Annotated in this window: 46 protein-coding genes and 5 pseudogenes (1 of these 51 running past the window's edge); 23 read left to right on the top strand and 28 right to left on the bottom strand. The window is 63.4% G+C overall.

The window, feature by feature from the left end; all coding sequences use genetic code 11:
* The first annotated feature begins 441 nt into the window (after window positions 1–441).
* Window positions 442–912, top strand: coding sequence for an ATPase (locus HW466_RS28180; RefSeq protein WP_151006312.1), 471 nt, complete (start codon window positions 442–444; stop codon window positions 910–912).
* Between the two features lie 140 nt (window positions 913–1,052).
* On the opposite strand, the gene HW466_RS28185 is transcribed toward HW466_RS28180, so the two are convergent.
* From HW466_RS28185 to parS, 8 genes are all read right to left on the bottom strand, one after another.
* Window positions 1,053–1,757, bottom strand: coding sequence for a DUF429 domain-containing protein (locus HW466_RS28185; protein WP_151006311.1), 705 nt, complete (start codon window positions 1,755–1,757; stop codon window positions 1,053–1,055).
* Window positions 1,758–1,766: 9 nt separating this feature from the next.
* Window positions 1,767–2,291 carry an HD domain-containing protein gene (locus HW466_RS28190; RefSeq protein WP_059505901.1) on the bottom strand — a complete coding sequence of 175 codons (525 nt, stop codon included), beginning with the start codon at window positions 2,289–2,291 and terminating at the stop codon, window positions 1,767–1,769.
* Between the two features lie 121 nt (window positions 2,292–2,412).
* On the bottom strand, window positions 2,413–5,883 hold the full coding sequence (locus HW466_RS28195) for an ATP-binding protein (RefSeq protein ID WP_174905911.1): 3,471 nt from the start codon (window positions 5,881–5,883) through the stop codon (window positions 2,413–2,415).
* Window positions 5,884–5,886: 3 nt separating this feature from the next.
* Complete coding sequence (locus tag HW466_RS28200; RefSeq protein WP_151003927.1) at window positions 5,887–7,134, bottom strand: metallophosphoesterase family protein; 1,248 nt, start codon at window positions 7,132–7,134, stop codon at window positions 5,887–5,889.
* Window positions 7,135–7,826: 692 nt separating this feature from the next.
* Window positions 7,827–8,366 (bottom strand): hypothetical protein, encoded by a 540-nt coding sequence (locus HW466_RS28205; RefSeq protein WP_059451744.1) that lies wholly within the window; start codon window positions 8,364–8,366, stop codon window positions 7,827–7,829.
* 247 nt (window positions 8,367–8,613) lie between these two features.
* Window positions 8,614–9,156 (bottom strand): hypothetical protein, encoded by a 543-nt coding sequence (locus tag HW466_RS28210; RefSeq protein ID WP_239006260.1) that lies wholly within the window; start codon window positions 9,154–9,156, stop codon window positions 8,614–8,616.
* Window positions 9,157–9,284: 128 nt separating this feature from the next.
* Window positions 9,285–9,764: an RES family NAD+ phosphorylase gene (locus HW466_RS28215; protein ID WP_151003925.1), complete on the bottom strand. Its 480-nt coding sequence runs from the start codon at window positions 9,762–9,764 to the stop codon at window positions 9,285–9,287.
* The gene (parS, locus tag HW466_RS28220; RefSeq protein WP_059505892.1) at window positions 9,761–10,216 is read right to left on the bottom strand and encodes a type II RES/Xre toxin-antitoxin system antitoxin; all 456 of its coding nucleotides are present in this window, start codon (window positions 10,214–10,216) and stop codon (window positions 9,761–9,763) included. The genes HW466_RS28215 and parS overlap by 4 nt, the downstream gene beginning before the upstream one ends.
* 363 nt (window positions 10,217–10,579) lie before the next feature.
* Here parS and HW466_RS28225 point away from each other — a divergent pair, with 363 nt between their 5' ends.
* A complete protein-coding gene (locus tag HW466_RS28225) occupies window positions 10,580–10,891 on the top strand; it encodes a DUF4148 domain-containing protein (RefSeq protein WP_059849125.1) in 312 nt (103 codons plus the stop codon).
* A 317-nt stretch (window positions 10,892–11,208) separates the two neighbouring features.
* Window positions 11,209–11,919, top strand: a complete 711-nt coding sequence (locus HW466_RS28230) for a dienelactone hydrolase family protein (RefSeq protein WP_059451730.1) — start codon at window positions 11,209–11,211, stop codon at window positions 11,917–11,919.
* Between the two features lie 310 nt (window positions 11,920–12,229).
* Here the strand turns inward: HW466_RS28230 and HW466_RS28235 are convergent, their stop codons facing one another.
* Together HW466_RS28235 and HW466_RS28240 are read right to left on the bottom strand one after the other, a co-directional pair.
* Complete coding sequence (locus HW466_RS28235) at window positions 12,230–13,171, bottom strand: LysR family transcriptional regulator (protein WP_059505927.1); 942 nt, start codon at window positions 13,169–13,171, stop codon at window positions 12,230–12,232.
* Window positions 13,172–13,385: 214 nt separating this feature from the next.
* Window positions 13,386–14,675, bottom strand: a complete 1,290-nt coding sequence (locus tag HW466_RS28240) for an adenylosuccinate synthase (protein WP_059451729.1) — start codon at window positions 14,673–14,675, stop codon at window positions 13,386–13,388.
* Window positions 14,676–14,815: 140 nt separating this feature from the next.
* Between HW466_RS28240 and gcvA the strand changes: the two genes are divergently transcribed.
* On the top strand, window positions 14,816–15,730 hold the full coding sequence (gcvA, locus tag HW466_RS28245; RefSeq protein WP_151003923.1) for a transcriptional regulator GcvA: 915 nt from the start codon (window positions 14,816–14,818) through the stop codon (window positions 15,728–15,730).
* A gap of 348 nt (window positions 15,731–16,078) precedes the next feature.
* On the opposite strand, the gene HW466_RS28250 is transcribed toward gcvA, so the two are convergent.
* Complete coding sequence (locus HW466_RS28250) at window positions 16,079–16,405, bottom strand: hypothetical protein (RefSeq protein ID WP_044848822.1); 327 nt, start codon at window positions 16,403–16,405, stop codon at window positions 16,079–16,081.
* A gap of 2,528 nt (window positions 16,406–18,933) precedes the next feature.
* Between HW466_RS28250 and HW466_RS28255 the strand changes: the two genes are divergently transcribed.
* On the top strand, window positions 18,934–20,250 hold the full coding sequence (locus HW466_RS28255) for a replication initiation protein (protein ID WP_059451727.1): 1,317 nt from the start codon (window positions 18,934–18,936) through the stop codon (window positions 20,248–20,250).
* Window positions 20,251–20,344: 94 nt separating this feature from the next.
* On the opposite strand, the gene HW466_RS28260 is transcribed toward HW466_RS28255, so the two are convergent.
* The 3 genes from HW466_RS28260 to HW466_RS28270 all read right to left on the bottom strand — a co-directional run bounded on the left by HW466_RS28260 (window position 20,345) and on the right by HW466_RS28270 (window position 24,950).
* The gene (locus HW466_RS28260) at window positions 20,345–21,376 is read right to left on the bottom strand and encodes a ParB/RepB/Spo0J family partition protein (RefSeq protein WP_060273512.1); all 1,032 of its coding nucleotides are present in this window, start codon (window positions 21,374–21,376) and stop codon (window positions 20,345–20,347) included.
* A complete protein-coding gene (locus HW466_RS28265; protein WP_151003919.1) occupies window positions 21,369–22,064 on the bottom strand; it encodes a ParA family protein in 696 nt (231 codons plus the stop codon). The genes HW466_RS28260 and HW466_RS28265 overlap by 8 nt, the downstream gene beginning before the upstream one ends.
* Before the next feature lie 1,758 nt (window positions 22,065–23,822).
* On the bottom strand, window positions 23,823–24,950 hold the full coding sequence (locus tag HW466_RS28270) for an MBL fold metallo-hydrolase (protein ID WP_151003917.1): 1,128 nt from the start codon (window positions 24,948–24,950) through the stop codon (window positions 23,823–23,825).
* A gap of 83 nt (window positions 24,951–25,033) precedes the next feature.
* Here HW466_RS28270 and HW466_RS28275 point away from each other — a divergent pair, with 83 nt between their 5' ends.
* From HW466_RS28275 to HW466_RS28290, 4 genes are all read left to right on the top strand, one after another.
* A complete protein-coding gene (locus HW466_RS28275) occupies window positions 25,034–25,687 on the top strand; it encodes a TetR/AcrR family transcriptional regulator (RefSeq protein ID WP_059541534.1) in 654 nt (217 codons plus the stop codon).
* A 167-nt stretch (window positions 25,688–25,854) separates the two neighbouring features.
* Entirely contained in the window at window positions 25,855–26,346 is a 492-nt protein-coding gene (locus HW466_RS28280) for a flavodoxin family protein (RefSeq protein ID WP_059451722.1), read from the top strand.
* Between the two features lie 802 nt (window positions 26,347–27,148).
* Window positions 27,149–27,808 carry a ProQ/FinO family protein gene (locus tag HW466_RS28285; protein ID WP_059943816.1) on the top strand — a complete coding sequence of 220 codons (660 nt, stop codon included), beginning with the start codon at window positions 27,149–27,151 and terminating at the stop codon, window positions 27,806–27,808.
* A 676-nt stretch (window positions 27,809–28,484) separates the two neighbouring features.
* Entirely contained in the window at window positions 28,485–29,546 is a 1,062-nt protein-coding gene (locus HW466_RS28290) for a DMT family transporter (RefSeq protein ID WP_174905912.1), read from the top strand.
* 108 nt (window positions 29,547–29,654) lie between these two features.
* Here the strand turns inward: HW466_RS28290 and HW466_RS28295 are convergent, their stop codons facing one another.
* The 8 genes from HW466_RS28295 to HW466_RS28330 all read right to left on the bottom strand — a co-directional run bounded on the left by HW466_RS28295 (window position 29,655) and on the right by HW466_RS28330 (window position 36,746).
* Window positions 29,655–30,020, bottom strand: a complete 366-nt coding sequence (locus HW466_RS28295; protein WP_060338447.1) for a bleomycin resistance protein — start codon at window positions 30,018–30,020, stop codon at window positions 29,655–29,657.
* A gap of 104 nt (window positions 30,021–30,124) precedes the next feature.
* Window positions 30,125–30,721, bottom strand: a complete 597-nt coding sequence (locus HW466_RS28300; protein WP_174905913.1) for a nitrogen fixation protein NifQ — start codon at window positions 30,719–30,721, stop codon at window positions 30,125–30,127.
* A gap of 93 nt (window positions 30,722–30,814) precedes the next feature.
* On the bottom strand, window positions 30,815–31,240 hold the full coding sequence (locus tag HW466_RS28305; protein ID WP_059451718.1) for a TOBE domain-containing protein: 426 nt from the start codon (window positions 31,238–31,240) through the stop codon (window positions 30,815–30,817).
* 180 nt (window positions 31,241–31,420) lie between these two features.
* Window positions 31,421–32,920, bottom strand: coding sequence for an efflux transporter outer membrane subunit (locus HW466_RS28310; RefSeq protein WP_059505872.1), 1,500 nt, complete (start codon window positions 32,918–32,920; stop codon window positions 31,421–31,423).
* Entirely contained in the window at window positions 32,917–33,888 is a 972-nt protein-coding gene (locus HW466_RS28315) for an efflux RND transporter periplasmic adaptor subunit (RefSeq protein WP_151005229.1), read from the bottom strand. The genes HW466_RS28310 and HW466_RS28315 overlap by 4 nt, the downstream gene beginning before the upstream one ends.
* Before the next feature lie 2 nt (window positions 33,889–33,890).
* The gene (locus tag HW466_RS28320; protein WP_044849171.1) at window positions 33,891–34,103 is read right to left on the bottom strand and encodes a DUF1656 domain-containing protein; all 213 of its coding nucleotides are present in this window, start codon (window positions 34,101–34,103) and stop codon (window positions 33,891–33,893) included.
* Window positions 34,104–34,137: 34 nt separating this feature from the next.
* The gene (locus HW466_RS28325) at window positions 34,138–36,270 is read right to left on the bottom strand and encodes an FUSC family protein (RefSeq protein WP_151005231.1); all 2,133 of its coding nucleotides are present in this window, start codon (window positions 36,268–36,270) and stop codon (window positions 34,138–34,140) included.
* Window positions 36,267–36,746: a MarR family winged helix-turn-helix transcriptional regulator gene (locus HW466_RS28330; RefSeq protein WP_059451714.1), complete on the bottom strand. Its 480-nt coding sequence runs from the start codon at window positions 36,744–36,746 to the stop codon at window positions 36,267–36,269. Before HW466_RS28330 ends, HW466_RS28325 begins: the two co-directional genes overlap by 4 nt.
* 403 nt (window positions 36,747–37,149) lie before the next feature.
* On the opposite strand from HW466_RS28330, the gene ehuR reads away from it, so the two are divergent.
* The 8 genes from ehuR to HW466_RS28370 all read left to right on the top strand — a co-directional run bounded on the left by ehuR (window position 37,150) and on the right by HW466_RS28370 (window position 46,401).
* Window positions 37,150–38,562 carry a MocR-like ectoine utilization transcription factor EhuR gene (ehuR, locus tag HW466_RS28335; protein ID WP_151005235.1) on the top strand — a complete coding sequence of 471 codons (1,413 nt, stop codon included), beginning with the start codon at window positions 37,150–37,152 and terminating at the stop codon, window positions 38,560–38,562.
* Window positions 38,563–38,670: 108 nt separating this feature from the next.
* Window positions 38,671–39,642: a hydroxyectoine utilization dehydratase EutB gene (gene eutB / locus HW466_RS28340; RefSeq protein WP_060120480.1), complete on the top strand. Its 972-nt coding sequence runs from the start codon at window positions 38,671–38,673 to the stop codon at window positions 39,640–39,642.
* Between the two features lies 1 nt (window position 39,643).
* Complete coding sequence (locus tag HW466_RS28345) at window positions 39,644–40,648, top strand: cyclodeaminase (RefSeq protein WP_174905914.1); 1,005 nt, start codon at window positions 39,644–39,646, stop codon at window positions 40,646–40,648.
* 10 nt (window positions 40,649–40,658) lie between these two features.
* Entirely contained in the window at window positions 40,659–41,867 is a 1,209-nt protein-coding gene (gene doeA, locus HW466_RS28350) for an ectoine hydrolase DoeA (RefSeq protein ID WP_151003279.1), read from the top strand.
* A 4-nt stretch (window positions 41,868–41,871) separates the two neighbouring features.
* Window positions 41,872–42,897: a N(2)-acetyl-L-2,4-diaminobutanoate deacetylase DoeB gene (gene doeB, locus HW466_RS28355; protein ID WP_151003277.1), complete on the top strand. Its 1,026-nt coding sequence runs from the start codon at window positions 41,872–41,874 to the stop codon at window positions 42,895–42,897.
* A 14-nt stretch (window positions 42,898–42,911) separates the two neighbouring features.
* Window positions 42,912–43,382 carry an Lrp/AsnC family transcriptional regulator gene (locus HW466_RS28360; RefSeq protein WP_151003275.1) on the top strand — a complete coding sequence of 157 codons (471 nt, stop codon included), beginning with the start codon at window positions 42,912–42,914 and terminating at the stop codon, window positions 43,380–43,382.
* Between the two features lie 123 nt (window positions 43,383–43,505).
* Complete coding sequence (locus tag HW466_RS28365; RefSeq protein ID WP_151003273.1) at window positions 43,506–44,984, top strand: NAD-dependent succinate-semialdehyde dehydrogenase; 1,479 nt, start codon at window positions 43,506–43,508, stop codon at window positions 44,982–44,984.
* Window positions 44,985–45,006: 22 nt separating this feature from the next.
* The gene (locus tag HW466_RS28370; protein ID WP_151003271.1) at window positions 45,007–46,401 is read left to right on the top strand and encodes an aspartate aminotransferase family protein; all 1,395 of its coding nucleotides are present in this window, start codon (window positions 45,007–45,009) and stop codon (window positions 46,399–46,401) included.
* Window positions 46,402–46,605: 204 nt separating this feature from the next.
* Here HW466_RS28370 and HW466_RS28375 read toward each other — a convergent pair whose 3' ends face one another.
* Together HW466_RS28375 and HW466_RS28380 are read right to left on the bottom strand one after the other, a co-directional pair.
* Window positions 46,606–47,538 (bottom strand): MBL fold metallo-hydrolase, encoded by a 933-nt coding sequence (locus tag HW466_RS28375; RefSeq protein WP_059451740.1) that lies wholly within the window; start codon window positions 47,536–47,538, stop codon window positions 46,606–46,608.
* 297 nt (window positions 47,539–47,835) lie between these two features.
* A complete protein-coding gene (locus HW466_RS28380; RefSeq protein WP_151003269.1) occupies window positions 47,836–49,221 on the bottom strand; it encodes an MFS transporter in 1,386 nt (461 codons plus the stop codon).
* A gap of 262 nt (window positions 49,222–49,483) precedes the next feature.
* On the opposite strand from HW466_RS28380, the pseudogene HW466_RS28385 reads away from it, so the two are divergent.
* From HW466_RS28385 to HW466_RS28395, 4 pseudogenes are all read left to right on the top strand, one after another.
* A pseudogene (locus HW466_RS28385) lies at window positions 49,484–49,588 on the top strand (DUF1330 domain-containing protein); the annotation flags it as partial.
* 133 nt (window positions 49,589–49,721) lie between these two features.
* Window positions 49,722–49,789, top strand: a pseudogene (locus HW466_RS32020) (hypothetical protein); the annotation flags it as partial.
* A gap of 42 nt (window positions 49,790–49,831) precedes the next feature.
* Window positions 49,832–50,155 (top strand): annotated as a pseudogene (locus HW466_RS28390) (ATP-binding protein); the annotation flags it as partial.
* A 50-nt stretch (window positions 50,156–50,205) separates the two neighbouring features.
* Window positions 50,206–50,991: pseudogene (locus HW466_RS28395) on the top strand (integrase core domain-containing protein); the annotation flags it as partial.
* A gap of 107 nt (window positions 50,992–51,098) precedes the next feature.
* Here the strand turns inward: HW466_RS28395 and HW466_RS28400 are convergent.
* From HW466_RS28400 to HW466_RS28410, 3 genes are all read right to left on the bottom strand, one after another.
* Window positions 51,099–51,566 (bottom strand): hypothetical protein, encoded by a 468-nt coding sequence (locus HW466_RS28400; protein WP_170296612.1) that lies wholly within the window; start codon window positions 51,564–51,566, stop codon window positions 51,099–51,101.
* A gap of 841 nt (window positions 51,567–52,407) precedes the next feature.
* The gene (locus tag HW466_RS28405; RefSeq protein WP_203385206.1) at window positions 52,408–53,043 is read right to left on the bottom strand and encodes a cysteine hydrolase family protein; all 636 of its coding nucleotides are present in this window, start codon (window positions 53,041–53,043) and stop codon (window positions 52,408–52,410) included.
* A gap of 503 nt (window positions 53,044–53,546) precedes the next feature.
* Complete coding sequence (locus tag HW466_RS28410; protein WP_151003266.1) at window positions 53,547–54,134, bottom strand: hypothetical protein; 588 nt, start codon at window positions 54,132–54,134, stop codon at window positions 53,547–53,549.
* A 661-nt stretch (window positions 54,135–54,795) separates the two neighbouring features.
* On the opposite strand from HW466_RS28410, the gene HW466_RS28415 reads away from it, so the two are divergent.
* On the top strand, window positions 54,796–55,029 hold the full coding sequence (locus HW466_RS28415; RefSeq protein ID WP_081084318.1) for a hypothetical protein: 234 nt from the start codon (window positions 54,796–54,798) through the stop codon (window positions 55,027–55,029).
* An 843-nt stretch (window positions 55,030–55,872) separates the two neighbouring features.
* Here HW466_RS28415 and HW466_RS28420 read toward each other — a convergent pair.
* Window positions 55,873–56,622, bottom strand: a pseudogene (locus tag HW466_RS28420) (transposase); the annotation flags it as partial.
* A 326-nt stretch (window positions 56,623–56,948) separates the two neighbouring features.
* Between HW466_RS28420 and HW466_RS28425 the strand changes: the two are divergent.
* A protein-coding gene (locus HW466_RS28425; RefSeq protein WP_151003264.1) for a MipA/OmpV family protein crosses the window boundary here: on the top strand, window positions 56,949–57,671 show its 5' portion. The gene runs 57 nt beyond the window's last position; the window shows 723 of its 780 coding nt (coding positions 1–723); it begins with the start codon at window positions 56,949–56,951; its stop codon lies off the right edge, out of view.

Raw genomic sequence — 57,671 nt, forward strand, 5'->3', positions numbered from 1 at the left:
AGAAGCGAGATTATGAACCGCGTTTTTCGGTTCGTCAACAACTTTTTGAACTGCTTCGTTGCGACGACCGGGGGTTCAACTTCGTGTGCGCCGGCGGCTCTACAGCCAGCCCAACCGCACCGCTTCCCTTCTTTCCCCGCGCCGTGTTGCCGTTAGCGCGAAAGAGGCGTGATTCTATGCACCCGCCCCCGTCTCCGCAAGCCATTTGTGAAAATATTTTGAAAAGCCCCCGTGCGCTTCCGCGCACGGGGGCTTCGGGCTCGGCGCGCTCCACACCGCCTGCAGCGCGAGGCACCCGCGACGAATCCGAGACGAGTCCTTCTTTCCTCGTGGCCCTGGCACAGGCAATCGAATGCGCCCTCTGTTCGACGCGCTCCGCATTTGCCTCCCGCCAATCACGCCCCGGCTGTATAAACCAGGGAACGCATGCCGTCGAGTATCATGCCGCGACCGAACAACGCACTTATACCGACGATGGACAGCACCACTGAATCCGGCGATGCCGATCTCCGCGATGAATACGCCGCGCTGCGCGAGCGCGCCGACATGCTCGAAGAACGGGTTCCACCGCTCCTGCAACGCATCTCGGATGTCCTGCCTCGCATCAGCGGCGTGTCGGAACTGGCAGATGAGCATCGTGAACGGCTCGTGGGCGCGCGTAACGCAGCAATGGTCTCGATCGAAAATTATCAACAGGCGATCCCGTTCCTGCAGACGGCCGACTCGATCATCGAGCAACTCGACAAGACGCCCGAGCGCGACGAAGACATCGAGTGGCGCGAATCGCTGCTGCAGCGACTCGACGAACTGATCGACGTCGCGGTCGTGATGATCGACGATGCACAAGGCTATTTCGAACAGGCCGCTGCCTGCGATCTCTCCAGCGTGCCGACGTCCATTCTCGAAGACTGAGCATCCGGCCGGGAAGCGTACGGTACCTCGATCGCCTACGTGTCGCACCTGCCACCGGCTTTCACTGCTCGACACCCAGACGTCGACAGTCCGATGCGCCTCCCGAAAAAGCTCACCTTCCTGTCAAAGGCTCACAAGTATCAGCCAACCGTGGTACCTGACCACGGCACATCGAGGATGATCGTTTCGCCGACGATCGGCACGCGGATATACCCGCCTTCCGCATCGCCATACGCATGCGCGTTTCCATCGATCACGTATTGCGCGGCCAATGCGCACAGCGTCGCGTCTCGCGCGTCGACCGATCGCAGTGTCGACACGTCGATCCCGAGCTTGATCAGCAACTGCCGGCGCTGGTTGCGTTTCTGCTTCGCCGACGCAATCGCCTTGCCCAGCATCGCGCAGGTAATCGCGTACGGATAAGTCTCGAAGCTCACGCGCCCTCCGGCATAGCGCTCGCTTGTCAGCAGCGGATAAGCGTCGGCAAGCGCGCGATAAACGCGCTCTCCCATGAACATCCAGTCGAAGAAGCCGGACGTGCTGGCCATGGCCTGCTCGCGCGATGGCGTCGGGAAACACGAGATCCGTTCACGCGCAAGCGCCTGTTCGGCAGCGCGCCGTCCGCTGCCGGTCCACCACAGGCTCGGCGCGTCGACGCCGACGGCCACCACGTCGTGCTCGATACACAGAGACGGCAGCGCTTCCGGTGCAATCCGTTCTTCGCGGCAAACGACCGTCGAGCCGCGCAGGATCACGAGATCGCATTGCTTCTTGTCGCCGCCCACGTCGACGCCCGCCACCGCGGGCAACGAACGGGCGAGGAATTCAGATCGCGCCGCTTCCATGGCTGCGCGTCAGTCCGCCGGCCGCGCGTCGTACGCGGCATCGAAAATTCCCTCCAGGCCCGGGTGCACGCCGCGCATCCGGTCGACGACCGATTTTGCCCAGTCGAAGTACGCCTGCTTGCGCTCGAGCGGCCAGTCCGCGGGCGGATGCCGCGCGATGTCGCGCAGGTTGCAGATCTTGTCGGCAAGCTTCACGAGCTTCGCGCGCCGGCTGATGGTCGCCGCATGCTCGACCTGCAGGCGCTTGCGCTCGTCCTTCGGCAACGACTTGTCGTCGGTGACTTCCATCACGATGTCAGCGATGTCCTTGCCGAACAGCCGCAGCAGTTCCTGCTCGGTGGTCTCGGTGTCCTCGATCGTGTCGTGCAACACCGCCGCGACGATCACACGCTCGTCCTCGATACCGGCTTCGTTGGCCAGTACGGCGGCCAGCGCGATCGGATGGTTGATGTACGGCGATGCCTCGTCGTCCTTGCGCCGCTGATTGCGATGCTTGTCCGCCGCGAATGCGATGGCAGCTACCAGCTTGTTCATATTGATCCCCCGTGTGGCCGGACCCGCGACCGCCTGAGCCGGTCGCTTGCGTTTCGGAACCGCACATACTACCTGTACACGATGACCATTCCCACATATCGGAACATCGGCCCGTCCGGCGTCATGCGGCGGCCGCCTCGCGGTGCAGCCCGACCACGTTGACCTGCGCGCCGAACACGTCGCGCACGAGCGGCAGCAGGTGGTCGTGGTGCGTCAGGAACAGCACCTGGGTTCGCGTCGACAGATCGCGCAGTGCCTCGAGCCCTGCCTTCGCACGTGCATCGTCGAAGTTGATGAACAGATCGTCGGCAACGAACGGCAGCGCGGCCCTGCTGGCGAGCTGCAGTTCGAGCGCCGCGATCCGCAGCGCGAGGAACAACTGGTCGCGCGTCCCTTCGCTCAGGCCGGCGACTTCGACCGATGTGCCCTTCGTGCGTCGCGCGTACAGCGCGGGCGGCGTTCGTTCGGTGTCGACCGTCAGCCGCGCGAATTCTCCAAGCGTCAGTCCCGCGAATATCTCGCCCGCGCGACGCAGCATCGGCCCCTGCTTCTGATCGCGATAGCGATCGGTCGCCCACTTCAGCAGACGGCTCGCGGTCGCTGCTTCCAGATATTGTTCGGCGGCATCGCCCATCGCCGCGAGCGCTTCCTGCCGCTTCGCCTCGGCCACGGCTGCGTTCGCCTGGCCGTCGATCGCGCCGAAGGCCTGCTGCGCGACGACCTGTTGCTGCGCGAGCGCGTTCAGACGCTTGCCGACGTCGTCGAGCGACTGCTTCACCGCTTCGAGATGCGCGGGCACGTCGGCGATGTCCTGTTCGGCGACTTCGGCCTCGATGGCCGACTGGGACAATCCGTCGCCGTCGCGCACCAGCGCCTCCTTCGCGGCTTCGACGGCTTGCCGGAGCTGACGCTGCCGATCGGAGCGCTCGGCCAGCGGCAGTGCCGCGTCGATCGACGCGACGCCGGCCAGTTGCAGCAACGGTTGAATGCGTGCGTCCGCGCCCGCCACCGCGGCGGCCGCATCAGCGACCTTGCCGTCGGCCTGCCGGATCGCGTCGTCGGCACGATCGATCGCACGCGCGGTTTCCCGTGCGGCCGCCACGCGAATCGTCAACCGACGCGCGACCTCCAGCCAGTCGCCGCTCGTCAGCCATTCGGGTTCGAGCGCTTCGGCCAGCCGCCGTGCGCCAGCCTCGAGCGCAGCCAGCTCGGCACGAATCGCGGCAATCCGGTTGCGGGGCGCATCGGCGTCGGCCAGTGCGTCCGTCACCGCGTTCGCGAGCCCGAGCGCCCCTTCCGCCGCAGCCAGCGTCACCGCATTCGCGGACAGCTTCGCGTCGGCGAGCGCGTCGCGCCATTGTGCTTGCCACGCATCGTACGCAGCCTGGGCGTGGCCAGCGCGCAAACGGGCCGTCGCGCATCCGCGTTCGGCTTCGCGCGCGCGGTCCTCCAGGCTGTCCTTCTGCGCAAGCGTCTTCTCCGCCGACTGAACGAACGTCTCGGCGATCGCGATGAGCGCCGCCAACCCGTCGGCGTCGCCACCGCGCGAGACCAGGCGCAGCGCCGAACGCAACGCGGCTTCCGCGCCGGTGCGCGCATCGCGGATCGCCGCTAATTCGCGGCTCAGGCGGTCGAGTTCGAGCTGCGCGGCGAACACCGCATCGCGCTTCGCAAGCCAGTCGCCCATGGCCGCCAGCGGCATGCCGGGTACGCCGGCCGTCGTCGCCAATTCGGACCATGCGTCGCGATGCGCGGCCAGTTCGCGTTCGCGCTCATCCATGACAGCCTGCCGGCGCCTCAACACGGCACGCGCGGATTCGACCTGTTGACGCAGCGATTGCAACGTCGCCGCCGCTTGCGTGGCGCCGAGCTGCGCGTCGACGAGTTCGTCGGCAAGGCGAATCGCATCGTCGACGGCCTGCGCGCCCGTTGCCAGATCGACCTCGCCGTCGCGGATATCGCCCCACGCGCCGTCGCGACGCGCGCGCGCCGCCAGCACCTCGGCGGTCGTGACGACCTTGTGCGTCTCCGCGAAATGCTTCTCCTGCAGTTCGAGCCGCTCGTATTCCTCCTGCGCGCCGTCCCGTGCATCGCGGGCGGCCGCCGCCGCGCTCGCGCGCTCGCTTGCTTCGTTGAGCAGCGCGCCGAGCCGCCCCGCCGACGGCACGTCGAGCGCACGCAGTGCGTCGACCGGCTTGCGCCATTGACCAAGTGCATCGAGCGCGTCGGCGAGCGCGCGCTCGGCGCCGGCAATGTCGCGCTCGAGCGTCAGTTCGCGCTGGGCGCTGCCGCGAAAGCCCTGCGCATCGGCAAGCGCGGCACGAAGCACTTCCGGCACGTCGACGATGGACAGACGCGCCAGCTGTTCCCGCGCCTGCGCGAGTTCCTGGGTGCGTTCGTCGAGCGATTCGCGCGCGCCGGCCAGCGCCTGATGCAGCGCGCCATGATCGCGCAACAGGTTCGCGACCGTCTTCAGCGACAGCGCGGTCGGCAATGCGGCGCGCAGCGACGCCTCGTCGGTCGGCCAGCCGAGTTGCGCAGCGGCGGCCCCCGCAGCGGACAGATGTCGCTCCACGTCCGCGCCGAGCAACAGCAGATCCTGAGCATGATTCATGCATGCGGCGCGCAGCCGGTCGAGCGCTTCGATGTCGCCTTCAAGCGCCAACGCTTCGTTGTCCGGATCGATTGCATCGCGTGCCTGCCGTTTCGCGAGCAAGTCGGCACGCCGCTCTTCGAGTACCTTCTGTTCCGCCGCGATATCGCCTTGCGCTTTCAGCAAGTCGGCATACGCGGTCGGCGGCAGCTCGACGACCGTGCCCAGTTCGGCAAGTTCGGCTTCCCTGATCGTCAGTTCCTTCAGGTATGGCGCCAACCGCCGCACCCGCTCGAGCTTCGAGCGCAGCGCTTCGAGGCGGCGCTGCTCCACACGCGCGTGCTCGATCTCCTGCTCGATCGCGTCGCGCGCCTCCTTGCGGTCGACCCAGTCGCGCGTGCGCACCTGGACAGCCTTCAGTTCGCCGACCGCATCGTTGAACGCCGTCTCGGCCTGCGCGAACGCGCTGCCGCTGCGTCGCGGCGCCCACAGCTCGCTCGCTCGCGCTTCGAGCTCCTCGCGCACGGGCCCGAGCGTGCCGACACCCGCCGCAGATTCGAACAGCACCTGGCCGAGCTTGTCGGATGCATCGAGAATGCTCCGGCCGCCATCGACGAGCCGCCCATGATCGAGCCCGAACATCTGCTCGAAGAACTCGCGCGTCGCGCCGTCGAGGATCGCTGCGAGGTAGTCGTCCGGCAGCTTGTCGTCGGCGGGCGTGCGCAACGAACTGCGCCCGCGGGCGCGATGAAATGCGAGCGCGCCGGCGCTGCCCTCGAGCACGCCGCCAATCCGCAGGTCGGGCGTCGCATGCAGGAAGTCGAGCGGCGTCTGCAGTTTCATCCCGAACAACAGTTCCGACACCGCCGTCCGGATCGTCGACTTGCCTGCCTCGTTCGGCCCGACGATCACGTGGAAATCGTGTCCCGCCGACGGAAAGCGCAGCGTCTCGTCGGTGAACTTGCCGTACTTGATCAGATCGAGCTGGCTGATGCGCATCGCTTATTCCCCCCTCGCCAGCCGCGCGAGCAACGCGGGACCGATCTGCTCGACCAGCGCCGTGAGTTCGCCCGCGCGCGCCATCGTCAGCAGCGGCACCTCTTCCTTCACGTCGCTGCGCACCTTGCCGACGAACGGCTTCAGGTCGCGCTCGAGCAACGCGAGAAAATCCGGATCGTGCGCGGCATCCGCCAGGATCTGCTTCAGATCCTCCAGCGCCTCGAGCTGCTCGCTCTCGCCCTGCTGCAGGGGCGCGGAGGTTGCGAGACGAACCTTCTCCAGCCACAGTCGTTCGTTGCCGATAATGCCGATCTGGTTCAGCACCTCGGCGCGCAATTGCGGCGCACGGCCGAAGAAGAGCCCGTGCGCGGGCGTGCGTCCCGTGACCGTCACGCGCACCGCGCGCGGCACGTGACCGTCGACGCTCAACAGCGCCTCCAGAGACTGGCCGATCCTTCTCGACAGGTCGGCGACCGTAAGGCAATCGGCCGCGTCGACCGACAAGGCCTCCCAGCGCAGCACGTCGAGGTAGAGGCGCTCGACCTGCGTGCACCCCTGCTCGACCGTCACGAGCACCGCGCCGCGGCGGCCCGTCTCGCGGATATGACGGCCCTGCAGGTTGCCCGGAAATACCACGGTCGACGGCCCCGACCATTGCTGGAACTCGTGCACGTGGCCGAGCGCCCAGTAGTCGTAGCCCTTCGCGTGCAGTTCCGCCAGCGTGCATGGCGCATAGTTCGCATGCGCTGCATAGCCTTCTAGCGCGGTGTGCAGTACGCCGATGTTGTAATGACCCGGCACGGGCTCCGGGTAGCCGATCGCGAGATTGTCGACCACGGCCTTGTCCTTGAAGCTCTGGCCGTGCAGTGCGACGTCGAACTCGGGCAGCAGATGCGTTTCCGGCTTGCGATGGCCGAACACGGTGACGTTGTCGGGCAACGTCAGCTTCTTCGTCATCTCGCTTTCGGCATCGTGATTGCCGCCGAGCACGAAGGCGCGAATGCCGGCCTTGCGCAGCCGACCCATTTGCTGACCGAAAAAAATGCCGGTGTTGTGATCCTTCCAGTCGCCGTCGTACAGGTCGCCGGCGATCACGAGGAACGCAACCTCCTCTTCGATCGCACGATCCACGAGCTGCCGCAGCGCCTCGCGCGATGCGTTGCGCAACTGCGCGGCCGGCGCGTCGGGATAAGCGCTCAGGCCGTGCAACGGGCTGTCAAGATGAATGTCTGCCGCGTGGATGAACTTCACGAAGATTCCTCTGTTTCCGGACGAAGGGGCGATGTCGATACGCATTGTGCGCTGTCAGGCGACGCAATGCGGTCGAGAGGCACGAACCAGACCATCGCAGTCGCGTCGTGACGATGAAATGCTCGTCCGGGCAATGAAGCCACCCGTCGCCAGCGGGTCGCGATGGTACCTGAAAGCGGGCTGGGAGAATGGCACGCCCCGACGCGCTCGATCCGCGCGTGATCGCGCGGCCTCGACGAACCTGCGATTCCAAACACGGACGTCGCGATGCCTCGCACTGTTGCCTCGCATGATCTTCCGAAGTCCGCGAACGACTGCACCCGCGACGTTTGATCCACGCGCGCCGCGAGCCACGGCACGCAAGCGAGCGCGAGGAGACTGAAGCGGATGATCATGATCCGATGCCTCGGAATATTATCGGATCACGCCGGGCAGGTCGCGGCGGCACTTTGGAGTCGTCTGTCGTCACGATGGCGATCGGAGATGTTTGCCTGAATCGGTCTGCATCGCCCGAGGGTGGCCCGGGTGCTCCGCCATTTAAGCATGGCCGGCAGACAATGGGCAGCGGATGCTGTGGGCCCGCCTGTTTCGATCCACGGTACGTCAACGCCAACACGACGCACGGCGGGCCCAATAAAAAGAAAGCCCGGCCCGCATTGAAGCGGGCCGGGCCTTCGCAGGAAGCGTATTGCTTACAGCGCGCCGCCTTGTGCCGACGCCGAGCCCTTCACGCCAACCGACGCGCCGCCCTGTACCGCGTTCGTCGCGCCGTCGAGCGCTTCGCCGGCCTTCGCCTTCGCGCCGCCTGCGACATCACCTGCCGTCGACATCGCGCCCTGTGCGTGGCTCTTTGCGGAATTCGCGACGTGCTTCACGTGCGACTTCGTCGCGTGCACGGCCGATGCAGCGGCTTCCTTCGCCGAGCCGGCGGTCGAGCCGACTGCCTGCGTCGCGCCACCGACCGCGTTGCCCGCTGCCGAACCCACGCCGCCCACCGTCTTGCCCACGCCGTTCAGCGCACCGCCGACGAGATTGCCGGCGCCCGAACCCGAGCCCGCGGCGTTCGCGCCTGCACCTGCTTGCACACCCACGCCGCCGCCGAGCAGCGGCGTCTGGACTTGTGCGCCGACGCCGGCGGAACCTTCCGCACCCGTCTGCGCCGTTTGTGCGAAAGCAGCCGATGCGATTGCCGTCAGCGCGGCGCCAAGCAGAATCGTGCGAATCTTGTTCATGGTCATTCTCCCCAAAGACGTTGTTGCTGCGCGCCGCCTTCGTGCGGCTGGTCGCATGCCTTGCCGCGACGTGCGGCAGGTGGAGCTAATGTAGCCGCGCCAACGTCCAAAGCCAGCGAATTGCGGGGACTGTTACTTCAGTTGCAAATGCTGACGATTGACTCACACTGTTTGACAATCATCGCGCTCGGCGCGTGATTGGCATCGCTCGATGGCATGCATCGGCGCATCGCGCTCGACGTATCGGCTAACACGGAAAGCGACCATTCGTGTAGGCATCCCAAAGAACGCGTGTCGGCCAACCGTCGGTACGGCCGGACAACCGGCTTCGCGCGATCAGCTCGATGTCGCCGGACACGCACGCCGCGATGTCGGCATTCCCGGATGCCCGGAATGCGAGCCTGAACGCCTTCTCCCTGAGTGCGTCCATTGCCGGTTTGTCGAGCGCGGCCCCGGGATCCCCGTCGATTTCGTCGAATGCCGTCATCCAGCAGACGTCGAACGGCTCCGCCTCGCGGCGGGTCAGTGCGCGTTCGCAATCGACATCGCCGAGGAAATCGAAAAATCCCGGCTCTGACAGGATGGCGTCCATTTCAAGCAGATGCGCGTTCGTCACGGCGCCCCCCTTGCCACGATGCATGGCGGTTCTGTTTGTCGATCGTTGCGGCCATGTGCCGCTTGGTGCGCGCAACAGCGTTGAACCCGCTCGATCGACTTTCATGCAGCCGGCCCGGCCGCGCGTGCTGCGCAACATCGACGCGCGCCGCAGTTGCTCGACGGACGGACGCATGCTGCCGTCATCGCGCTGCCTGGCCTTGCTGGCTCACGAACGGTCAAGCAAATTCGCTGACACCGGCTGGGACATCGCGCGCGAACATGCCGTCCGACGTTGTGCACGCAACGGTGTGCGGCCCCTTCCTATTCGCGCTCGTTCGACTGGATCAGCCGCAGAATCCGGGTGTCGTACGGCGACAGAATGGTTTCCGCGATGCGAATGTCGGATGCGGCAGGATGCAGCGGATTCAACAGGAAATTGTGCGCGTGCGGCACGACGACGCTGGGGACACGCAGCAAGGCGCTCGGCTGTGTGTGCAGCCACTCGGTGCCGGCGCTGCGGGTCCAGTCGACGTTGTCTCGCCAGTCGGCCGGCGCATCGCCATCCGCGATCTCGGCAACGTCCACCGAATCGGGCACCTCGATGCGGAGCAACTGGTACCCGCTCGGCAATTGCGCAACGGTGGCGATTTCGAAGTGGACGAGCGTCTCGAGCAACGCAAGCGCCGGATGCTCGGCGAGGTAGACGACGGGCTGCCCGGCGAAATGCCAGCGGCCGCCGGCGCGCAATCCGCCGATGCCTTTCAGATCCGCGTAATTGCTGATCCGCCACAGCGTCGTCAAGCGAAGTACCCCTCGTCGATCTGCGTGAGGGCTTCTTCGACGAGTCGCGCGCCATGCTCGGTACTCGACATGTCGAGCGACGTGCGTCCGCCGAAGCGCTGGAGCCCGTTACGCAGCCACGCCATCGCCTTGTCCTGGTCGCCGAATGTGGCCGTCGCCTGCGCGACGATGCGTGCCAGCCGGATCGCCTTGTCGGACTCCTCCGGCGACAGGCGCTCGTGCGCCTGCCGGCGATGGCTCAGCGTGCGTCGCGGGATGATGAACGCGAGTTCGTCCGACTTCAGGCCGCGTTCCGACAGCCGGTCGATCACCGAAACGTCGACGCGCGCGCTCGCAAGCTCGGCGAGATCGGCACCCGAGCGCACGCGAATCGCGAGCAGTTGCTCGAGGATCGTGAACTCGGTTTGGCGCGGGTGCGCGACGCCTGACGGATGGAATGCGATCGTGCTCATGGCTCTTCTCCGGCAATTTGCCCAATCATTATAGGCGTTTTGCCGGCGACGGGCGAATGCCGTACTCGACCTTCCGATGGCGCAGTGGTTGTGAGCGTCGGCGAAACGGGCTCGTAGCCCCGAGCCGTCACGGGTGACGTCACGAAGTTGTCACGTAACAATTTTTCTGAGAAATACCAGCAACCCTTGATCATCACATCGGGCACGCCCCAAATCATCAGTCAAAAACGCTCGATCGTTTACCCAGTTGCAATAATCATTCGCTGGAACGCGTATTTCCGTCCGGTATCGCGATCGCTACGATGCAATCAACCGCTCAACGCAACAAGCGAAGCGCGAAATCCACGAAAACCGGAGGTCGTCATGAAGTCGTTCATCTACGCAGTCGCCGCTGCCGCTGCCCTGTCCACATCTGTCGGCGCATTCGCTCAGTCGAACTCGTCGAACCAACTGACTCGCGCCCAGGTCCGCGCAGAACTCGTCCAGCTCGAGCAGGCCGGGTACAAGCCGGAAGTCTCCGACGTCCACTATCCGAATGCGCTGCAGACCGCACAGGCACGCGTGACGAACAGCGACGCAACGGGTTACGGCGCGCAAGCCGCGGCCGGTGTACGCACCGGCCGCGCGATCGCGGTCAAGCAGAACGCTCGCGACTCCGTGTATTTCGGTCAGTAAGTCAGTAAGGCCGCCGAATGCGGCGCGTACACGATACGCCCGCGGCAAACGAAACACCCCGCTCCCGTTCATCGGGGCGGGGTGTTTCGCTTTCGGTCCCCGCGACATGCGCGCGTCACGAAGCTCGACCGCTGCGAGGATGCGGGTCGGCCCCGCAATGCGACCTTCACGCGGCCCGCCAGCGTTTGCGCATAGAATGGCCGCGTGGTCGGCGCCGGCCGAGCGAATGCGAGCGAAGCCTCGACCTACCGGGCATACCGCACTCGCCGGCCGCCCCGATGCCGCACGCATCGCATTTTTCGAAAAGGAGCGGTTTCATGTCTCAAACATCCGGTTCCATGATCACGTTTCGCCGTCCGGACGGCCAGGAACTGCAGGGCTACCTCGCCACGCCGGAAAAGACCGAGGGCGCGCCCGCGGTCGTCGTCATCCAGGAATGGTGGGGGCTGAATGACCAGATCCGCGGCGTTGCCGACCGCCTCGCGCGCTGCGGCTACTTCGCGCTCGTGCCCGACCTGTATCGCGGCAAGTCGACGGTCGAGGAGGAAGAAGCGCACCACCTGATGACGGGGCTCGATTTCGGCGACGCGGCATCGCAGGACATCCCCGGCGCGGTGCAATACCTGAAGACGCGCGCATCGCGCGTGGCAATCACCGGTTTCTGCATGGGCGGCGCTCTCACGCTGCTGTCGCTGCAGTTCGCCGATGCGCACGCCGGCGTCACTTGGTATGGCTTCCCCCCGCTCGACTACCTCGATCCGTCGAAGATCAAGGTGCCGCTGATGGGTCACTGGGGCACGCAGGATGCATTCTTTGCGATCGACCAGGTCGATGCGCTGGAAAAGAAGCTGGCCGACGCAAAGGTCGACCTCGAATTCCACCGCTACCTCGCGCATCACGCGTTTGCGAATGAAACGGCCGTCGGCCCGGGCCGCATCGGCGGCACGCAATTCGATCCGGTGTGGTCGCAGATTGCGTGGGATCGCACACTCACGTTCTTCGGGCGCACGCTCTGGGACAAGCAGTAAGCGGATCCGCGCCGCTGCCGGGCAGCGATGCCCATGAAGCGAAACGCCACGGACTTGCAGCCGTGGCGTTGTCGTTTCATGGAGCGAATTCGTGGTGCAGCCGCCTCGCGCGTGACGGGTTCGAAACCGGCGCACGCACTGTGGAATACGAGTGCCACGGAGGAGGCCGAATACTCAGGGCTCCGAAATTCCGGCTGTGCCCCGATCATCAATTTCGGACTACGGAATAACGGGCACAGCAGAACGTCAATTCACGGGCAACGTTCGATCGCCGAGTCGCTCGACCCGGCACTCGTTGTCCGGCCTTCGTTCACGACTCGCAGGATCCTCGTAGCGCCGCCTCGTCGGCAGACAGCATTTCCGGCACGCATTCGCGCAGGAAATCGACGAACGTGCGGATCTTTGCGTCGAGGTACTGGCGCGATGCATAGAGCGTGTAGACCGTCAGCTTCTGCAGCCGGTACTCCGGCAACACGCGAACCAGCGCGCCGCTCGCCAGGGCCGGTACGGCAGTCGACATCGGTAACGAGCCGATCCCGAGGCCCGCGCGCAATGCGGCGCCGAGTGCATCGGCGATATTGACCTGAAAATCCGGAAGCGGCAGTTCGAAGGTTTCGCGACCGTTGGGGCCGTCGAGATGCCACCGGTCGCGCGGAAAGATCGGCGTGACGATCTGCAGGCAGGCATGCGATTCGAGATCGCGCACGGTGCGCGGCGTGCCGCGCGCCTTGAGGTATGCCGGTGACGCACACAGCACGCTGTGCACATCGCCGAGCCGCTGCGACACCAGCCCCGAGTCGGGCAGTTCCGTCGTGCTCAGTTGCAGCGACACGTCGTAGCCTTCGTCGATGATGTCGGGCACGTGCTGCGACAGCGTAAGCTCGACGGCCACCGACGGATAGCGTTCCCGGTATCGCACCACCGCAGGCACCAGGTAGGCCTGACCGAAACTGGTCGTCGCATGCACATGCAGGCGGCCGGACGGCTTCGCCTGCGCGTCAGCCGCCTCGGCCTCCGCTTCGTCGATATAACCGAGGATGCGCTGGCAGCGGTCGAGATAGCGCTGTCCGGCATCGGTCAATGCGATGCGGCGCGTGCTCCGATTGAGCAGGCGGGTGCGCAGGTGCGTTTCGAGTTGCGCGACCGAACGCGATGCGTAGGCGGTGGTGATGTCCAGGCGCTGGGCCGCGCTCGTGAAGCTGCCCTCCTCCGCCACCCGGACGAAAATGCGCATCATCTGTAACGTGTCCATCGACATGTCCCCGGGATTGAAGTCGCCTTGCAGCGGCGCCCGCCCCGGCACGTTCCGGTCTGGCGCGAATTGTGCGGAACAGTACCGCAGCGGTGCAGGCATGTCCAGTTTGCCGTGCGCCGCGTCGGCGGGCGATCGCGGATGCGACGCACCGTTTCGAAGGATGGTCGGTAACGCATCGTTGCAGGCCGCATCGCGGCCTGCCGGGTCGCACTCAGGCCGGGTCGAAGGGATTGCTCAGCACGATCGTGTCGTCGCGCTCGGCGCCGGTCGTGATCATCGACACGGGCACACCCGCGATCGCCTCGACGCGCGCGATGAAATCCTGGGCGGCACGCGGCAGCGCTGCACGCTCGCGTACACCCTTCACGGTACCGTCCCATCCGGTGAACGTTTCGTAGACGGGCGTTGCGCGCGCCTGCGCATCAAGATTCGACGGCAGATGGTCGACGCGGGCGCCGTCAAGTTCGTAGCCGACGCACAGCTCGATCGAACTGACGCCGTCGAGCACGTCGAGCTTGGTAAGCGCGAGAGAATCGATGCCCGATATCCGGACAGCCTGTCGCAGCTGTGCGGCATCGAGCCATCCGCAGCGGCGCGGCCGGCCCGTGTTGACGCCGAATTCTCGCCCGCGTTCGCGCAGCGTTTCGCCGGTGGCGTCGGTCAGTTCGGTGAGGAACGGCCCGCCACCGACGCGTGTCGCGTACGCCTTGGTCACGCCGAGCACATGGCCGAGTTTCGACGCGCCGAGGCCCGTGCCGGCCGCTGCGGCCGATGCAACGGTGCCCGACGACGTCACGAATGGATACGTACCCCAGTCGATGTCGAGCATCACGGCCTGCGAGCCCTCGAACAAGATGCGCTCGCCGCGGTCGTTCGCGTCGTTGAGATCCGCCCACACCGGCCGCACGAACGGGAGGATCTTCGGCGCGATGTCGACCAGCGTTGCCAGCATCGCATCACGCGAGCACGGCTCGAGCCCCAGACCGCGGAACCATGCGTTGTGGTGCTCGACCAGCACATCGAGCTTGTCGGCAAGGCGGACCGGCTCGGCCAGATCCGCAACCCGCAGCCCGCGACGCCCGACCTTGTCCTCGTAAGCTGGGCCAATTCCGCGCAGCGTGGTGCCGATGGGTTCGCGACGCAGCCGCTCCTGCGCCTGGTCGATCGCACGGTGGATCGGCAGGACCAGCGTGGCGTTCTCCGCGATCGACAGGTTGTCGGGCGTTACCGACAATCCGAGCTCGGCCATTCGGCCGATCTCGGCCAGCAGCGCTTCCGGATCGAGCGCCACGCCGTTGCCGATCACGCCCCGCTTGCCGCGCACGATGCCGCTCGGCAGCAGCGCAAGCTTGTACGTCTTGTCGCCGACGACCAGCGTATGGCCCGCGTTGTGGCCGCCGTTGTAGCGTGCGACGAGATCGGCCTGCGCCGCCAGCCAGTCCACGACGCGCCCCTTGCCTTCATCACCCCATTGGGCGCCCACCACGACCACGTTCGGCATGCTCCATCCTCCATGTGAGAAATCCAGACATCTATTCCGGCCTGATCGGCCGTTTATGTGCCATATTGGCGGAGCAGGATCACCCGATCAAACGATTAAATCTGAGCAGTCGCGTGAGTAAATATCACGCGAAGCAATGTATGGCCCGACGACTCCCTCCATTGAATTCGCTGCGCGCGTTCGAAGCCGCGGCCCGCCTCGGCAGTTTCACGCTTGCCGCCGACGAGCTGTGCGTGACGCACGGCGCGATCAGCCGGCATGTTCAGCAGTTGGAGACATGGCTTGGCCGCGCGTTGTTCGAGCGGCACAACCGGCGCGTCGAATTGACCGATGCCGGCCGCCTGTACCTCGCCGAGGTCGGTGCATCGTTCGATCGGATCGCGCTCGCCACCGCGCAGCATTTCGGCCAGGGGCGGCAGCGTGTGCTGCGCGTCAGTGCGCCCGCGACCTTCTCGCTGCGCTGGCTCGTGCCGAAGCTGTCGTCGTTTCAGGTCGCGCATCCGGCCGTCGAGGTGCGGCTGTCGACATCGAACGACCCGATCGAGAGGCTGCGCGACAAGGTCGACCTGATCGTGCGCGGCGGCCCGCAGGCTGTGGACGGATATGTTGCCGAGGAGTTTCTATCCGAGATCCGGCTGCCGGTATGCGCGCCAAAGTTGCTCGAGGGCCGGACGTTGCGTACGCCGGCCGATCTCGCCGGTTTCACGCTCCTGCATGCGGCCACCTATCCAGGCATGTGGCCCGAGTGGCTCGCGGCAGCGGGCCATGCAAACCTGGTACCCCGGCATTCGCTCACGCTCGAGCATTTCTATCTGACGCTGCAAGGCGCGCTCGACGGCCTCGGCGTCGCGATGGGCCCGATCGCACTCGTCGCGGATGACATAGCGGAGGGCCGGCTGGTGCAGCCGTTCAGCGAACCGGCATTGCCCCCGTGGCGCTATTTCACTTACGTGCCGACTGCGCGCGCGGAAGACGAAGCCGTGCGGGCATTCAAGGACTGGCTGAAAGCGACGGGGAACGCAGCGGCGAACGCGCGGCATCAAACAAGTCGGTAAGTCGGCGATCAGTTACGCGACGCGCATCCGCTCGATTGGTGCGGGCTTTGTGTGTCTTTACGTGGAACCGTATTGCGCGTGCATGATCGATCTTCGTTCGTGAGGCCTCGAGCGATCTGATGTGTTCCGTAGGATTCCTCAGATACTAAACAAGAAGAATGATACTTGCCATTCGCTGAGAGTAGAAAGATTCGACGCTTCGAGATACGCGTTCACGGCGTCATAAAAAAGGACAACGATTCAATTGATCGAGATGTCGAACCTGCATGTCGCCCGTCGCGCATCGCATTTCGGTAGCACAAACGACAAACCCCGGCGCGAGCCGGGGTTTGTGTCGTGGGAGAACGCTTATTGGCTTGCGCCAGCGGCCTCGCCTGCCTTCTTCTCGGCATTCTGCAGATTCTGCGGATAGTTCGGATCGTTGGCCGCCGGCTTGTAACCAGCGTCTTCGAGTTTCTTCAGTTCGGCGTTGTTCTTCGCACGAGCTGCCTTGTGTTCGGCTTTGCGTTTTGCGCGTGCTGCCTTGCGTGCTTCACGCTTTGCGGCTTTCGCATCCGATGCGGCGGATGCTGCCGGTGCGCTGGCGTCGGTCTGCGCGAACACCGGAGCGGCCGAGCCGAAGAGGAACGCTGCTGCCGTAGCAGCCAGCGTCAGTTTTTTGATCTGGATTCGCATCGCTGAACTCTCTTTTCTGATTGGTCACGGAGTGAAAGCACATCGAGATACCGCCCCTGCCCCTGATCAGTCTTCATGTGCGGTCAGGGCTTTTGCATCATAACCGCGTTGCAAAAAATGTGGCGTCATCGTGCAGACCTTCGTGGGGATACACGTATGGGAGACGTCGCATCGTCCCGCGGCTCGTCCGCTGAGCGTTTCGCAGGAGCCACGGCGATGCATCGTGCGCGCAACGAGAACGGTCGGCAGGAAGGTAGCGAAGCGGGTCGTTCCTTCGATACGGTGCAGATTGCCATGGAAGATGAGATCGATTTCGGTGCCTCACGCCCTCGCACGACGCCGACTGTTTCATCTGTGGAATTTTCTGCTCGGCCAACGCGACCGTCGCTTCGTGAGCGGGATATGCAACCGAATTGCGGACCGGTGCGCCATTTTGCGATTCGCGGCCGCGTGAACGGCGGTTCCTCCCATAAACGACCACGATTCATTCCATACCGAGCGCGCGGTGTTCTGGAGCGGGTCGACGATGCGGAGCGACCGATCGGGTAACCGATCATCGCATGCGTGGCTACCTGTCGGGTTCCATTCGTCACCGGTTGTGGGAGATGACCTCTACCTGTGAATGCGCCTTCCGCCTCTCGGCGGTGAACACCTCGGCGGGCATTCGTTCACGATCGGGCCTGGATCGCGAAAGCAGTCGTAGTGCGAATGCTTGGTGCGTGTCGTCGTACCGACTCCACGAAGTGTCTCGAGCCTGTGCGGCGACACATCCAGAGTTGCAGGCTGCCCCACAGCATGTCGATTGGGTGACCGCGTCGGATGCCGAGGCTTCGTGCCTGCGGTTTGTTGATTCGACCGGCATTGGTCGACGAGATAGGTGAGCTTCTACAGGACCGGCGAGCTTTCAACGGTGAGAATTTTCGGGATGCGAGCGTGGATTCGACGAGGGTGAGCCATGTCAATGGCGTTGGTCTCACGCTGCGGCGGTCGCCTGGACGATCCGGATCAGGCGCCCAGGTGGCGTCTCGCTGGGCACAGCGATGTGATTCTGGTCGCGTCGGTCGGAATACCGGTTCAAAGGTAGAAAATCGAGATGCAGAACAAACGATGCGGGAGACGCGGATTTTGTCTGTGGAGAGGCCATTGGCTGGAAAGCGCCAGACAGATCAACCCGCGAACGCCGTAGAGTTTTCTACGGCAGCGCCGACACAGAGGCCAAAAAAACGGCGCGAGAACGAATTCCAGCGATTTCCTACTGCGGAGACGAAGATCCGCTGTACCCGGGATCGGCCATGCCTACCGTCGAATCAGGGAAATCCCGTACGAGAGGCATACCGCTATGAGAGCTTTCCTGTCCCATAGATGGGAACCTATGTTCGGAAAAGAGGGCGTTGCTCCCATAAGTTTCTACGTTTGGGTACCAGTTAGTGGGTACTCACCTTCGCCGAGAGCCTTGTCGGGCCTGAGACGCTTGCCAAATAAGGCGGAGATTGAGGGTCCGACAGGTGTCGCATCGAGTTTTGTAGGGCTCAGGGGGCGGTTGGAGCGTGCTTGGGTAGCGGTTTATGGGGGTCGTTTTTTTGTACATGCACACGTGTGTTTACATCTTTGGTAAACCACGTTTACTTCTTTAACTACTTTTAGTCGGCTCACAGCCTTATCTGACAAGGGTTTGACGGGGGTTCGGTACCCATTTATGGGAGCACAGGCGGAAGAGTATGGGGCTTCAGGTCTGTGGATTTGGGGATTCGGGTACCGCGCTGTGGGAAATGAGGGCTGTGGATATGGGACACGCGTAGCCTGTTATGGGATTTTGACCCAAAAACGCCGAAGGTAGCCCTCTATGGGGCAATCCGCAGGTAGCCATTTATGGTGTGCTGTTCCCGATTCGCCTTCTCCGATGCCAACAGCATTTCTTCCTGGGTTGCCGGTTATGGGACCTCTTCAAGGTAGTCATTTATGGGTGCCCGCGCTGACAGAAGGATTTCGTCTCACTTGCCCGTTAGGATCCAGGCTCCCATAGACAGGCGCAGCCCGGCGGAAAGGTAACCACCTATGGGGAAATCTTAAGGTAGTCGTTTGTGGGAGCTCTTTTCGTCGTCGATGCGCTATGGAAGCGAACATGCCGATCTGGCGGCGCTGGATAGGTACCCATTCATGGGACTGGCTAAAGGTAGCATCTTATGGGGGAATGCGATCCGTGTTGCAGGGCACCACGATTCCGGTTTGCCAATCGAGTTAGGCTGGACTTCCTCCCATAAGTGGGTACCTTTAGTCGGGCAAGTCTCGTGCCGGCTCGTATCTGATTCTGGCGACCGGATACACAGGTAGCAGGATGTGGGAGCTATTTTTGGTCGAAAGGTATATGGATATGGGGCGTTGCACAAATCTTAAAACCTCAATTTTTCCTTTTGTGACGCTAAGTTAGCGACAAAAGTGAAAGTGATACTGGAGAAGAGGGCGTTGCTCGATCTTTTGAAAAGGTATAAAGTCCGCCATCAACACGGTCACCTTCTCCGGACATCACGATGCCGCGCAAGCCCGCAATCAAAGGCTCCGACAAGCAGGTCTCGCTATTTCAGACGCCCGAGCCGCCCGATCTGCTGCGCAAGGCGGTCCAGGCAATTCACATCGCTCCAAAGTCCGGAAAGATCGGTCTGCAGCAGCGCAAGATGTTCAGCTCGCTGATCAAGAACGCCCTTCGTCAGGAAGCGTTCGAGCCTGGCCGGACAAGCTTTTCGATCTCGATCGCCGCGCTGTCACACGAGAGCGGGTTGAACAGCAACAACACGAAGTACGTGAAGGACACTGTCAACTCGCTGATCAGTACCGTCGTCAACTGGGACTACCTTGCCGCGGACCGCTCGACGGTGTGGAAGGCGTCGGGCCTGCTCGCGGGCGCCGAGCTCGAGCAATCGGTGCTGAAGTACAGCTTCTCCGACCAGATTCGCAGCGAACTGCTCAATCCCGAAATCTACGCGCTCATCGATATGCGGATCGCGCGCGAGTTTCGGCGTTCGCACTCGCTTGCCCTTTGGGAAAACACGGTGCGCTACGAGGGGATCGGCATCACGGCCAAGATTCCGCTGCCGAAATTCCGTGATCTCATTCTCGGTCAGGACAAAGCGTCGCAGTCTTACAAGGAATACAAGCTCTTCAAGAGCAAGGTCCTGGTGCCGTGCATTCAGGAGGTGAACGAAGTTTCCGACCATACGCTCGAGCTGATCGAACACAAGTCAGGTCGGAGCGTGGAGGCCGTGCAGTTCAAGGTGACCCGCAAGCAGAGCGCGGATACGGTCGAGGAAGGCGACGTCAAGAACGAAGCCCTCGTCGACGAGGTCGCCAAGTTCGGTATCCCGCGCTCGGAAGCGCGTCGGTTGATCACGCAATATGGTGTGCAGCGCATCAAGGCGGCAATTGCCTATACGCTCAATCGGACTACGAAGAAGAACGCAGCGCCGGTCGACAATGTGGCCGCGTATTTCCGCAAGGCTCTCACGCACGGGTATACGTTGGCCGATGGGCAGGGGACCGAAACGGCCGCGCCGGCAAAGGAATCCGCGCAGAGCAAGCAGGAACAGATTCGCGACAAATATCTGGCCGCCAAGGTCGATGAGGCCGGCGCGTATTTCCGCGAGCTGGAGATCGACGACCAGACCAAGCTGATCGAGCGCTACAACGAAACGGTGGCCGGTTCGAAAGATCTCACGCTGTCGCCGAAGAAGAAGGCGAGCAAGCTGGCGCAAACCAGCTTCTTCCGGTGGCTGGCGCTCGACACCTGGGGTGAACCGACCTCGGACGACTTGCTGGAATTCCTGCTGAAGAGCAGCCTCGCGACCAACTGATCGAGGCCTCGCTGCCTGCCACGCGGCGTGCACCGGACTTTGTCCGGCGGCATGCCACCATGCAGGTGCGAGGCTTTGTTTTGGACCCCTTCCTTTACTTCTGCGCCGCTCCCGCCAGTTCGGCGACATAGGCGTCGATCACGGTCTTGAGCCGGTCGGCGAGCGCTTCCTGTTGGGACGCATCGACTCCCTTCAGTTGCAGATCGAGCCGCCCGTCCGGATAAGTCTTCAACTGACCGATCGCGCGTGATTCGAGCGTGAAATCGTGGCGAACGCTGTAACGCGTACGCCCCGTCTTCTTGTTGCCCTCGCTCTGCGCGCGCAGGAAGTTCTCAAGATCGCGCACCGACTTTTTCCGGTCGATCACTGCCGTGAGCAGACGGTCGGCCGCCGGTTCGCCCAGGCGCTCGAAAATCAGTTTCAGGAAGTACGCGGCCTGCAGCCCGACCACATCGTTCGCGCTCGCCATCCGTTCGAGCAGCGTGTTCGGCAGTGCGTTCAGCGACAGCGTCTTGCTGATCGACGCCTTGTCCTTGCCGATTTTCTCCGCGAGCGTGTTCTGGTCGGGGAAGACCTTTTCGTCGAGGAGACGCTTCCACGCGACCGCATCGTCGAAGATGGTCTGACGTTCGTGGTCGTGGTTCGCGCGATACGCGATCGTATAGAGCTGCTCGGGGGTGTGATCCGTTCGGAATGTCGCGTTGATCGTTTCGTCGCCGTTGATGCTCGTCGCACGCAAGCGGCGTTGTCCGTCGATCACGACGAGCTTGCCCGGAAATTCCGGCAGGCGCGTGACCTTGATCGGCTCGATCTGCCCTTCCCGCTTCAGCGTCAGTGCGAGCTCGTGCAAGCTCGACTCGGAATAGAACACGCGCGGGTTGAACGGGTTCGGGATGCAGTCCTTGACCGCAACCTTCTGCGGAGCGCCGAGATCGAGGGCGTCGGCGGGCGTGGCAGTGGCTGGGGCGACGGCAGTCGTGGCTTCGGCCCCAGGATTGGTCGTGGCCGCCGGCTCGGGCAGGCGCGTTTCCAGCGCCGCGTTTTCCTGTGCGAGCCCGCGCAGCAAGCCCGCTGCGAGATGCAGGTTGCCGGTCGGCTTCTTCTCTTTCGATGTGTCCTTAGCCATGAGCGGTTCCGGTAGCGCGCGTCGACGCGATGTATTGGGCCATTTCGGTGACCAGCTTCTCGATTTCCGCACGGGCTTCCTTCAGCCCCTTCAGATATCGATTGTGATGATGAATCGTGGTGCCGAGCGCGAACGTCTGCCGATAGACCTCACGTTGCGCGATCTGGCTATCAAGCAGATGCTCCCCTATTTCTTCTGCTTTTAGAATTTTTAAAATTTCTTCTCGCATTTTAGTTTTTCCATTGACGCTATTCAGCATCAGCGCAGAAGATAAATTAGGGTTACGAACGGCACGCATCGACTCGATCATGCGAATCATCGCGACCGTGCTGTACAGGTCGGCCGGCGACGGCGACAGCGGCACGAGGCAGAAATCGGCGACTTCGAGCACGGACGCGATGCGGGGGTCTTCGAGGTTGCCGGGGCAGTCGACCACGATTACATCGAAGTTTGCATCCTGCTTCTTGATTTCGCCGCCGATACCGCGACCGGCCGGCGCCAGTGAAAGAACCGTCATCGGAAGCGTATTTTCGCCGCTCGTCACCCATCTGACCGATGTGCCCTGGGGGTCGGCATCGATCAAGGCAACTTTGTTACCGCCCGCTTCGAACGCCGCAGCGATATTGACGGAGATAGTGGTCTTTCCAGTACCACCTTTTTGATTGCTAACGGCGATCTTGAAAGCCATTAAATTCCTCCAACGAGTTTTCGTAAATATAGGGAGTTATCGCGCGAAAGTCCAGAAAAGTGTGATATGGCGAGACTGTTTTTTTCTGGATGTTGTTGTCACGTGACAAACTGGAGGGACTGCAACAAGTTCTTTGAATTGGCGATAAGAGAAATATAAGCAGATGGCATTTCGTTCGCGGCCAGCCGCACGGATGAGGTGCTGAGGACTCGCCGTCGGATGCGACCTTGGGGCACTGAGCTTCGCGCGAAAAAGGAGTCCGTTGTCGCTGGCAATTTCGCATAATTTGGCGATCGGCTCGGAATTCGGCGCCGGCCACGACACCGGTTGTCACGTGACAAGTCGGTCGAATGGCCAGGATTCGACTGCTCTGGCGCGCAGATTGAGCGCGCGACGGTAACGGAGATGACGGTTTCTTCCTCGGCGGTTAGTACAATGAGGAGCGTTCACAAATTGCGGTTGCCATTGCAATTGATGCCGGTTGTTACGTGACAACCAGCCGATGCGTCAACTCCGAACATAGCCGACTGTCTCAATACGGCCGCTGGACACGCTGCGATGTGAAGAATTTCAGGCACCACGTGAAGTGATTGTGGTTCCTTGCGGCTGAACGCTTAAATACAAGTCGAGGGGGTCGTTGTCACGTGACAACCAATGCGGCTCTGTGGCGGAGGGGTGTTTTGATATTGGCGCGGCATTTCTCTGCGACGATTCGGTGACGACGGAGAGGATGTGTCGGCGAGCCGAACTTGAGGGCCGCTATGTCGTCCGCGCAGAGTTATATCGTGCGCATACTCCGCGGCGCAGCGTGCGCGCTCAACATCCAATGGCGGCAGGTATCTACAAGATTGATATGGCCCTAATAAATGGCCCCCTATCTACCGACGCTCGCGATGGGAAGGGAAGGGGGCGGGATATTGATTTCGGAGTACCGCTGGCCAGCCGATGGTTCAAGTAGCGGAATCGCCTGATACAGGCTTGATGGGCTTGGGGGGACCCAGATTCCGCCACATCGACGATGTGAGACAGGCAAATCAGTCCGCGTGAAACAATTCTTCTAAAACGCTAGGTGCTCGGAAACCCTTGCTGGGCAATGAGTTACGCCACTTTCTTCATGTTGTTTCACGCCAATCAGGCACTTGCACTCCGCGAAATAGGGGTCATGACGCCGACGGCCGCTATTGGCTCACGGCGGTAGCGGCTTAATCACTTTTCGTATCACATGAAACGTATTTCGTGGTGATTGATACGCTCTAAGTGGCGGCGGGCTGTCGGCTCGAAGTGCTCAGGATCTAAAGACTTGTTCGGGGCAGGGCGGAATTCAACGGAGGCAGCGTACTCTTCGTCGCCAGTTGTCACGTGACAACGCCTCGCGCCAACAGCATCGGATTGCAAACTGCAGATGTCACGAGAAATCGAATCGGGGGCTAGGCCGATACCGAATCTACAAGCCCCAAAAACGCGGCGTTGCGCTAAGGCAAATTTGTGGACGACCGCAGATCGCCTTCGGTGAATTTAACGCGTGTGCACCACAGCGCGGACGGAGCGGAAAATGCAGACTTCCGCTCGAGCGGCTGATGCGCATCGCCGAAATCGTATCGAGTGTGTATCGCTCAGTCTTCGCCCGACGTCCGCTACCGGGCGCGATTGAGCATCGTTGCCGATCATCCGCGCAATGAGCGCGCCACCAGGCCCGTTACCACGACGAAAATTCGATACCGCAGCGCCTCCTAAGGGGCGCCGCCGTGGCCTGCGAACCTACTTCGTCGCCTGCGATGCGCACAATTGCAGCCACCGGCGCGTCTTCGTTGCAGGCCCCTTTATTGGCGCATCGACCGTTCGCCACCAACGTTCACCGCGATGCGGCACATCCAGATCGAGTCGCTCGCCCATCCGCGGTGTCGACAGTTCAACGCCGCGTACCATTGCCAGCGCCGTGACGCGCTCGAATGGTTCTTGCCAACGGTGCAGCGCGAGATCGAACGTACCGTTATGAATCGGCACCAGCGTGCGACCGCGCAAATCGATGTGCGCTTGAACGGTTTCTTCCGGCTGCATGTGTACGCAGGGCCATTGCGGGTCGTATGCCCCGGTCTCGATCAGCGTCACGTCGAAGGGCCCAAGCCGTTCGCCGATTGTCCGGAAACCATCGAAATAGCCGGTGTCGCCGCTGAAGAACACCCGCAGATCGTCGTCGGCGATGACCCATGACGCCCAAAGCGTGCTGTTGCCGTCGAACAGGCTGCGTCCGGAGAAGTGCTGTGCCGGTGTCGCGGTGAGCGTCAGGCCATCGACGTCGACACTCTGCCACCAGTCGAGCTGACGTACTTTTTTCGCGTCGATACCCCATTCGATCAGGCGGTCGCCGACGCCCAGCGTCGTGACGAACACGCTGGTGGTGGCCGCAAGCGTTAGCACCGTGTCGCGGTCGAGGTGATCGTAGTGATCGTGCGACAGGATCACGCCACGCAACGGCGGGAGGTCCTCGAGCGTGATCGGCGGTGCATGGAAACGCTTCGGGCCGACGCGCCGGAACGGCGATGCGCGTTCTGCAAATACCGGGTCGGTCAGCCAGAATTCGCCGCGTAGTTTCAGTAGCAGCGTGGAGTGCCCCAGCCGATACAGGCTGCGATCGGGCGCCGCGTCGAGCTGCTCGCGAGTCAGTGAATCGATAGGCAATGCGCCCGTCGGAACCGTGTTGCTTGGTTTGTTGACCAGCATGTTCCACGCGATGCCGAGCGTCTTGCCGAAACCTTCGGCAGGCCGCGGCGCAACGTTGCTGAAGCGCATGCCGTTGTGCTGCGGCGACTCGCCGGACAATGTGCGGCCGCGCCTGGCGGCGGCGAAACCCAATACGCGGTGAAGAAATACGAGAGGCGAAGCCATGTCGATTCGTCCGGAAGAGAAAGTACACCGGGCAGTGTAGTTTATCCGTGGGAAAAGTAAACTGATGGGTGTAAAATTTTTCAATGGACACGAGCACTTCCCCTCAACGGCTGACCGACCGAAAGCGTGCGGCGATACTCGCCGCGGCGATCGACGAATTCCTCGCGGCCGGCTACGACGCGACCAGCATGGACCGCATCGCCGCGCGCGCGGACGTGTCGAAGCGCACCGTCTACAACCACTTCGCAGGAAAGGAGGCGTTGTTCGCGGCAATCCTGCATCAGCTATGGGACACAACGCTGACCGCCGCCGCGCCGGCCTTCCGTGCCGACGTGCCGCTGCGCGACCAACTGCTTGCACTACTGGACCGCAAGTTGCGGTTGCTGAGCGACGAAGCGTTTCTTGCACTCGCCCGCGTTGCAATCGGTGCAGTCATCCACTCTCCGGAACGCGCACGCGACATGGTCGAGCGCATGGGCGAGCGCGAAGAAGACGTGACGATCTGGATTCGTGCGGCCGCGGCGGCTGGCCGATTGTCGGTGACCGATCCCGTATTCGCCGCGCATCAACTGCATGGGCTCGTGAAGGCATTCGCGTTCTGGCCGCAGGTGACGATGGGCCAGCCACCACTCGGGGCCCAGGAACAACGGAAGGTCGCGGAAACGGCTGCCGACATGTTTCTTGCCTACTACGCGCGCGCCGATCACGCTGGTATGCCACGTATCGCGCAGGACTGATGGCGCGTCGTGCGAGGCGCGACGCAGAACAGTTGTCGACATCCGTAGCACGAGCCCATCCTCTCCCTCGAAAAAGCGCCGCACTGGCACACACGTCGACGTAGCCGGATTGAACCGTACCGACGCGTGTGGCAAGTGCAAATCAAACCGACCGCGAGCGAAAACCGATGAAGACGCTGTTGATCGTCTATCACACGATGACCGGAGGCACGCAGCAGATGGCCGAAGCGGCTGCGGATGCCGCGCGTGAGCAACCCGGCGTCGACGTCAGGTTGCAACGCGCAGATGCGACCAGCGCGGACGACGTGCTCGCCGCCGACGCCTACCTGTTCGCTACGCCGGAAAATCTCGCTGCGATGTCCGGGCTGATGAAGGACTTCTTCGATCGCTGTTACTACGCCGCGCTCGATCGCGTGAACGGTCGCCCTTATGCGGCGATGATTTGTGCCGGCAGCGATGGACAGAACGCGCTGCGCCAGATCGACAGGATCGCGACCGGATGGCGGCTCAAGAATGTGGCGCCGGGCCTGATCGTCTGCACCCATGCGCAAACCCCTGAGCGGATCCTCGCGCCGAAGACTATCGGCAGCGACGATCTCGCGCGTTGCGCGGAGGTCGGAGCAGGGCTTGCTGCGGGTCTTGCGCTCGGCGTGTTTTGACTGCCGGTAATCAAGCCGACCGAAGCCGAGCCGCGGACGTGCACAATGACCGGAGCGCGACACTTGTCGTGCGGCACCCGATTGCAGTGGATTCCGCAGACGCGCACTGTTCGATCGTGCGCCGATGCGCAGTCCGCCGATCGCCCAAAGCGTGTCGCCGCCTCACGAACATCGTGCATAAGGGCGGGGCTTGATGAACCTGGATACTGTGCCCGCGGGCATGTCGGTGTCGAAGACCAGTGTCGCGCGGAGGTTGTGATAACGGTTGTGCGATCGAGGATAGATGTGGACGCAACTAATAGAATGCGCGACGGCAATCGAGCAAACCTGCCACGCCGCACGAATCGTATGTGCGAGCCGGAACTCTCGGAGATGCGGGCAGCGCATATCGCGTCTTCGCTATCCGCGTCCATTGCTTACCATTTCGTACTGTGGAACAACCGACGCGTCGCGTGATCGGTGCAGCATGGCCGAAATCCCGCCACTAACGACACTACGTAACGCGACGGTCGATGCACCGCGAAAACGCAGCGATAATGCGCAGCACGACCGCGCGGACGCATTGCCGTTGCCCCGGATTCGTCAAATGCGAACCGGTGAGTCAGCCGACGGCCGCGCGTACCGGTATACTTCCACTCCTGCCTTTGTCCGGCATCGTGGCCGGTGCCTGAAACAGTGGTGGTGGCGATGCGGCCCCGCAATGATCCGCGTCGGTGGCAGACGAGCCGCAGGCGATGCGGCAAACGCCGATGTGCGGAATGGCTGCACGAACCACACCTTATATTCCTGGTGGATTGAATTTATGGGTTTTGAACAACTTGCCGAATTGCGGGCGCAGCTCGCAGCAAAGGCCAAGCAGGAGCGCAACGCGAAGCGACCGGCTACGCAACCGGAAGCAGGCGGGAAGCCGAAGTCCGGCGATCGGCCCGCTCGCGGGGCCAAACCGGCGGCGGCGGCCAAGGCGTCGTCCGGCGCGAAGCCCGCTTCGACGAAGCCGTCGACACCGGTCGATCCGGTCATCGTCGCGATCGGCAAACTGCAGCGCCGCTTCCCGCGTGCGTTCCCGAAGAATCCGGCCCCGAAGGTGCCGCTGAAGGTCGGTATCTGGGACGACCTCGCGCGCGAGGCACAAGCCATCGGCCTGAGCGAGGCCGAACTGCGCGACGCGATGTCGACGTGGTGCCGTGGCAATCGTTACTGGTCGTGTCTGGTCGAAGACGCGGTGCGGGTCGATCTGCAAGGTAATGAAGCGGGACGCGTAACGCACGATGACGCGGCGCGTGCGCGCCGGCTGAAGTCGCGCCGTCCGGGCAACAAGGGCGGTGCGCAGGCGGCGAAGGGTGCACCGCAGCAGCCGAAGGCACAAACGCCGGCCGACGCAGCACCGTCGCAGCCGGCGACGGCGGAAGCACCGGCGGACGCAGCACCGCAGTCCGAACAGCAAACGGCCGCGAGCGAGTAATACGCGATGTGTCGCCGCGCGACGCGTGGCGACGGCCTGCCTGCACCACGCATGCAGCGCATCCCATGATAGACCGACCAGTCCTCCGGGACAGGTCGGGACTGCCTCCGCTGGCGGCACAGCCAGTCAGCCTCACGAAATCCCCTCGAACTGCCGATCGAACTCCACGACGAAAGCATGTCGGCGGATGCCGTGTGTGCAAGGTATCGTCCACCGGGTATGCATGGCGACGGCATATCGATCAGGGGCGGCATGCATCCCGACGAACGTTGCGTAGACCAGCGTCGAGCACGGCTGCGCATCGACGCTTGCGCGTGGCTGGGCGACGCGTGTGTCATTGTGTCGGCGGTCCAGTCAATTCGCCTTTCTTTCGCCGCAGTAATTCGTATTCCTAATGTAGCTGGATGTCAGATGGAACCTGGATTCGCACCCGCGATTGCCACCTCCGTTGGCGGCCCGTGACACACACGCGATAATCTCTCCAGCACGCATCGTCGGGCCGGCACGTTGACTGTAACGCATGACGCGACGGGAACCTGAAAGCCAGCGCGATTCACCCGACATTCAGCGAATTTGAAAGGCACTGCACCGGCAAAAACCGAACGCGTTACCGCATCACACGAAGCCTGCCGATTCCGTACGCATAACCCACAACGCACAACGCTTAGACCGCATCATGAACCCGAGAAATGGCGCGATTCTCGTCGCACTCACCGCCGCTGCGCTGTTCGGTGCCGCGACGCCGCTGGCGAAGGCACTGATCGGCGCGATGTCGCCGTTCATGGTTGCCGGCCTGTTCTATCTCGGCAGCGGGATCGGCCTCGGCGTCGGGATCCTGCTGCGCGGGTTGCGTCGCGCTCGCGTGCCAGCCGCGGACGCCGCGCCGCTGCAACGCTCCGACCTGCCGTGGCTCGCCGGCGCGATCGCGGCCGGCGGCGTCGCGGGACCAGCGCTGCTGATGCTCGGGCTGTCGAGTACACCTGCTGCAACGAGTGCGCTGCTGCTCAATCTCGAAGGCGTGCTGACGGCGGTCATCGCGTGGGTCGTGTTTCGCGAGAACGTGGATCTCCAGGTGTTTCTCGGCATGGTCGCGATCGTCGCGGGCGGCACGCTGCTGTCGTGGAGCCCGGGGCACGCGGGCTTGCCGGTCGGCGCGTTGCTGATTGCCGGCGCCTGCCTGTGCTGGGCCATCGACAACAACCTGACCCGCAAGGTCGCCGCGAACGATGCGATGGTCATCGCGTGCGCGAAAGGTCTCGTGGCCGGCCCCGTGAACATCGGTATCGCGCTCGCGACCGGCGCAACGCTGCCCGCCGTTCCGGCCACGGCCGCCGCGATGTTGACAGGCCTCGGCGGCTACGGGATCAGTCTCGTGTTGTTCGTCGTCGCGCTGCGCCATCTCGGCAGTGCGCGCACGGGCGCATATTTTTCGGTGGCGCCGCTGTTCGGCGTCGTGCTGTCGTTGCTGATCTGGCCGGCGCTGCCGTCCGTCACGTTCTGGATCGCGGCCGTGCTGATGGCGTGCGGTATCTGGCTGCATGTGCGCGAACGGCACGAACACGAGCACGCGCATGAACGGCTCGAGCATACGCACCGGCATCGGCACGATGAACATCATCAGCACGCGCACGATTTTCCGTACGACGGCGAAGAGCCGCACTCGCATCCTCACGTGCATCTGCCGATCACGCACAGTCACGCACATTTCCCGGATATTCATCATCGCCATCGTCATTGACCGCGCGGCGCAAGGCATACGACGGACAGCCGTTGCAATGTGCGTCGCAAGGTATCCGTTTATGGGGCGTCGTTTCGTATTTGCCGCAACCTCGCGGTACGGGGCGCTTCAGTCGTCCGTCTGGATCAATCGAATCAAAGAGCCGTCCGGGTCGATCAGCGCGCCGACGCTGCCGCCCCATGCTTCGCGTTTCGGCCGATGTGCGCGCGGCCAACCGGTTGCCTGCTCCGGCACGCCGGCCGCGATTACCTCGTCGAAGAACGCGGCGACGTCGGCGAGCCGGAAACAGCAGCTGAACCAGCTCGTGGCCGGATCGAGGCCGGGATGCGGAAAGAATTCCAGCAACAGGTCGCCGCGTCTCAGGATCATCCAGCCATCGTCGCGCCACGTTTCGACGAAGCCGAGCTTCGCGTAGAACAGCGACGTGGTTTCGAAATCGCGCGAGGGGAGATTGGGACTCGCGAAGTCAGCCACGGTTGTGTCTCCGGTGAGCGTTGACGATTGAATGAAGGCGCGGACAGGTGTCACGCATGATCGGTCAAACGATGCGTGCCGGCAAGCCACACACGCCGCCGTCGTCAATATTGTTGCCGGGGGAAGCAGAATCCGAAGTCCTCGCAGCCGGGACATCCCGGCGAGGGCCCGGCGGGCAGGCCGAGCGATGCAGCGACTTGCTGCGCGAGGAATTTCTTCCAGCGCAACTGCGCGACATTGCGCGCGGCGAGCGCGGGGAAATAGCGTTCGAGCATCGCGGATACCGCGTCGCGTCCGTCGAGGCCGAGATCGCGCCACAGGTGATCGGGGCGCAGGCACGCATGCGAGATGATCGTCGCGACGCAGTCGGCATCGTCCGGTGAGACGGCGGGGTGCGCATTCCGCATCAGCAGCGCGTGCAGTGTCGCAACGAACTGCGCGTGCGCGGCCGGCGGCGGCGCGACGGCGGCAGCGGCCGACGCGAGCGCGGCGGCCTCGGTGGAATGCAAGCGCGGAAACTGGCGAGCGAGCAGACCGCTCAACCGTACGGAAGACAGGCCGAGCAGCGCAAGTTCGTTGCGGCATGCGCGTGCCGCGATCAGCGCGCCGAACAGACGAGCATCCGCGCAATCGGCATCGGTCGCTCCGGCCAGCAGCGATTGAAACATGCGTTGATGCGCGTGCTCCAGCGCGGACGTCATCGTGCGCGCCTGCACGCAGTTCGAGCGTTGCGCGCGTTGCGCGGGCGCGGCGAACGACGGGGCGACATTGCAATCACCTGCACGGTCGGTCGATCATTCGACGCCGATGATCACGCTCGATGCCTTGAAGATCGCGGACGCCGGCTTGCCGCTCGCGAGGCCGAGACGATCGACGCTGTCGTTGGTGACGATCGCGACGATTTCCGCACCGCCCGCAGCCTTGACCACGACTTCCGAATTGACCGCGCCCTTCGCGATCGACGACACGGTGCCCGCGACGCAGTTGCGCGCCGACACCTTGCTGCTGTCGACGTCGACCATCACGATCACCGACGATGCCTTGACGAGCGCGAATGCCTTCGTGCCGGCAGCGAGACCGAGCGATGCGGCGCTCCCATGCGTGATCACGGCGACGATGTCGAGGCCGTCTTGGGTGCGCAGCGTGATTTCGTCGTTGACGGCACCGGGCTTGACGGCGCCGATCTGGCCGACGAATTGATTGCGGGCGCTGGTGCGCATGATGACTCTCCAGGAAATGGGCCGCCGGCGGGTGGCCGGCGAACGACGGAAACCGCGGATGAGTTTACCGGCAATGCAGGTGAAGCGCGACGTCGGCAGCGACATACCGCACATGTGAAACGACGTACGATGCTGCGCGACAGCAGGCGCGTCGTGTACGCCGTGCCGCCGCGATCGCGCTTACTTTGCAGCCGCCGACGCAGCAGCCGGCACGCCCGCCGCCGTCTTCTGCTGCGTCGCAGCGGCCTTCGTATCGCTTTCCCATCCGCCGCCGAGCGCGAGGAACAACTTCACCTGGTCGGCGGCGACCTGGCCTTCGGCCGCAGCGACTTGCGCACGCACGCTCGTCAGCGTGCGCGTCGCATCGAGATCCGAAATGAACGACTCGCGGCCGGCCATGTAGAGGCGATGCGTTTCGTCAGCGGAACTGCGCGCCGATTCGTAGGCCGTGCGCAGCGCGTCGGTGCGCTGCACGTCGGCTGCATAGGTCGCGAGGCTCGACTGCGTTTCGCGCAGCGCGTTCAGCACGACGCCGTCGAAGTGCGCGAGCGCACCACCGGTCGCCGCTTCCGCTTCGCGCACGCGCGCGCGCTGGCCGTTGACGGGGAACGACCAGCTGATCAGTGGTCCGAACGACCAGCGATTCGTGGTGGAAGAGAACAGGTCGGCCGCGACGCCGACCGACCCGGCGGACGCGCCGATGCTGATCGACGGATAAAGCGCGGCGGTCGCGACGCCGATTCGCGCGGTCGACGCGGCGAGCTGACGCTCGGCTTCGCGAATGTCGGGCCGGCGGCGCAGCAGCGCGGCACCGTCGCCGATCGGAATCGGCTGGCGCAGCTTCGGCAGGCGTTCGCATTCGGCGACCGCTTTCGGCAGGTCGGCGGGCGAACGCGCGAGCAGCGCGGCGAGCTGGTATTGCGCAATCTTGCGGCGGCTTTCGAAGCGCGGGATGTCGGCCGCGAGCGTGCGCACCTGCGTGACGCCGCGCGTGACGTCGGTCTGGTTGCCGCGTCCCGCATCGCGCAGGCGCTGCGACAGTTTCACACGCTGCTGTTGCAGCGCGAGCGACTGCTTCGCGATCGCGAGTTCGTCCCCGGCCGAGCATGATTCGACGTACGCACGCACGACGTCCGCGACGACGGTGATGCGCGCGAGATCGGCCGCCGCCTGCACGGCTTCGCTGTCCGCGCGCGCGGCCTCGACGCCGCGCCGCAGCTTGCCGAACAGATCGAGCTCGTATGACACGCTAATGCCCACCATCCCTTCGTTGACGACGGGCAGCTTGTTTTCGAGCAGATATTGCTCGGCCGACTCCTGCGCGCGCTGCACGGCTGCTTCCGCGCTGCCGGAGAAGCCGCCCTGTTCGTTCGCCACTTCGAGCGCCGCGCGCGAACGTGCGAGGTTGGCCGCGGCGACGCGCAGGTCGGTGTTGGATTTGAGCGCACTGCGCACGAGTTCGTCGAGCACGGGATCGTCGTACAGCTGCCACCAGTTGCCGGGCACCGCATCGCGCGACACGAGCGAGCCGTTTGCGTCGTCGAACGCATGGTTCGCGAGCGGCGCATTCACGTACGCCTGCTGCGGCAGCTTGTAGTCGGGGCCGACGGATTTGCACGCGCCGAGTGCGAACGCGAGCGGTGCCAGTGCCGCCGCGAGGCGCAGGCCGTGCCGCTTCATTGCGATGCTCCCGTCGCGCTGCCCGCCACAGCTGCGGAGGTTGCGGGCGGCACGGCTGCCGTGGAGGCACCGGCGGCCGGCTTCGCATTGTCGTTGCGGCGCGTGTCGCTGCGCACCGCGACGGTCGCGGTGCGCCCGGCGATCATCCGGAAGTCGTCGGGCACCTCGTCGAGCACGACCCGCACCGGCACGCGCTGCGCGAGCCGCACCCAGCTGAATGCCGGATTCACGTTCGGCAGCAGGTTCGCGCCCTGCGTGCGGTCGCGATCCTCGATCGCGGCGACGATGCTCTGGACATGGCCGCGCAGCGGATGCGGCTCGCCCATCACGACGATGTCGACCGGCTGGCCGATATGGATGCCGCGCAGCTTGGTTTCCTCGAAGTAGCCGTCGACGCGGAACGAATTGCGGTCGACGACCGACAGCACCGCGCGGCCGGCCGGCACGTATTCGCCGACGCGCGGCGCGCGGTCGTTCAGGTAGCCGTCGACGGGGCTCACGATCGTCGTGCGCTGCAGATTGAGCTTCGCGGTGTCGAGCGATACCTGCGCATCGGCGACAGCGGCTTCGCCCTGCTCGACGCGCGTGCGGCTTTCCTCGACCTGCTCGCTGGCGACCAGATTGCCGAGCTGCAGGTTGCGCGCATATTCGCGCCTGGCCTGGGCGAGCGTCGCGCGGCGCTGTGCGAGCGTGGCTTCGGCCAGCCGTTCCGCGAGCGTGTAGCGCGCCTGGTCGATGACGAACAGCACCTGGCCGCGCTTCACCTCCTGGTTGTCGGCGACCTGCACCGCGGTGATGAGGCCCGACACGTCGGGCGCGACCTGGATCACGTCGGCACGCATATGGCCGTCGCGTGTCCACGGCGAGAACATGTAGTAGTTGATGATCCGCCACAGGACGAGGGCGGCCACGACGACGACGATCAGGGTGAGCAGGATCTGACCTGCCGAGAGCCAGGTTTTTTTCACGGTTAGCTAGCCACGAGATGGTGAGACACGATGACGACGGCGGCAAGCACGAACACGTAGATGCCGAGGTCGAAGATCGAACGGTGCCAGACGAGGCGGTAAAAGCCGACGCGTTCGAGCAGCGCGCGCACGACGATGTTGATCAGGTAGGCGATCAGCATCAGCACGAGCGGAGCCGGCACGAATACGCCGAAGATGTCGATTTCGCCGATCATGGTCGCGGTCGGAAAGACGGGTTGGAAAGCGGGATCATGCACGCGCTCCGTCCGGGGCGGCATGCGGCGGCTGCGCGGACGCGGCCGGGTACAGCGACAGGCGCAGGCCGACGAGCGCATGGAGCGTATCGCGCAGCCAGCGGTGTGTCGCGGGCGTGGCTTGCACGGAGCCGCCGTCGGCGGATGTGGCGGACGTGCCGGGCAGGTTGCGGCCGGCCACGTGCTGCAGCGCGTCGTCGATCGATGCGAGCAGCGCCGGCGGCACAGGCTGTCGCGCATTCGCGGCCGCGCAGCGCGTGTAGTGCTCGGTGACACCGGCCAGCACGCGGTCGATCGCGTCGGGCACGTCGCCCGTCAGCTTGCGGCGCGAGCGGCGCAGATCGAGCGCGTTCAGCGCGATGCGCAGGTCGCGGAAGCTCTCGATCGACGGATGACGATGATCGTCCGACGCGCCGAGGCGCGGCAGCAGTTGCGTGACGCGATCGAGCATGCGCGATGCGTGGTTGCGCTGGTCGTCGAGCGGCTGCGTCGACGCGGAGCGTGCGACGTCCTCCCAGCCCGAGCGCAGCAGGCGCCGCACCGCGAGTTCCGCGCCGAACGGACGCGTCGCGCGCGTCCACACGTACGCGAACAGCAGCCCGGCGACGCCCGCGAGGTTGCTGTTCAGGAACACGAAGAAATCGGCATCGTACGCGCTCTGGATGCTGATGAAGGTGGCGGTGTTCACCGCGACGAGCATCGTCACCATGTTGAACTGCGGACGCGGCAGCAGCGTGCCGATCAGCACGAACGGCCCCGCGAACATCAGCACGAGCATCGGGAAGTCGTGCACGTGCGGCAGCACGACGAACAGGTACAGCCCGGCGAACACGACGCTCGCGGCCGTCGACAGGAAGAACTTGAACACCAGCGGTGCCGGTTCGTCGAGCGCGGCGAAGAAGCTGCACGACACGGCTACGAGCGTGACGGCCGCGGCGCCGTCGTGCCAGCCCGACGAGATCCACAGCCAGCATGCGAACACGATCGCGAGCACGACGGTCAGCGTCGAGAACAGCATCATCCCGCGATCGAAGAAGCGTTCGGTGCCGCCGAGCCGCCAGTGCCGGTAGCGCGGCTGCCAGATGCCCGACTCGTTCGCGATCAGCGCGCGCAGCGAGCGGCAGTCCTGCCAGATGTCGATGACCTGACGCAGCCGCCACAGCGCGTTCGACAGCAGCGCGCCCTCCCAGCTCGCGAGCGCACTGTCGGACGGCTGCAGCGACGCGATGCGCTCACGCAATTCGTCGGCCACCGGATCGTGCGCCATCTCGCCGTCGTCGTCTGCCTTCACGGTCGGCAACGGCGCGTCGAACCACTTTGCCGCGTCGGCGAGCAGCGCGTCGAGTGCCGGCGGTCGCACGTGCAGGTCGCGCATCAGTGCGATCAGCGGATCGGCGAGCGACGACATCAGCGGCAGGAACAGCTGCATGCGGCCGGCGAGTGCCTGCGCACGGGCGAGCACGCGCGGGTGCGCATGGTCGTAGCTCAGTTGGCTCAGCAGGAATTCGAGGCCGGTGATGGTCGCGGCGAGACGTTGCCGGCATGCCGACAGCGCCTTGCCCGCGATGTGCCCCGACAGCGTTTCGCGGCCGTAGAACGCCGCGTCCTTGAACCAGGCGTCGGTGCGCTCGATCAGCGTCGGCGCGAGCCGGTTCGGGAACACCGCGCTGCCGACCACGCTCGCGCACACGATGCCGAGCACGATTTCCTCGGTCCGCGCGATCGCGACGTCGAAGATCGTCGACGGATCGGTCACCGTCGGCAGCGCGACCAGCGGCATCGTGTAGCCGGCAAGCATGAACACGTAGCTGCGCGCGGTGCGGTCGGAGATCGCGAGGTAGAGCAGCGTGCCGCACCACGTCGCGACGATGATGCTGAACAGGAACGGCGTCTCGACGAACGGCGGCACGAACAGGATCGCCGCGGCGGCGCCAAGCGCGGTGCCGAGTGCGCGATACAGCGCCTTGGAGCGCGTCGCGCCGACGAACGGGTTCGACACGATGTAGACGCTCGCCATCGCCCAGTAAGGGCGCGGCAGCTGGAAATACAGGCCGAGGTACAACGCCAGCATCGACGCGGCGAAGGTCTTGCCCGAGAACAGCCAGTCGCGAAGGCTCGGATAGGTCATGACGCGGGCCCGGCGGAGTGAGGCGGACGCGGCGCCGGATGTTGCGCATCGGCCGCGTTGAACGCGTTCAGTACGCGCAGCGTCGCTTCGAGATCGGCGCGCGTGACGCCCTTGAGCACCTCGGCGCGCAGCGCGCGCAGGTCTTCCTCCATCTTCGCGGTGACGGCGCGGCCGGCGGCCGTCAGCGAGATCGTCTTCGCGCGGCGGTCGTGCGGATCCTCGTCGCGGCGAGCGAGGCCGGCCGCGCACAGCTGGTCGAGCAGGCGCACGAGCGACGGCCCCTCGATGCCGACGTGCTCGGCGAGCGTGCCCTGGCGCACGCCTTCGCCGAGGCGGCCGGCAATCAGCAACGGCGTCGCGCAGGCTTCGGATACGTTGTACGCGGTCAGCACGGCATCGCTCGTGCGGCGCCATTTGCGCGCGGTGAGCACCAGCTGGCTGCTGACGGCGAGACGGAGGTCGTGCAGGTTGGTCATGGGCGAGATGATAGGGGCAAAAACATTTGGTAGCAAACTATCGTTTTTGTCACCGGCGTGTCATGTCGCACACCGGGCACCGCCCTGCAACGAGCAATTTAGGTGGTCGATCCGATGCTGGTCAAGCCGTCAGGGTGCGGCGTGCGGCCGATCGCTATACATATATGGCGTGCAATGCGGCCCGAACGCAGCGATCACGCGCGGCGGCTCGGTGGTCAGCGGAAGCATTGCAGGGATGTTGTAAGAAATAGGCCGCCCTGTATGAGCGCGTACTCGGCCATGCCGACCGATCGGACCGCAACGCGCGCCGCAGCGTCCTCGTTCCGCACGCGATTGCACTAGGACAATAATTTCCGGGTGTCTTTCTGAGCGACCATGTGGAAGCAACGACGGAGACATCGAGATGGGACGGACCGAGGTATCGGCGCGCTGGCACGACGCGATCGGCGCGGTGCACGGCATCGAGTCGAAATACAAGCGGCTCGTGAAGGCGATCGCCGCCGACATCGAAAGCGGCGCCCTCGCGCCCGGCGCGCGGCTCGCGCCGCAACGCGACGTGGCGTCGAGCCTCGGCGTCAGCGTGCAGACCGTCACCAATGCCTACAAGGAACTCGAAAGACAGGGCCTGATCCGCTGCGAAGTCGGGCGCGGCAGTTTCGTGGCCGCGCGCGTGACCGAATCGATGTCGAACTACATTCTCGACACGGCCGAGCGCGAGCTCGTCGACTTCTCGATCGCGCGCATCGTGCACACGCCGGAGCACGACGCCGCATGGCGGGCCGTGTGCGCGTCACTGGCCGCTGCCGACGACCAGCCGTGGATACGCTCGTTCCGTCCGATCGCGGGCCTCGATGCGCATCGCGAGGCCGGCGCCGCGTGGCTCGCGTCGCTGAATCTGCCGGTCCATCCCGAATCGCTGCTGATCACGAACGGTGCCGCGCACGGCATCTTTCTCGCGCTCGCGTCGATCGTCGGGCCGGGCGATACCGTGCTGTGCGAGAGCCTGACCGACCACGGCGTGATCGGCTCCGCGAACGTGCTCGGGTTTACGCTCAAGGGGCTCGAGATGGACGAACACGGGATCCGTCCCGAACATTTCGAGGAAATGTGCGACGGCGAGCGAATCAGTGCGCTTGTCTGCACGCCGACCCTCAATAACCCGACCGTATCGATGATGTCGGATTCGCGCCGCAAGTCGATCGCGCGCATTGCGTCGCGCTACGGCGTGTACGTGATCGAGGACGACGTATACGGCCCGCTGCCCGCGAAGACGGCAACGCCGATCGCGAGCCTGATTCCGGAGCTCGGCTTCTACTGCACGAGCATGACGAAATCGGTGCTGACCGGGCTGCGCACCGGCTATCTCGCGATGCCGAGACGGCTCGCGCTGCGCGTGGAAAGCGTGCTGCGCGTGAGCAGCTGGATGGCGACGTCACCGATCGCGGAGATCGCGACGCGCTGGATCGCGGACGGCACCGCGCGACGGCTCGTCGAATTGCAGCGGCAACGGCTCGCGGTGCGCCAGGACATGGTGAAGGCCACGCTCGGCCCCTACGTGCTGGGTGCGCATCCGAATGCGCTGTCGGCGTGGCTGCGCGTGCCCGACTACTGGCAGGCCGACCGGCTCGTGCGCGAATTGCGCACCCGCAAGATCGCGGTGACGTCGCCCGATCCGTTCCTCGTGGGCGGCACTGAGCGGCCCAACGCGGTGCGTGTGTGCATCGGCGCGGAGACGACCGATGCCGCGTGCAACGCTGCGCTCGCGACGATCGCGCGCGTATTCGAGCAATATCCGCACGTGCACGATTTTCACTGAAGCGCAGCGCGCGTCGTACCGGCGGCGCACAATGTATCAGGACATTCGAAAGCGCAATTTGGGACATTAGACTGGATCGCACTACATCAATGATGAGGCGTGCGATTCATGTCCTTCCTGTCGCTGTCCGACGTCTACCGCGCACGCCGATGCATCGCAGGGCATGCGTGCGTCACGCCGCTCGTCGCGTCGGCCGCGTTGTCCGCGCGGGCCGGCGCCGCCGTCCATCTGAAACTCGAAACGCTGCAGCCGACCGGCAGCTTCAAGCTGCGCGGCGCGACGAATGCGCTCGCCGAACTGGCGGCACGGCGCGTGACGCGCGTCGTCACCGCATCGACCGGCAATCACGGCCGCGCGGTCGCGCATGCGGCGCGCGCGTTCGGCATTGAGGCTGCAGTCTGCATGTCGTCGCTCGTGCCGGCGAACAAGGTGGATGCGGTCGCCGCGCTCGGCGCGCGGGTCGTGATCGCCGGCGACAGCCAGGACGACGCGCAGGCCGAGGCGCGGCGCCTCGTGCGCGACGAAGGCTATGCGTATGTGCCGCCGTTCGACGACCCGCGCATCATCGCGGGCCAGGCGACGATCGGCGTCGAGGTTCTCGAGGCGTTGCCCGATACGTCCACGCTCGTCGTGCCGCTGTCCGGCGGCGGGTTGTTCAGCGGCGTCGCGTTTGCAGCGAAGGCGATCCGGCCCGCGATCGAGGTGATCGGCGTGTCGATGGCGCGCGGTGCCGCGATGCACGCGAGCCTCGCCGCCGGACGACCGGTCGACATCGACGAACAGCCGACGCTCGCCGATTCGCTCGGCGGCGGCATCGGCCTGGACAACCGCCATACGTTCGACATGACGCGCACACTGGCCGACGACGTCGTGCTGCTCGACGAGCCGGCGATCGCGCGCGGCATCGCGCATGCGTACCGCGAAGAGCGTCTGGTCGTGGAAGGCGCGGGCGCGGTCGGCATCGCCGCATTGCTGGACGAACGGATCGCGCGCCGCGATCGCGACGGCCCGATCGTCGTGATCGTCAGCGGCGCGAACATCGACATGGCCGTACATCGCCGGCTCGTTTCGGAGAACTGACATGGCCCATCCCGTCATGCTGCTCGGGCAGGCGCAACTGCGCGCGCTGGTCCCGCTCGATCTGGCCGCAATCGATCAGGTCGAGGCCGCGTTCGCTTCGCTCGCGACCGACGCGGTCGTCATGCCGCCGATCCTCAATCTCGCACTGCCCGCCCGTCACGGCGAGGTCGACGTGAAGACTGCTTACCTGCCGCGCTTCGACAGCTTCGCGATCAAGGTGAGCCCCGGCTTCTTCGACAACCCGTCGCTCGGGCTGCCGAGCCTGAACGGACTGATGCTCGTGCTGTCCGCGCGCACCGGCCTCACCGAAGCCGTGCTGCTCGACAACGGCTACCTGACGGCCGTGCGCACCGCCGCGGCCGGTGCGGTGGCCGCGCGCCGGCTCGCGCGCGCCGATGCACGTCGCGCGGCGATCATCGGCGCCGGCGAACAGGCGCGACTTCAGCTCGATGCGCTGACGCTGGTGCGCGACATCGAGCACGTGACCGTATGGGCGCGCAACGCCGAGCGTGCGGCGCGATTCGCGGCCGACGTGCGCACCGCGCACGGGATCGATGCGGTCGTTGCGCGCTCGGTGCATGCAGCGCTTGCCGACGCGGACGTCGCGGTCACGACCACGCCCAGCCGCGAGCCGCTCGTGCATGCCGAGGATCTGCATCCGGGGCTGCACGTGACGGCAATGGGCGCCGACGCCGACTACAAGACCGAGCTCGCGCCGTCGGTGTTCGGCGCGGCGCGCTACTTCTGCGACCGGCTGCAGCAGACCCGCGTGGCCGGTGAACTCGCGCATGCGATCGCCGCCGGTGCGGTCGCGCCCGATGCCATGTTCCCCGAGCTCGGCGAGGTGATCGCCGGGCAGCGCGAAGGCCGCACGCACCGCGACGACATCACGATCTGCGATCTGACCGGCACCGGCGCGCAAGACACCGCCATTGCCGTGCTCGCGCTGCAGCGCGCCCGCGCGGCCGAGGCGGGCACGATTTTTCACAACGACCTCACGACTTGAGAGGAGACAGATGGCCGCAGTCATCGAAATCCACGAAGCCGTGCCGCGTCTCGCGTTCGAGCGCAGCGAATACGCTGCGCGCATCGCGAAGACGCGCACGGCGATGCAGCGGGCCGGCATCGACCTGCTGATCGTCACCGACCCGACCAACATGGCCTGGCTTACCGGCTATGACGGCTGGTCGTTCTACGTGCACCAGTGCGTGCTGCTGCCGATGGACGGCGAGCCTGTCTGGTACGGACGCGGCCAGGACGCGAACGGCGCGAAGCGCACCGTGTTCATGGCGCACGACAACATCGTCGGCTATCCGGATCACTACGTGCAGTCGACGGCGCGTCACCCGATGGACTACCTGTCGACCGAGGTGATCGCCGCACGCGGCTGGAGCACGCTGCGCATCGGTGTCGAGCTCGACAACTACTACTTCAGCGCTGCGGCGTACGCGTCGCTTCGGAAGCATCTGCCGGCGGCGCGCTGGATCGATGCGACGGCGCTCGTGAACTGGCAGCGTGCGGTGAAATCGCCGCGCGAAATCGAGTACATGCGCGTCGCCGCGCGGATCGTCGAGCGCATGCACGCGCACATCGTCGACACCATCGAGCCGGGCATGAAGAAGAGCGATCTCGTCGCGCAGATCTATGCGACCGGGATCGGCGGCGCGGACGGCTTCGGCGGCGACTATCCTGCGATCGTGCCGCTGCTGCCGACCGGCGCCGACGCAGCTGCGCCGCATCTGACCTGGGACGATTCGGTGTTCGCGCGCGGTGCGGGCACCTTCTTCGAGATCGCCGGGTGCTACCGCCGCTATCACTGTCCGCTGTCGCGCACGGTCTATCTCGGCAAGCCGCCCGCCCACTTCATCGAAGGCGAGCGCGCGGTGGTCGAGGGGATCGAGGCGGGGCTCGCGGCCGCGAAGCCCGGCAACGTATGCGAGGACATCGCGAATGCATTTTTCGCGGTGCTGCGCCGTGCGGGCATCGACAAGGACAGCCGCTGCGGCTACCCGATCGGCGCGAGCTATCCGCCGGACTGGGGCGAGCGCACGATGAGCCTGCGCCCGGGCGACCGCACGGTGCTCGAACCCGGCATGACGTTCCATTTCATGCCGGGTCTGTGGCTCGACGACTGGGGGCTGGAGATCACCGAAAGCATCCTGATCACCGAAACCGGCGTGGAGACGTTCTGCAACGTGCCGCGCAAGCTGTTCGTGAAGGAGTAGGACGATGCGTGCTTCTCCGATCACGCCGACCGTCGACTTCGACGCGGACGGCGAACAGCATGGCTTCCTGAAGCTGCCTTACTCGCGCGACGATTCCGCGTGGGGCGCGATCATGATTCCGGTGACCGTCGTCAAGCGCGGCGACGGGCCGACGGTCTTGCTCACCGGCGGCAACCACGGCGACGAATACGAAGGGCCGGTCGCGCTGTCGAAGCTCGCCGGCTCGCTGAAGGCGGCCGACGTGACCGGCCGCGTGATCGTCGTGCCGTTCATGAACTACCCGGCGTTTCGCGCCGGCTGCCGCACGTCGCCGATCGATGCAGGCAATCTGAATCGCGCCTTTCCCGGGCGCCCGGACGGCACCTTCACCGAGAAGATCGCCGACTACTTCCAGCGGCACCTGCTTCCGCTCGCGACGCACGTGCTCGATATTCACGCGGGCGGCCGCACGCTCGATTTCGTGCCGTTCGCGGCGATCCACGTGCTCGACGACCGCGATCAGCAGGCACGCTGCGAGCGCGCGATGCGCGCGTTCGGCGCGCCGTACTCGATGCGCATGCTCGAACTCGACAACGTGGGTCTTTTCGACACCGCGGCGGAGGAAGCCGGCAAGGTATTCGTGTCGACCGAGCTCGGCGGCGGCGGTTCGTCGACGGCCGCGAGCGTCGCGATCGCCGAGCGTGGCGTGTATGGATTTCTCGCGCATGCCGGGGTGATCGCGAAGGACGTGATCGACGGCAACGCGCCGCGCACGACGACGTTGCTCGACATGCCGGACGGGTCGTGCTTCACGACGAGCGAGCATCGCGGGCTGCTCGAGATGTGCCGCGATCTCGGCAGCGAGGTGAACGCCGGCGACGTGCTGGCGCGCGTGCACGACATCGACCGCACGGGTGTCGCACCGGTCGAATACGTCGCACGGCGTCGCGGGCTGCTCGCGGCCCGCCACTTCCCGGGCATCGTGCAGGCCGGCGACACGATCGCGGTGGTCGCCGACATCGTAGAGCGCAACATTCCGGTCTCCGCTTAAGGACGCGCCGCATCGTGATCAAGCTCGACCGATACGACCTCGCGATCCTGCGCATCCTCGAGCGCGACGGGCGCATCACGAAGTCGAAGCTCGCGGAGGCCGTGAACCTGTCGATTTCGCCCGCGTGGGAGCGCGTGCGCAAGCTCGAGGAAAGCGGCGTGATCCGCGGCTATCGCGCGGACGTCGACTGGATCGGTGCATTTTCCGGCAGCCGCATCGTCGTCGAGGTGACGCTGTCGCGTCATACCGCACCCGACATGCGGCGCTTCGAGGAGCGCGTGAGCGCGGCGCCCGAAGTCGCGCAGTGCTACGCCACCGGTGGTGGCGTCGACTACGTGCTGCACGTGATCGCGCGCGACATCGATCACTACCAGCGCTTCATCGACACGTTGCTGATGGAGGATCTCGGCATCGAGCGCTACTTCACGTACGTCGTGACGAAGGTAGTGAAATGCGAATCCGGCGGCGCGCCGGACTGGCTCTGAAACTTCGCGCGAACGCACGGCAATACGGAAAAAGACGCAAGAAGCACGCGCGGAAACAGAAATTTCCGCACCCGCCGGCACGACAGAATGAAGCTCGTGCCCACCCAAACGAGGAGACGCAGGATGTTGCCCGGACACCCCGTTCTGTTCAAGTCGACGTGCTATGTCGACGGTCGCTGGATCCACAGCGACAGTGCCGCGACGGTCGCCGTCGTGAACCCCGCCGATCAGGCCGTGATCGGCCACGTGCCGATGCTCGAGCGCGCGCAGATCGTCGGCGCCGTCGACGCCGCGCAGCGCGCGTTCGACACATGGCGCTGGACGTCGCAAGACGTGCGTAGCGCGGCGCTATCGCGCTGGCATGCGCTGATCCTGCGGCATCTCGACGATCTCGCTGCGCTTCTGTCGCTCGAACAGGGCAAGCCGCTCGCCGAATCGCGCGGGGAGATCCGCTATGCGGCGAGCTTCATCGAATGGTTCGCGAACGAGGCGAAGCGCGTCGCGGGCCGCACGATCCCGACGCACATCGACGGCGCGCATCTCGGCACGGTGATGGAGCCGGTCGGAGTCGCCGCGCTGATCACGCCGTGGAATTTCCCGGCGGCGATGATCACGCGCAAGGCGGCGGCCGCGATCGCCGTGGGCTGCACGGTGGTCGTGAAGCCCGCGCACGAAACACCGTTTTCGGCGCTCGCGCTCGCGCAGCTTGCCGACGAGGCGGGCTTTCCGGCCGGCGTGTTCAACGTCGTGCTCGGCGAACCGCAGATGGCGATGGAGACGCTCGTCGGCGATGCGCGCGTGCGTGCGGTGAGCTTCACCGGATCGACGCGCGTCGGGCGGCTCGTCACCGAAACCGCCGCGAAGGCCGGCATTCGCAAGATCGCGCTCGAACTGGGCGGGAACGCACCGTTTATCGTGACCGAGGACGCGAATCTCGAACAGGCGGTGCGGATTGCCGTCGGCGCGAAGTTCCAGACTTCCGGCCAGGACTGTTGCGCGGCGAACCGGATCTTCGTTGCGCGCCCGCTCTATGAACCATTCGTCAGCCGCTACGCGAACGCGGTGCGTGAACTGAAGACCGGCCCCGCGTTCGAGCCGGACGTCGACGTCGGTCCGCTGATGCACCAGGCCGCGTTCGACGCGACGGTTGCACGCGTCGACGACGCACGTGCACGCGGGGCCCGGATCGTCGCGGGCGGCCGGCCGCATGCGCTCGGCGGCTGGTTCTACGAACCGACCGTGATCGCGGACGCCGCACCCGGCATGCGCGTGTACGACGAGGAGAACTTTGCGCCGATCTCGGCGGTGTGCGCGTTCGACACGCTCGACGAAGCGGTCGACAAGGCCAACGACACCGAGTACGGCCTCGCCGCCTACGTGTGCGCGACGCGCATCGACACGATCTTCCAGCTCGTGCGGCGGCTCGAGTTCGCGATGGTGTCGGTCAACGGCGTGAAATTCACCGGTGCGCCGATCCCGTTCGGCGGAATGAAGGCGTCGGGCCTCGGGCGCGAAGGCGGCGCCGAAGGGTTCGAACCGTTTACCGAAACCAAGTACTTCTGCCTCGGCAATCTCGGCCTGCCTGTCGCCGCGACGGCCTGACTACCCATTCAAAGGAGCCATCATGAAACAATCGATCGACGCACTGCTGCGCGAGGACCGCGCCCACTTCATGCATCCGTCGACGCACGCATACGACCACGCGACCGGTGCGCTGCCCGGCAAGATCGTGCGCGGCGCGCAAGGCATCCGCATCGAGGATCACGAGGGCAAGCGCTATATCGACGCGTTCGCCGGCCTCTACTGCGTGAACATCGGCTACGGCCGCACCGAAGTTGCCGACGCGATGCACGAACAGGCGAAGCAGCTCGCGTACTACCACACGTATGTCGGCCACTCGTCGGACGCGATCATCGAGCTGTCGTCACGCATCATCGACTGGGCGCCGGCGGGGATGAAGAAGGTCTACTACGGGATGTCGGGTTCCGACGCGAACGAGACGCAGGTCAAGATCGTCTGGTACTACAACAACGTGCTCGGCCGCCCGAACAAGAAGAAGATCATCTCGCGCGAGCGCGGCTATCACGGCTCGGGCATCGTGACGGGCAGTCTCACGGGCCTGCCGAGCTTCCACCAGCATTTCGACTTGCCGATCGATCGCGTGAAGCACACGGTGTGTCCGCACTGGTATCGCAAGGCACCGGCCGGGATGAGCGAAGCGCAATTCGTCGCGCACTGTGTCGACGAGCTCGAGAAGCTGATCGCGCGCGAAGGCGCCGACACGATCGCCGCGTTCATCGCGGAGCCGGTGATGGGCACGGGCGGCATCATCGAGCCGCCGGCCGGCTACTGGCCCGCGGTTCAGGCCGTGCTGAGCAAGCACGACATCCTGCTGATCTCGGATGAAGTCGTCTGCGGATTTGGGCGACTGGGCGCGAAGATGGGCGCGCAGCACTTCGGGATCGCCCCCGATCTCATTACGGTCGCGAAAGGGCTGACGAGCGCGTATGCGCCGCTGTCGGGCGTGATCGTCGGCGAGAAAGTCTGGGACGTGATTGCGCGCGGCTCGCAGGAGCATGGGCCGATGGGGCACGGCTGGACGTATTCGGGCCACCCTGTGTGCGCGGCCGCCGCACTCGCGAACCTTGCGATTCTCGAGCGCGAGAACCTCGTCGGCAATGCTGCCGAGGTTGGCGCGTATTTCGGCGCGAAGCTGCGTGACGCGTTCGGCGCGCATCCGCTCGTCGGCGAGGTGCGCAGTGTCGGGATGCTGGCGGCGCTCGAATTCATGGCGGACAAGGACGCACGCACGCCGTTCGATCCGGCTTTGAAGATCGGCGCGCAGGTGTCGGCCGCGGCGCTGCAGCGTGGCGTGATCGCACGGGCAATGCCGCACGGCGACATTCTGGGTTTTGCGCCGCCGCTGGTGATGACGCGGGCGGAAGCCGACGAGATCGTCGGTATCGTGAAGGAAGCGGTGGACGCGGTCGCGGAGCGCAATCTGTCGAGCGTCGCCTGAATTTCCCGCGGGCCCGATGCGCGCGCAAGCGCGCGAAGTGACGCCGTCGCACGGGTGTGCGGCGGCGTTTTTTGCTTCACGGGGGACCTTTCGCGACAGCGGTGCCACGTGCCACGACGCATCACCATCGCTGCAAGAACTGCGGCGATCGCTCGAACGTCGTCAATACGGCTCGCGTGTCGCTCGCTGCGTTCCCCGAATCGATCAGTAGTCCCACACGACCGGGACGAAGCGGAAGCCGTCGCCGTCTCTTGCAATGTGGCCTATCGACGGGAACGCGACATGCGCGGCGGCCAGCATCGCGCCGGTGTCGGCGGCTTCGTTGAACAGTGCGAGCCGGACGTCGGTGGCCGCTTGCGGATCGTGCTCGAAGCCGTTTTGCCAGTCAGGATGGTCGAAGTTCACTTCGAAGATCGCGTCGCCCGCGAACGTCAGTCGTTCGCCGTTCGATGCGATATCGACCACGCAGTGTCCCGGCGTATGGCCGCCGGTCACGCGCGCCGATACGCCGGCCGCAACTTCCACGGTGCGGTCGAACGGCACGATGTGCTCTCGATACAGCTCCACGAATCGCGCCGCGGCCTTGCGTAGCGCGGGCGGGACGGTTTCCGGCATCACCGTCTTGCTGAAGTCCGGATTCTTCCAGAACGCCAGTTCCGCGGCCGACACGTGAATGCGCACGTCGGGATTCAGCCGCGCCTTGACGCCGTCGACGTTCAGCCCGCCGACGTGATCCATATGCATGTGGGTGATCACGATGTCGGTGATCGCGGCGAGATCGATGCCCGCGGACTCGAGACGCATCACCGACCGTCCCGCGCGCGTAAAGTATTCGAAGCCGTCGCCCACGCCAGAGTCGATGAGGATCAGGCGATCGGCGCTGCGCACCAGCGCGATATTCAGCGCCCAGTCGAACATGTCGCGTTGCAGGAAGCGTCCGTCGAACCATTCGTTGCGGTCCGCTTCGCTCACGTTGGTGGACATCGTGGAAGTCGGCAGCGGCAGAACGCCGTCGCTGATCAGCACGACGTCGACGTCGCCGATGCGCACCGCGTAGCGGGATGGAACGAGTTCACCAGCCGCTTCCTTGCCAAGGCGGGTCGTTACCGGCCGCACGTTGTGGATTGATCCGTTCATGTTGAATCGTCCTTTCATCGAGTTGGGGGTTCTCCGCGCTGCGCAGCACGGTTCGCGCGCGACCGTGCACGACGCGCCTTTCGTATCGCGTGCATGCCGATCGAGCATGTCGGCGATTGTAGGGAGGCCCGGCGAACGCCTGAAGCACCGCACCTGCGAACATCGTGTTGTCCTCGCGACAACAATCCGCCGGCCGGTTCACGGCACCGAAATGCACATCGCCCGCGGTCCGTTTCCGGACCGCGGGCGATGCAAGGGTTGCCGTTCATGGGGCGACGAGTGCCGCCCCGGTTGGCGTCAGCCCGGTTGTCCCGGCACGGTTTCGCCGCGCAGCGAGCATCCGCGCGTCTCGATCACGGCGGACAGCGCGACCAATCCGACCGCGCAGGCCGCCATCATGTAGTACGCAGGAATCATCGCGTTGCCGGTCTTGCCGATCAACCAGTCGTTGACGATCGGCGCGGTGCCGCCGAACAGCGACGTCGACACGTTGTACGCGATCGCCATGCCCGCATAGCGCACATGAGTCGGGAACATCGCGGGGAACATCGCGGAAATGGTCGCCAACTGCGGCACGTACAGCAGCCCGAGCACCGCGAAGCCGACGAATGCGCCGAGCACGCCGTGCGTCATCAATGTGAACATCGGCACGGCGGCGACGAACAACCCGACGAGCGAGATCCACCACATCGCCTTGCGGCCGACGCGGTCCGACAGCCAGCCTGCGAACGGCAACAGCACCATCATCGCGAGCATGCCGATCAGCGGAATCAGCAACGACATGTTCTCGCTGACGCCGAGTTCCTTGTGCATGTAGGTCGGCATGTACGCGAGCAGCACGTAGTTGACGACGTTCAGCGCGACGACGAGCCCGCCGAGCAGCAACAGTGGCCGCGCATAGCGCACCAGCAGCTGACCGATCGGCAGCGCCGCGGCGGCGGTGCTCTGCTCGCGCCGCTGCGCCTGCTCCTCGAGTTCGCGGAACACGGGCGTTTCCTCGAGGCGCGAACGCAGATAGAAGCCGATCAGCCCGAGCGGTGCCGCGACGAGGAACGGCAGGCGCCATCCCGACGCATGCATCGCGGTGTCGCCGAGCAGCAGCGCGAAGCCGAGCATCAGCAGCGCGCCGAGCGAGAAGCCGGCGAGGGTCGCGAATTCGAGGAAGCTGCCGCACAGGCCACGTCGCGAATCCGGTGCGTATTCGGCGATGAAGGTCGCCGCGCCGCCGTATTCGCCGCCGGTCGAGAAGCCCTGCACCATGCGCAGCACGATCAGCGCGGCCGGCGCGAGCCAGCCGGCGCTCGCGTAGGTCGGCAGCACGCCGACGAGCAGCGTCGCGCCCGACATCGTGAGGACGGTCAGCGCAAGCACGCGCTTGCGGCCGAGGCGGTCGCCGAGCGGACCCCAGAACAGGCCGCCGAGCGGGCGGATCAGGAACGAGATCGCGAAGGTGCCGAGCGCGAACAGCGTCGCGCTGGCCGTGTTGCCGGGAAACAGCGCGGCGGAGATGTAGGCGAGTCCGTACGCGTAAATGCCGTAATCGAACCATTCGGTTGCATTGCCGAGGGCGGCGGCCGCGATCGCGACCCAAGGCAGGCAGTGCGGCTCGTCGCCGCGGGAAGCCGTCTCGTCCGGAACGGACGGGGCGGCGGAAACGGAAGTCCACGATGGCACGTATCGCATGAGGGATCCTCGCTATCAGCATGCGCCCGGGCGGGCGCCGACGAGGATCAAAGTAATCCCGCCAATTACCGGCTCCCGATGTCATAGGACGATGTGGGGATCGGGGTTTTCCCGTGCCGTCCAAAGGTGGCCGGCGGAGCCCGCCGCCTCGCTCGCCGACGCACCGGCCGGCGAACGGCTGTAAGCTGCGCGCTGCCACGCGGAATTCTCGGGTTGGGCAGCGTGGCGTCCCCTTTTTCGCAATTCATCAGGAGCGCATATCGTGGCAACCTACATCGTTTTCACACGGGAAAGCACGCAGGACCAGCATGAGCTCGACGTCTACTCGAGCCAGGTCGGCGCGACCCTTGCCGGCCATCCGGTGAAGAACTGCGCTGACGTTGCAAATCGAGCCATTGGCTGACGTTCACCGCTACGAACAGTTCCGTCCACGTCCAAACGGGAGGATGGTCATGTCGAATGAAACTGCCGCCCAACTGAGGGTGTTGAAGCTGCACGGTATGGCCCGAACGTGGCCGGAACTGCTGACTCAGGCCAGGCACAACGATTTTGCTCCGGAGGCGTTCATGCAAGCCTTGTTGAAAGCAGAGCTCGCTGAGCGAGCAGTCCGCTCGATCGACTGTCAGATGGCTATCTGCCCTTCACGCAAACCGGCTGGGCCTTGCTCTTCCATCGGTTCTCGAAGCTTTACGAGAGAACGGGCATCATCGTTACAATCAATCTCAGCTTCCCCGAGCGGTCGAACGTCTCCGGCGATGCGAAGATGACGACGGCCCTGCTCGACCGGCGGATGCACCAGTCCCACATAGTCGAAACGGGGAACGATTCGTGGCGCTTCAAGAACAGCACGGCGGGGCAGCCCACAAAACGGGCTGCCCCGAGAAAAACATCAAGCAAACCCACTGAAGACGAAAAGATCGACGCACAAAAGTAGCGTTTCTGATGTATGAGGGCTGGGTCAGTTTTAGATGAAAAAGTGGGTAAATTTCCGGTGAACATCAACACATCCGCATCTTGCGCGAAGCCGAGAGCCGGGATGAGCCGGTGAAGGATCTATGCAAGCGCCACAGCATCTCGGAACAGACGTTCTATCGTTGGCGCAATAATTTCGGCGGGATGGAGATGGCTAACGCGCATCGGCTCAAAGAGCTGAAATCGGAGAACGATCGGCTCAAGCGGCGGATCGCCGAGGAGATGCTGAATCGGCGGCCTGAAGGAGTTCAGCCAAAAAATGACCGCCTCGACGGGCCAGCGCGAAGCGCTGGAAGTCCTGAGTCGGCCGGGGCTGTCGCAACGCAAGGCGTGTCGCGACCGGCGACTGAGCCGCCGAAGATGCTTTGCATGATCGATGAATACCCCCGAGTGCCTGGCGATCGAGGTTGGTCCCAGCCTACGATCGCAGGACGTGATCTTGACGCTATCGCGACTCATGCGGCTGTACGGCAAGCCTGCGTCTGCTCGGTTGGACAACGGCGCCGAATTTACCGCTGCCAAGGTCATGCATTGGCTGCGAGACGCTGCAATCGGTCCGGCCTTCATTGCGCCTGGCAATCCATGGCAAAACGGATTCGTCGAAAGCTTCAACGGCAAACTGCGAGGCGAATTGCTAAGACGAGAATAGTTCCGCAGCCGCGCCGAGGCCAAGGTGCTCATCGAACGCGGCCGTTCTATAACGAGCGTCGGCCCCACAGTGCTCACGGCTACCAACCTCCGGCCGCGGTCCGTCGAGCCTGTCTGGATTCCGACGATATCGACGCGAGACTCACTGCCTGGGCTACAAAATCCCGCCGCAGGCGTGGGGCACGGTGCGCTAGATTGCACCGGCGAAGCAGGCGGACGGCTTCCTCCTTGGGCGTTGTCGCGAAGGCGACTCGAGACTACGACTTTAGCTGCTTCCCTTTTGGGTTGGGCGGAGCAGATTGCCCACCCATCGCGTCGCGAGATTGAGTTGTACGGACAGGAGGGCGCGTGAGCATGCATAAGGCCACGAACCGGCGCATCTGTTGGTCGTATCCGGTCAAGTGGGTCTGCAATCCACCGGCGAGTTCCGGTGTCGCGGGTGTACCGTCGGTTTTAAGGAGAGAATACTGATTGCGCTGACCGCTGACGTGGCAAACGATGCGGCGCGTATCGATTAAATGATTGAGCGCTTGAGGCAGGCGCGAGATGGAAATTTTGGCAGCGTTACTTAGGGCGGTTGCTGTATATCGACCTCCACGTTTCATGACGGAGAGAATTTTATCAGCGTCGAGTTGAGTGGTAGCAGTGTACTTTCGCATTTTTAAAAGCAAATTATCCTGCATCGTGCTGCATCGATGTTGCGGATGAATCGAAGCAAAAGTCACGATGATGCAATTTGCAGAGATTTGTCATCGGTGGCAGACATCGGTACCGATGAGCTGCGGACTGAAGGCTGTCATTGCCGCATAAACCGGTATGGATAGAAGGCAAGCAAGTGCTGCCGCAACCCGGGATCACTTGACTGCGCTCTGCATCGCAGTGTTCCTTCCGCAATAGAACGGCGCGGTATCCAAGTGTGCTTGCCAACAGAATCGTGTGAGTTTGAGCTTTCAAAAAAAGCACGGTGGCTCACACCACCGCGCAAAAGTATCCGGCGCGAGGAGGCCAGATACGTCCACGAAGAAAGCGCGTGGCACATAAAATAATCCCTGCGTCGCAAGAATGGCTCATTCAGGCAGCAATGTGATTTTATAGATCAAACGTTGCATCAAAATTGCAAATCCACGGAGTCACATTTCACACGTTGGTTTAGACTGATGGCTGAATCGGAACATATGATTCGAGCGATTCGCTGAGGTAGTTTGCCGAGATGGACTCGATCCGACAGCCATTCAATTAGTTGCGCGGCATGCGTGGTGCCGAAGCGCCGAACGATGGCGGCCAGCACCACGTCGAGCACCAAATCACCGCTATGTCCGCGGTTGTCGCCACTCAGCCAATTGCCTGCCGTTCGCGGCAGTTCAGATCGAACGTTACGTGCAACGGCGTGCCGTCGTCGGACAGGGTAAGCGAGTCCTCAGCCCCGCCTTGCGCCGACGACGGCGCTCCGATGCGGCTAGTATTTCGATACTTTCCTGTAGTGAATAGGCCAACTTGTAGGCACATGACTATCCCTTATTCTAAGAGAGTCCTCGTGTCCTCAGATACGTGGGGCCACTCCAGCTGTCAGGCATGAGAACTACGCAGCGCCCTTAGAATATTCTCTGTGTTGCCCAATTCGCTGAACATCGGTAGGGTGAATTTCATCACGGCCTCGGCGCGACCCTGCATGGGGTCCGCAGTGGCGTCGCACGCGACGGTCATCGAATAGCCAGCATCGAAACCTGCACGTACCGTGGATTCGACGCCGCCACCCAAGGCAATCCCGGCGATAATCACGTTGGTGATGCCGAATTTCTCAAGTAGCGCGTTAAGCTCCTGCGACAAGAACGCATTAGTAGTCGTCTTCCAAATTCTTAGGTCACCCTCCTTGACGGGGAGATCTTCGTGCAGCTCCGCGAAGTCGGGTTGTGGCTTCCCCACGGCGGGACTGAACTCAACCCGGCCGTTCGGCAGGCCTAATGCATGTACCCATACAACGGGGAGCCCTAGTTCGTGGAACGTGTTGGCCAACTCGGTAGTCTTGGCGACTATACGCTCCACATCAGTCGGGGCCGCCATGGCAAGAATACCTTTCTGCATATCGACAGCGATCAAGGCGCTCTTCGGGTCAATCTTGGTAATAGCCATAATTTCTCTATTTTGATCGAAGGTGTTTTGTAATGCTTGTGACAGTTCGAAAAATGATGCGAGCAACCCCATCCCCACTGGCGTCCATTTTGGGCGAGATTGAAGGAAATGAGCCTTCGGAGACGTCAATCATTCTTAACTGGTCGCCGCTGCCCGCTTCAACTAATGACGCAGGCCAGACAATAAAAACGCCCCATCTAAACAACGCTCAGCCTCGGACGTCGACGTCGTGGTAGCACCACAGATGCAGACAGAAATTTATGTGCAGCCCACGCGAGAAAACGTGAAAGCAACATCATGAGTTCGCGATGTCCGCACACACAGCTTGATTGGGGGCGTACGCTCACCGCATCTTTCGCAATGTTGACTCGCCAAAACGGGTATCTCGCGGAGGAGATAGAGAGTGGTTACGATAAACGAAAGTGCGAATTCGGCCCCCGCGAGCGGCATCCCAACGGACTTTGCTGGTTATCGTCGACGCACGTTCGATCGCACGGTACCGCTAGGCGCTGCGAGATCCAATGTACGGAAAAACAGCGATCTGAAAAATGAGATGACTTCTCTGGGTTGAGCAGTTAAGTGGTCTTGCTTCTATGCTTAATAACTCTACGTGTTGGAACGCCGCGCAATCTAAGCTGATTTAGCTTGTCAAGCTGATAAGTTACCGTTACCGTCCATTTCGGTTCCGCGTGGGATCCGCCTGCAGGCTTGATAATTGTTAGTTTTCCATTCTTGAATGCGAAATCATCGTCACCCCAGAGTCCACCGTCGTTTCCGACGGCGCGCACGTAGTCGTCGTTAATCCGGGTTTCGTCGAGTCGATCGATCAACGTCCCGTCCTTGCCTAGTACGAAATATTCGGTGTAGGTATAGTTTGCTCCCCACAACTGACACGACAACACGACAATGAAGTACTGCTCGTTCGCATGACCATCGAAGACGCCGCGCATTACGTCTATCACTTTCACTGAATTAGGATCGTCTCCAGGCATGGTGAATAGACCATTCTTCACTTGGACAACAGGCGGTAGTCCCAAATGAGCACAGTCACCGAGCGGATATGTCGCATTTCGAGGGTCAAACGATGTTGCGAATGTGGCGGCTGATAGTAATAGTCCGCATATAAGAATTCCGGCTGATAGTATTCTATTGATGATCTTCATTAAATGTTTTCCGCTATTTGAAGTTGATGGAATTGCCGTTAAACGGGCGTAGCGGGCGAGTCTGCTTGAATTGCCCTTAAAAGAATGGATGTAATCGAAGTGCAGATACGTAGCCGCGTTATCCGTGAATTGCAGCGCTACGCAGCTATCGACAGCCTTTGCCCGTCGAAATCGTCCGAGTAGCTGATTGAGGCAAGGATATGGATCGACGCCGTTAGCCTTGCAGATTTACATGAACGCATAGGGCATTTCCAGAGGACAAAAGTAGATAAAAGAGTCATATTGATATCGCAGGCGAATCGAAACAGTGAGTCATGTTCAGGCAAGACGCAAGGAAATGTCAACGACAGTCCAATTGTTCGCTTTCGGTGCGCAGCATTGGTAATGTTGGGGTAATGTCTTTTTTGTAGGGTATCAGTCGTTTGCGAGCTTCCGTGTCAGAAGGGGTTTGCAAATTCACAAAGACATGCTGATGCATTTGACGACTCCTGCGGCAGGGCCGGTGGGTTCCCTCGCTTATACGACAATGAACGCCACAGAGCTATGCGGCTAACAACGGACGTTTGTGGATGGGTAATGTTGGCTGGTTTCGTTAAGTGATCCATGACTCGCTGGATAGGTATGTCAGAGTGACTATTTTTTGAATTCGCGGAGGCGAGCGATGCATATTCGAGAACAAGGGAGTCTCATTAAGGTGCTGCGCGTCGCTTCTCCCGAGGAGCCATCCGCCAGAGCGTGTTCGCGCGAACAGGTCATTGGTACGTTTCGCGCCGATGAACCGGTACCCGCCGCGCTACTTGATGTGATGACCCGCGATGAGCGCGAGGCGCTCACACGCTGGCTTGAGGTTTATCAACATAGCCGGTGGCGCACTTTGAATTCACCCCTTGCGTGATTGCGCGTCGGTGTGGATCGAGACATTCGCCAAGCGTTTGTGTCGACTCCGTAAATTCTGACTCGCGCCAACTAAGGCTCTGCCGCAGGCGCCTTCACGGGTGCTGAAGGCGCCGACATTGCCTCCGATAACGCAGAAACCATGCTCGCCACGGGCGTCATTTCGGAAAGCTCGCGAGTGCTTCCGAAGCTCGCGATCCTGTTCCGGGGAGATAAGGTGAAGCGTGTGTGTTGAGCTTTTTGCACGAAATAGACTTCCAGTTTCTTGGCAGCGGCGATTCCGAATGCTGTCGCAACGCCGAATACGCGCACGTACGAGGTATGGCCTCTGCTCACCAATGGTTCACCTTGGAATCGTCTGAACGGGGTCACGTGAGAAAAGTGGAAATGCGATGCGGTGAATCTGTGGGAAATCCTCTGGCGGAATGGGAAAGAAGCAGGTCGAAACTAGGTTATTTAGGGAGTACCCATCCGACATGAATCGTTCGCGAGAGTGCCTATGTACCGAAAAACCTGCCTTAGCCTGAACCATCCGGCCTCGATAACTCCTGGCGCGGTTCGATTAAACGCAGCTGAGAGTCTATGACGCACACATTGTGGGAGCATTGCCGGTCCGAAGAAGCGGGGGTGGCCGATGGTTTCCATGTTTCGCCGCGCGACTGACGACGGTATGATCAAGGGTCTGGTCGAGATGGATGCATGCAATGCGGAAAACATGACTATGACGACGGCACGGGTGATTTTTACGGCAGTGGACCGGCTTCTTCTGACGACTTTTGCATGCGGATGGCTATGCGCGAGAAATTGCGGAGAAGATCCGCGTAAACGACACGTTCGTTGCGAATAGTGGGATCGCGAACGAAGCCTCTGTGAAAGGGGAGGCGAAGGTGCGGACGTCGTGACTGACCACTGCGCCGACCATCGAGCCTGAGCGGTTTTCCATCAGGATGTGCCCCTGATAACAAAGGATGGCTCTGCTTTGCCGCCCCGTTGCGCAACGGGGCCGCGTCCAGATCGGTGCTCGATGCTGCATGTCGTTGCTGCGCCGCTTGCCCTTCCAGTCGGTACCGACCTTACGGCCACCGCCGGCCGGCGGCTCGTCCAAGCCGTCCTTGGGCCGGAAGTTCTTGTGCTGGCCCCCTCCTGGATCAGCGTGCCATCGACGGAGAAGTGTTCTCTGGACAGCAATCCTTGCTTGCCGGCCAAGCTCATGACTTCGGGAAAGAACAGATCTACCATTTCGTGCTCGAGCAGATGATCGTGGTTCTTCGGGAACACCGCGTGATCCCAGACTGCGTCTTCAATCGCCAGCCTAACAAGCCGGCGGAACAGCAGGTTGTAGCGCATCTGCTCCATTAGCATGCGCTCGCTGCGTACCGAGTAGAACACCTGCAGCAACAGCGCACGCAACAGCTTCTCTGGTGAAATCGACGCACGGTCGCTGTTCGCGTAGTTATGCTGAACAACCCGTTGAGCCGTTTCAGTGCCTGATTGACCTGCAGCCGGAGCGGCCGCAACGGGTTATCGGCAGGCACGAAGTCTTCCAGCTTCGTCGTCGTGAACAGCGGCTCTTGCACCTCTCCATTCCGCGCATCGCTCTCGTCTGCCTAAGATCATGAACCCGTTATCTCTAACGCATCGCCTGCAGCGTTCGTTACATCGAATCCAATTTCAACAGCCTGATAGAGCCTATATGTCGGCCCAAATGGCCCTCGAATAAGGAGCATCGAATCGCGTGTGTGCGGTCGCGCCATCCGGCATGCTCACGCGGTAATGTTCATACAATGTTCTCTCGATAGGATCCGAATATAAATTCAACTGCTTCTTCGGGTGTTGTGTGCATCGGCCTTACATGTAGCAGCAGTACACGTCTGCCGGATTATCGTGCCGGAGATCGATAGTATATATTCGGAAAGGTAAATGAAGTTACGCCATATTTTCAATTCATTCGCGGTGCTTATGGGTATCGCCGTATCGTTCGCAGTGTTTGCAAATGGATATGATGTCACGATCGGTGCCGGTGGTGGTGTGGCACCTCGGTACCTTGGTAGCGGGGAGTATCGGTTCGTGCCGATTCCGTATCTGAACGTGACGTCCTCATCGGGTTTTTACCTCGATACGACGCGCGGCGTAGGGTACAAACTCGACTTCCCGCAAAACTTCTACATCGATGGGACCATCAACTATGCCGTCGGCCGAAGGGACCACAACGTAGGCTATGCAAGCGGTTCGGACGCCTTGCGCGGAATGGGTAACGTACCAAATGCTGCTGTTCTGATCGTGGCTGCAGGCTACCGATTCATGGGCGCGGGATCGGTGAGTGTTGCAGCGGATGTGCCATTCAGCCAACGTAGTGTCGGTAATTCTTGGCGCGCCGCGCTCAAGGTGCCATTGATGATTACGTCAACGGACGTACTGACTACAAATTCAGTTATACATATTGGCTCCGAGAAATATAACGCTACGATGTGGGGCGTAACCGCTTCACAAAGCGTAGCGTCTGGATTTCGACAGTACGACTTAGGTGGGGGAATTAATGCGATCGATTTTGGTTTGACGTGGACGCATATGTTCGATCGACATAGGTCGATTTCTACGGCAGCGCAGGTAACACGCTTAGTCGGTGACGTCGGCGACAGTCCG

The organism is Burkholderia territorii, assembly GCF_902833055.1.
Classification (GTDB): domain Bacteria; phylum Pseudomonadota; class Gammaproteobacteria; order Burkholderiales; family Burkholderiaceae; genus Burkholderia; species Burkholderia territorii.

Coding starts and splice junctions, on each gene's coding strand:
- HW466_RS28275 (WP_059541534.1), top strand. CDS start 25,034: ATGGACACGAGCACTTCCCCTCAACGGCTGACCGACCGAAAGCGTGCG.
- HW466_RS28415 (WP_081084318.1), top strand. CDS start 54,796: ATGCATATTCGAGAACAAGGGAGTCTCATTAAGGTGCTGCGCGTCGCT.
- HW466_RS28250 (WP_044848822.1), bottom strand. CDS start 16,405: ATGCGAATCCAGATCAAAAAACTGACGCTGGCTGCTACGGCAGCAGCG.
- HW466_RS28300 (WP_174905913.1), bottom strand. CDS start 30,721: ATGACGTCCGCGCTGGAGCACGCGCATCAACGCATGTTTCAATCGCTG.
- HW466_RS28240 (WP_059451729.1), bottom strand. CDS start 14,675: ATGCCGAACGTGGTCGTGGTGGGCGCCCAATGGGGTGATGAAGGCAAG.
- HW466_RS28410 (WP_151003266.1), bottom strand. CDS start 54,134: ATGAAGATCATCAATAGAATACTATCAGCCGGAATTCTTATATGCGGA.
- doeB (WP_151003277.1), top strand. CDS start 41,872: ATGCGTGCTTCTCCGATCACGCCGACCGTCGACTTCGACGCGGACGGC.
- HW466_RS28320 (WP_044849171.1), bottom strand. CDS start 34,103: ATGATCGGCGAAATCGACATCTTCGGCGTATTCGTGCCGGCTCCGCTC.
- HW466_RS28265 (WP_151003919.1), bottom strand. CDS start 22,064: ATGGCTTTCAAGATCGCCGTTAGCAATCAAAAAGGTGGTACTGGAAAG.
- HW466_RS28185 (WP_151006311.1), bottom strand. CDS start 1,757: ATGGAAGCGGCGCGATCTGAATTCCTCGCCCGTTCGTTGCCCGCGGTG.
- HW466_RS28345 (WP_174905914.1), top strand. CDS start 39,644: ATGGCCCATCCCGTCATGCTGCTCGGGCAGGCGCAACTGCGCGCGCTG.
- HW466_RS28270 (WP_151003917.1), bottom strand. CDS start 24,950: ATGGCTTCGCCTCTCGTATTTCTTCACCGCGTATTGGGTTTCGCCGCC.
- HW466_RS28405 (WP_203385206.1), bottom strand. CDS start 53,043: ATGGGGTTGCTCGCATCATTTTTCGAACTGTCACAAGCATTACAAAAC.
- HW466_RS28370 (WP_151003271.1), top strand. CDS start 45,007: ATGAAACAATCGATCGACGCACTGCTGCGCGAGGACCGCGCCCACTTC.
- HW466_RS28230 (WP_059451730.1), top strand. CDS start 11,209: ATGTCTCAAACATCCGGTTCCATGATCACGTTTCGCCGTCCGGACGGC.
- HW466_RS28380 (WP_151003269.1), bottom strand. CDS start 49,221: ATGCGATACGTGCCATCGTGGACTTCCGTTTCCGCCGCCCCGTCCGTT.
- HW466_RS28205 (WP_059451744.1), bottom strand. CDS start 8,366: ATGAACAAGATTCGCACGATTCTGCTTGGCGCCGCGCTGACGGCAATC.
- HW466_RS28325 (WP_151005231.1), bottom strand. CDS start 36,270: ATGACCTATCCGAGCCTTCGCGACTGGCTGTTCTCGGGCAAGACCTTC.
- HW466_RS28190 (WP_059505901.1), bottom strand. CDS start 2,291: ATGAACAAGCTGGTAGCTGCCATCGCATTCGCGGCGGACAAGCATCGC.
- HW466_RS28365 (WP_151003273.1), top strand. CDS start 43,506: ATGTTGCCCGGACACCCCGTTCTGTTCAAGTCGACGTGCTATGTCGAC.
- HW466_RS28280 (WP_059451722.1), top strand. CDS start 25,855: ATGAAGACGCTGTTGATCGTCTATCACACGATGACCGGAGGCACGCAG.
- HW466_RS28225 (WP_059849125.1), top strand. CDS start 10,580: ATGAAGTCGTTCATCTACGCAGTCGCCGCTGCCGCTGCCCTGTCCACA.
- gcvA (WP_151003923.1), top strand. CDS start 14,816: ATGGCCCGACGACTCCCTCCATTGAATTCGCTGCGCGCGTTCGAAGCC.
- eutB (WP_060120480.1), top strand. CDS start 38,671: ATGTCCTTCCTGTCGCTGTCCGACGTCTACCGCGCACGCCGATGCATC.
- HW466_RS28330 (WP_059451714.1), bottom strand. CDS start 36,746: ATGACCAACCTGCACGACCTCCGTCTCGCCGTCAGCAGCCAGCTGGTG.
- ehuR (WP_151005235.1), top strand. CDS start 37,150: ATGGGACGGACCGAGGTATCGGCGCGCTGGCACGACGCGATCGGCGCG.
- HW466_RS28375 (WP_059451740.1), bottom strand. CDS start 47,538: ATGAACGGATCAATCCACAACGTGCGGCCGGTAACGACCCGCCTTGGC.
- parS (WP_059505892.1), bottom strand. CDS start 10,216: ATGAGCACGATCGCATTCCATCCGTCAGGCGTCGCGCACCCGCGCCAA.
- HW466_RS28210 (WP_239006260.1), bottom strand. CDS start 9,156: ATGCGTCCGTCCGTCGAGCAACTGCGGCGCGCGTCGATGTTGCGCAGC.
- HW466_RS28260 (WP_060273512.1), bottom strand. CDS start 21,376: ATGGCTAAGGACACATCGAAAGAGAAGAAGCCGACCGGCAACCTGCAT.
- HW466_RS28255 (WP_059451727.1), top strand. CDS start 18,934: ATGCCGCGCAAGCCCGCAATCAAAGGCTCCGACAAGCAGGTCTCGCTA.
- doeA (WP_151003279.1), top strand. CDS start 40,659: ATGGCCGCAGTCATCGAAATCCACGAAGCCGTGCCGCGTCTCGCGTTC.
- HW466_RS28180 (WP_151006312.1), top strand. CDS start 442: ATGCCGCGACCGAACAACGCACTTATACCGACGATGGACAGCACCACT.
- HW466_RS28305 (WP_059451718.1), bottom strand. CDS start 31,240: ATGCGCACCAGCGCCCGCAATCAATTCGTCGGCCAGATCGGCGCCGTC.
- HW466_RS28310 (WP_059505872.1), bottom strand. CDS start 32,920: ATGAAGCGGCACGGCCTGCGCCTCGCGGCGGCACTGGCACCGCTCGCG.
- HW466_RS28285 (WP_059943816.1), top strand. CDS start 27,149: ATGGGTTTTGAACAACTTGCCGAATTGCGGGCGCAGCTCGCAGCAAAG.
- HW466_RS28195 (WP_174905911.1), bottom strand. CDS start 5,883: ATGCGCATCAGCCAGCTCGATCTGATCAAGTACGGCAAGTTCACCGAC.
- HW466_RS28235 (WP_059505927.1), bottom strand. CDS start 13,171: ATGGACACGTTACAGATGATGCGCATTTTCGTCCGGGTGGCGGAGGAG.
- HW466_RS28290 (WP_174905912.1), top strand. CDS start 28,485: ATGAACCCGAGAAATGGCGCGATTCTCGTCGCACTCACCGCCGCTGCG.